The 57671-nt window shown below is 56.2% G+C and carries 48 protein-coding genes and 1 tRNA gene (2 of these 49 running past the window's edge); 25 read left to right on the top strand and 24 right to left on the bottom strand.

What is annotated here, in order from left to right; translation table 11 throughout:
* The 7 genes from rimP to metG all read right to left on the bottom strand — a co-directional run.
* Positions 1-266: the 5' portion of a ribosome assembly cofactor RimP gene (rimP, locus tag B5F34_RS00730; RefSeq protein WP_087334006.1), read on the bottom strand. It extends 202 nt beyond the left edge of the window; the window shows 266 of its 468 coding nt (coding positions 1-266); it begins with the start codon at positions 264-266; its stop codon lies beyond the left edge, outside the window.
* A gap of 404 nt (positions 267-670) precedes the next feature.
* Entirely contained in the window at positions 671-1585 is a 915-nt protein-coding gene (locus B5F34_RS00725; protein ID WP_087334004.1) for a glycosyltransferase, read from the bottom strand.
* Between the two features lie 74 nt (positions 1586-1659).
* Complete coding sequence (locus B5F34_RS00720) at positions 1660-2775, bottom strand: glycoside hydrolase family 99-like domain-containing protein (protein WP_087334001.1); 1116 nt, start codon at positions 2773-2775, stop codon at positions 1660-1662.
* Entirely contained in the window at positions 2756-3763 is a 1008-nt protein-coding gene (locus B5F34_RS00715) for a glycosyltransferase family 8 protein (RefSeq protein ID WP_087333999.1), read from the bottom strand. Before B5F34_RS00715 ends, B5F34_RS00720 begins: the two co-directional genes overlap by 20 nt.
* Positions 3760-4716, bottom strand: coding sequence for a glycosyltransferase (locus tag B5F34_RS00710; protein WP_087333997.1), 957 nt, complete (start codon positions 4714-4716; stop codon positions 3760-3762). The genes B5F34_RS00715 and B5F34_RS00710 overlap by 4 nt, the downstream gene beginning before the upstream one ends.
* Before the next feature lie 13 nt (positions 4717-4729).
* Positions 4730-6187 carry a lipopolysaccharide biosynthesis protein gene (locus B5F34_RS00705; RefSeq protein ID WP_087333995.1) on the bottom strand — a complete coding sequence of 486 codons (1458 nt, stop codon included), beginning with the start codon at positions 6185-6187 and terminating at the stop codon, positions 4730-4732.
* A gap of 17 nt (positions 6188-6204) precedes the next feature.
* On the bottom strand, positions 6205-8247 hold the full coding sequence (gene metG, locus B5F34_RS00700) for a methionine--tRNA ligase (RefSeq protein ID WP_087333993.1): 2043 nt from the start codon (positions 8245-8247) through the stop codon (positions 6205-6207).
* Between the two features lie 569 nt (positions 8248-8816).
* Between metG and B5F34_RS00695 the strand changes: the two genes are divergently transcribed.
* The 4 genes from B5F34_RS00695 (at position 8817) to B5F34_RS00680 (ending at position 11377) form a co-directional block, all read left to right on the top strand.
* Entirely contained in the window at positions 8817-9416 is a 600-nt protein-coding gene (locus B5F34_RS00695) for an FKBP-type peptidyl-prolyl cis-trans isomerase (RefSeq protein WP_087333991.1), read from the top strand.
* A 22-nt stretch (positions 9417-9438) separates the two neighbouring features.
* On the top strand, positions 9439-10302 hold the full coding sequence (locus B5F34_RS00690; RefSeq protein ID WP_087333990.1) for an FKBP-type peptidyl-prolyl cis-trans isomerase: 864 nt from the start codon (positions 9439-9441) through the stop codon (positions 10300-10302).
* 185 nt (positions 10303-10487) lie between these two features.
* Positions 10488-10949 carry an Lrp/AsnC ligand binding domain-containing protein gene (locus B5F34_RS00685; RefSeq protein ID WP_087333989.1) on the top strand — a complete coding sequence of 154 codons (462 nt, stop codon included), beginning with the start codon at positions 10488-10490 and terminating at the stop codon, positions 10947-10949.
* 116 nt (positions 10950-11065) lie between these two features.
* Complete coding sequence (locus tag B5F34_RS00680) at positions 11066-11377, top strand: DUF4491 family protein (protein WP_087333987.1); 312 nt, start codon at positions 11066-11068, stop codon at positions 11375-11377.
* A gap of 98 nt (positions 11378-11475) precedes the next feature.
* Here the strand turns inward: B5F34_RS00680 and B5F34_RS00675 are convergent, their stop codons facing one another.
* Complete coding sequence (locus B5F34_RS00675; RefSeq protein ID WP_087333985.1) at positions 11476-11679, bottom strand: hypothetical protein; 204 nt, start codon at positions 11677-11679, stop codon at positions 11476-11478.
* 49 nt (positions 11680-11728) lie between these two features.
* Between B5F34_RS00675 and prfB the strand changes: the two genes are divergently transcribed.
* A complete protein-coding gene (prfB, locus tag B5F34_RS00670) occupies positions 11729-12847 on the top strand; it encodes a peptide chain release factor 2 (RefSeq protein WP_087333983.1) in 1119 nt (372 codons plus the stop codon).
* A gap of 97 nt (positions 12848-12944) precedes the next feature.
* On the opposite strand, the gene B5F34_RS00665 is transcribed toward prfB, so the two are convergent.
* Positions 12945-14885, bottom strand: a complete 1941-nt coding sequence (locus B5F34_RS00665) for a family 20 glycosylhydrolase (RefSeq protein WP_087334277.1) — start codon at positions 14883-14885, stop codon at positions 12945-12947.
* A gap of 381 nt (positions 14886-15266) precedes the next feature.
* Entirely contained in the window at positions 15267-17147 is a 1881-nt protein-coding gene (locus B5F34_RS00660; protein ID WP_087333981.1) for a TonB-dependent receptor, read from the bottom strand.
* Positions 17148-17604: 457 nt separating this feature from the next.
* Between B5F34_RS00660 and B5F34_RS00650 the strand changes: the two genes are divergently transcribed.
* From B5F34_RS00650 to B5F34_RS00635, 5 genes are all read left to right on the top strand, one after another.
* Positions 17605-18501 (top strand): AraC family transcriptional regulator, encoded by an 897-nt coding sequence (locus B5F34_RS00650; protein WP_087334275.1) that lies wholly within the window; start codon positions 17605-17607, stop codon positions 18499-18501.
* 114 nt (positions 18502-18615) lie between these two features.
* Positions 18616-18753 (top strand): hypothetical protein, encoded by a 138-nt coding sequence (locus tag B5F34_RS17675; protein WP_204245559.1) that lies wholly within the window; start codon positions 18616-18618, stop codon positions 18751-18753.
* 6 nt (positions 18754-18759) lie between these two features.
* A complete protein-coding gene (locus tag B5F34_RS00645) occupies positions 18760-19251 on the top strand; it encodes a CYTH domain-containing protein (protein WP_087333977.1) in 492 nt (163 codons plus the stop codon).
* Between the two features lie 28 nt (positions 19252-19279).
* On the top strand, positions 19280-20569 hold the full coding sequence (locus tag B5F34_RS00640) for a DUF4010 domain-containing protein (protein ID WP_087333975.1): 1290 nt from the start codon (positions 19280-19282) through the stop codon (positions 20567-20569).
* A gap of 318 nt (positions 20570-20887) precedes the next feature.
* Positions 20888-23434: an outer membrane beta-barrel family protein gene (locus B5F34_RS00635; protein WP_087333972.1), complete on the top strand. Its 2547-nt coding sequence runs from the start codon at positions 20888-20890 to the stop codon at positions 23432-23434.
* Positions 23435-23456: 22 nt separating this feature from the next.
* Here B5F34_RS00635 and B5F34_RS00630 read toward each other — a convergent pair whose 3' ends face one another.
* A complete protein-coding gene (locus B5F34_RS00630) occupies positions 23457-24695 on the bottom strand; it encodes an anaerobic sulfatase-maturation protein (RefSeq protein WP_087333969.1) in 1239 nt (412 codons plus the stop codon).
* A 416-nt stretch (positions 24696-25111) separates the two neighbouring features.
* Here B5F34_RS00630 and B5F34_RS00620 point away from each other — a divergent pair, with 416 nt between their 5' ends.
* From B5F34_RS00620 to B5F34_RS00595, 6 genes are all read left to right on the top strand, one after another.
* Positions 25112-27808 carry a DNA gyrase/topoisomerase IV subunit A gene (locus B5F34_RS00620; protein WP_087333965.1) on the top strand — a complete coding sequence of 899 codons (2697 nt, stop codon included), beginning with the start codon at positions 25112-25114 and terminating at the stop codon, positions 27806-27808.
* Positions 27809-27819: 11 nt separating this feature from the next.
* Positions 27820-28644, top strand: a complete 825-nt coding sequence (locus tag B5F34_RS00615; RefSeq protein WP_087333964.1) for a DUF3316 domain-containing protein — start codon at positions 27820-27822, stop codon at positions 28642-28644.
* A gap of 16 nt (positions 28645-28660) precedes the next feature.
* Complete coding sequence (locus B5F34_RS00610) at positions 28661-29674, top strand: S41 family peptidase (protein ID WP_087333962.1); 1014 nt, start codon at positions 28661-28663, stop codon at positions 29672-29674.
* A 258-nt stretch (positions 29675-29932) separates the two neighbouring features.
* A tRNA-Leu gene (locus B5F34_RS00605) sits at positions 29933-30014 on the top strand.
* Positions 30015-30345: 331 nt separating this feature from the next.
* Positions 30346-31887, top strand: a complete 1542-nt coding sequence (locus B5F34_RS00600) for a glycine--tRNA ligase (protein ID WP_087333960.1) — start codon at positions 30346-30348, stop codon at positions 31885-31887.
* A 90-nt stretch (positions 31888-31977) separates the two neighbouring features.
* On the top strand, positions 31978-32652 hold the full coding sequence (locus B5F34_RS00595; RefSeq protein ID WP_087333958.1) for an FKBP-type peptidyl-prolyl cis-trans isomerase: 675 nt from the start codon (positions 31978-31980) through the stop codon (positions 32650-32652).
* A gap of 90 nt (positions 32653-32742) precedes the next feature.
* Here the strand turns inward: B5F34_RS00595 and B5F34_RS00590 are convergent, their stop codons facing one another.
* From B5F34_RS00590 to B5F34_RS00565, 6 genes are all read right to left on the bottom strand, one after another.
* A complete protein-coding gene (locus tag B5F34_RS00590) occupies positions 32743-33585 on the bottom strand; it encodes an ATPase (protein ID WP_087333957.1) in 843 nt (280 codons plus the stop codon).
* Complete coding sequence (locus B5F34_RS00585) at positions 33582-36533, bottom strand: FAD-binding and (Fe-S)-binding domain-containing protein (protein WP_087333955.1); 2952 nt, start codon at positions 36531-36533, stop codon at positions 33582-33584. Before B5F34_RS00585 ends, B5F34_RS00590 begins: the two co-directional genes overlap by 4 nt.
* Before the next feature lie 190 nt (positions 36534-36723).
* Positions 36724-38190 carry a sodium:solute symporter gene (locus tag B5F34_RS00580; protein ID WP_087333953.1) on the bottom strand — a complete coding sequence of 489 codons (1467 nt, stop codon included), beginning with the start codon at positions 38188-38190 and terminating at the stop codon, positions 36724-36726.
* A 12-nt stretch (positions 38191-38202) separates the two neighbouring features.
* Positions 38203-39369: a DUF1343 domain-containing protein gene (locus tag B5F34_RS00575; RefSeq protein ID WP_087333951.1), complete on the bottom strand. Its 1167-nt coding sequence runs from the start codon at positions 39367-39369 to the stop codon at positions 38203-38205.
* Positions 39370-39433: 64 nt separating this feature from the next.
* Entirely contained in the window at positions 39434-40279 is an 846-nt protein-coding gene (locus B5F34_RS00570; protein ID WP_087333949.1) for a hypothetical protein, read from the bottom strand.
* A gap of 163 nt (positions 40280-40442) precedes the next feature.
* Complete coding sequence (locus B5F34_RS00565; protein ID WP_087333947.1) at positions 40443-41807, bottom strand: sodium-dependent transporter; 1365 nt, start codon at positions 41805-41807, stop codon at positions 40443-40445.
* A 101-nt stretch (positions 41808-41908) separates the two neighbouring features.
* Between B5F34_RS00565 and B5F34_RS00560 the strand changes: the two genes are divergently transcribed.
* A complete protein-coding gene (locus B5F34_RS00560; protein WP_087334273.1) occupies positions 41909-42310 on the top strand; it encodes a VanZ family protein in 402 nt (133 codons plus the stop codon).
* Positions 42311-42476: 166 nt separating this feature from the next.
* Here the strand turns inward: B5F34_RS00560 and murF are convergent, their stop codons facing one another.
* Positions 42477-43781: a UDP-N-acetylmuramoyl-tripeptide--D-alanyl-D-alanine ligase gene (gene murF, locus B5F34_RS00555; protein ID WP_087333945.1), complete on the bottom strand. Its 1305-nt coding sequence runs from the start codon at positions 43779-43781 to the stop codon at positions 42477-42479.
* A gap of 207 nt (positions 43782-43988) precedes the next feature.
* Here murF and folP point away from each other — a divergent pair, with 207 nt between their 5' ends.
* Positions 43989-44861: a dihydropteroate synthase gene (folP, locus tag B5F34_RS00550; protein ID WP_087333943.1), complete on the top strand. Its 873-nt coding sequence runs from the start codon at positions 43989-43991 to the stop codon at positions 44859-44861.
* Positions 44862-44880: 19 nt separating this feature from the next.
* On the top strand, positions 44881-45642 hold the full coding sequence (cdaA, locus tag B5F34_RS00545; RefSeq protein WP_087333941.1) for a diadenylate cyclase CdaA: 762 nt from the start codon (positions 44881-44883) through the stop codon (positions 45640-45642).
* A 9-nt stretch (positions 45643-45651) separates the two neighbouring features.
* Here cdaA and B5F34_RS00540 read toward each other — a convergent pair whose 3' ends face one another.
* Both B5F34_RS00540 and B5F34_RS00535 read right to left on the bottom strand, forming a co-directional pair.
* Positions 45652-46347: an LrgB family protein gene (locus tag B5F34_RS00540; RefSeq protein WP_087333939.1), complete on the bottom strand. Its 696-nt coding sequence runs from the start codon at positions 46345-46347 to the stop codon at positions 45652-45654.
* A 19-nt stretch (positions 46348-46366) separates the two neighbouring features.
* On the bottom strand, positions 46367-46708 hold the full coding sequence (locus tag B5F34_RS00535) for a CidA/LrgA family protein (protein WP_087333937.1): 342 nt from the start codon (positions 46706-46708) through the stop codon (positions 46367-46369).
* A 387-nt stretch (positions 46709-47095) separates the two neighbouring features.
* Here B5F34_RS00535 and B5F34_RS00525 point away from each other — a divergent pair, with 387 nt between their 5' ends.
* The 6 genes from B5F34_RS00525 (at position 47096) to B5F34_RS00495 (ending at position 54338) form a co-directional block, all read left to right on the top strand.
* Complete coding sequence (locus B5F34_RS00525) at positions 47096-47779, top strand: hypothetical protein (RefSeq protein WP_087333933.1); 684 nt, start codon at positions 47096-47098, stop codon at positions 47777-47779.
* 23 nt (positions 47780-47802) lie between these two features.
* The gene (locus tag B5F34_RS00520) at positions 47803-48606 is read left to right on the top strand and encodes a DUF4384 domain-containing protein (protein WP_087333931.1); all 804 of its coding nucleotides are present in this window, start codon (positions 47803-47805) and stop codon (positions 48604-48606) included.
* An 11-nt stretch (positions 48607-48617) separates the two neighbouring features.
* Positions 48618-50159 (top strand): hypothetical protein, encoded by a 1542-nt coding sequence (locus B5F34_RS00515; RefSeq protein ID WP_087333929.1) that lies wholly within the window; start codon positions 48618-48620, stop codon positions 50157-50159.
* A 135-nt stretch (positions 50160-50294) separates the two neighbouring features.
* Entirely contained in the window at positions 50295-51311 is a 1017-nt protein-coding gene (gene pta, locus B5F34_RS00510; protein WP_087333927.1) for a phosphate acetyltransferase, read from the top strand.
* 19 nt (positions 51312-51330) lie between these two features.
* Complete coding sequence (locus B5F34_RS00505; RefSeq protein ID WP_087333925.1) at positions 51331-52527, top strand: acetate kinase; 1197 nt, start codon at positions 51331-51333, stop codon at positions 52525-52527.
* A gap of 410 nt (positions 52528-52937) precedes the next feature.
* A complete protein-coding gene (locus tag B5F34_RS00495; protein WP_087333922.1) occupies positions 52938-54338 on the top strand; it encodes an alkaline phosphatase in 1401 nt (466 codons plus the stop codon).
* 114 nt (positions 54339-54452) lie between these two features.
* Here the strand turns inward: B5F34_RS00495 and B5F34_RS00490 are convergent, their stop codons facing one another.
* The 4 genes in view from B5F34_RS00490 to B5F34_RS00475 are tightly spaced (at most 37 nt apart) and all read right to left on the bottom strand, a layout consistent with a single transcriptional unit that may run on beyond the window.
* Positions 54453-55217 (bottom strand): UDP-2,3-diacylglucosamine diphosphatase, encoded by a 765-nt coding sequence (locus B5F34_RS00490; protein ID WP_087333920.1) that lies wholly within the window; start codon positions 55215-55217, stop codon positions 54453-54455.
* Positions 55218-55229: 12 nt separating this feature from the next.
* On the bottom strand, positions 55230-56369 hold the full coding sequence (locus tag B5F34_RS00485) for a TlpA disulfide reductase family protein (RefSeq protein WP_087334271.1): 1140 nt from the start codon (positions 56367-56369) through the stop codon (positions 55230-55232).
* 15 nt (positions 56370-56384) lie between these two features.
* Positions 56385-57479, bottom strand: a complete 1095-nt coding sequence (locus B5F34_RS00480) for a TlpA disulfide reductase family protein (RefSeq protein WP_087333918.1) — start codon at positions 57477-57479, stop codon at positions 56385-56387.
* Between the two features lie 37 nt (positions 57480-57516).
* A protein-coding gene (locus B5F34_RS00475; protein WP_087333917.1) for an iron-sulfur cluster assembly protein crosses the window boundary here: on the bottom strand, positions 57517-57671 show its 3' portion. It continues 157 nt past the right edge of the window; 155 of the gene's 312 nt are visible here — the last part of the coding sequence; the start codon falls outside the window, past its right edge; its stop codon occupies positions 57517-57519.

Raw genomic sequence — 57671 nt, 5'->3', positions numbered from 1 at the left:
ATATGGCAGAGGTATTGCTGCAGCACCTTGAAGGGCTGCCCGATGCCCGCCGAGCCCACTTCCAGCTCGTAGTCTTCTTGTTCGCGGTTCAGCCGCGACTCGATGTAGCGGCTCAGTTCCACGCAGTCTTCAATCCAAACTCCCTCTTTGTGGTCAATCTCCACCACGATTTTGTCGTCGGGGCTGATGGTTACTTCTACCAGGAAGTAGTCTTTCCCCTCCAGCCATTCGTCAACGATTTGGCAAACAGTTTTCTTTTCTATCATAAGATTAACACCATTAGGAACAAAAAAGAGGAGCTTCATCGCCCCTCTCCTATCATCCAATCCGCTGCAAAGATAGTAATAATCTGTTCGACTGCAAAATATTAGAGAAAAAAAGCGTGTCAGAAAGCCTATGAATGTCATTTCCTTGCCCGACAAGCTTGGGTAGTCTGCCGGTGCCGGGCTGCCGACGGCCTTTCCGGTGGGCATTTCCGTGCCTCCGGAAGAAGACGGTACACCGCCTTCCCGCTGCCTGCCGGAGGGGGATGTCTCATCGCAGTCGTCTTATAAATGCCACATACACAGATGCTTGCTTCTTATCTGTTTCGAGCGTGTTTCCTATCGCTTTGCAGTCTGCTTCCAACGTATTGGCACTGCGCCCGAAAGGGATGCCCTTTGCGTGGCCTTCACGCACCGAAATCTCCCCGCAGGGTGCGTTTTATTCTTCGCACGGCCTTGGCCCAGAATCCGAAGTGGCGCCGGTAGTAGCGGGCTATGGCATGCCGGGCGGCAGGATTCTCTACGGCAGGCGAAATCCGTACGACCGGCAGGGGCTTCATCCACAACGTCGAGGCGTACAGTCCGCCCCCTCCGCAATGCGTGCCGGAGCCGTCGAACCCCGTGTTCTGCACCAACGAGCGGCCGACGTTGAGCGAGAGGATGTCGGCCAGAAACAGACTGGCGTTCCAGCGGATGGCCCAGGAATTGTTTTTGCCCTCCACTTGTCGGCGCAGCATGCGGGTATAGCGGTAGGCCCCGTCGAAGTCGAAGGTACGAGTCAGGCGGCGGCGTTCCAGTTCGTCGAGCAAAGCTTGTCCGTCGGGGTTGAAGTGCTTCCAGGCGCGGCGCCACGTGGCCCATCCCCAGCTGCCGGTCCATTTGATGAGGAACGTATCGGGCAGCGAAGGGTCTTGGGTAAAGTCGCACGCCTGGATGTGGCCCACGCGCGGTTCGTCTTTATACGTTTCGAGAGCCTCGTTCATGAAGCGGAGGAAATAGGGCGAGAGCACCAGGTCGTCTTCCAGCACGATGACACGGTCGAAGCGTTGCAGGGCCGTGCTGACTCCGTCGATGATGCTGCGTGCCAGGCCCCAGTTCTCCGTGCGTTCCACCACCTCCACGCGGTCGAAACCCCGGATGCTGCGTACATAGCGGCGCACTTCGTCGACGGCCGGGCGCACCGATTCGTCGCGCGGGGCATCGGAGTAGATGAATAAGGAGCTTCCGGTGGCTTCGGCATTGCGCAGCAGACTTTCTACCAAGCGGCGCGTGTGGGCCGGCCGGTTGTAAACAAAGAGCAGGATGGGAGCGTTGGTGTTCATGACTGAAATCTTTTTCTACGCAGGCAAAGATACGGCAATCTGTTGGAATAAACCAGTGCGAAGAGATTCTTTCTTCAGCTTCGGCAGGTTTCCAACGCCTCTTGCAACGCCTCCAGATAGCCGCGTCCGAAGCGCAGGTCGGGCTCCATGTAGTTGCCCTCTGCCCATTCGTTCCACGATTTGAGGAAGACGATGCGGTGCTCTTCGGGCTTGTCGGCCAGGTTGCGGAGCGAAGCTGTTACGTGGGTGCGGAATTTGGCGGGGGTGGAGTGTACCAGAATGTGTCCCTTGCGTCCCGAGCGGGGCGAATGGTCCCAGTTGGGGATGAGGGTCGGGTAGCAGTCTTCGCGCCGGTCCTCATCGCCGGTGAAGAAGCGGGCGGCGCGGGCATAATCCACGACGCGTCCGCGTCCGAAGACGACGCGCATCAGTTTCATATATACCTTTTCGGGCAGGGAGAAATCCTTGCGGAAGAAGTCGAACAGGCGCACCACGTTTACGGCGTCGAAGCCCAAGGAGCGCAGGCGGTCAATCTCCGAGGCATGGTCCGTCTGTCCTACGAAGTGGATGCCGGGCAATCCTTCTGCCTGCGCCATGCGTTGCCACAAGCCGATGAAGTGCGGCGCGTCGGGCAGTTCGTGTGGATTATATACCATGAACAGCGGTTTGCCGTCGACACAGATATACCGGGGGTCGCGGAAGGCCGGTAGCAGTGCGCGGAAGTGCGCCTCGTAGTCGGCATCGCCGGGATAAAGCTGCTCCATCAGCACGCGGTGCGTGCCCTCCTTGCTGAACTGCTTGTCTTCCCACGTATGGTTGGCCCAGGCGAGGCAGAAAGGAAAGTCGGGCTTGCCGGATGCCAGTACCTCCTGGAAGGGGCGTTGCAGCAGGCGTCGTCCGTTTCCGAACCAGTAGTGCCAGTAGCAGAAGCCCTCCACGCCGTATTGCCGGGCCATATCGGCCTGTTCCTGGCGTGTTTCGGGCACCCGCAGGTCGTAATAGCCCAAGTCGGCAGGCACGCGGGGTTGGTAGTGTCCGCGGAACAGAGGGCGTGCTTTGCCCACGTTGGTCCACTCTGTGAAGCCTTTGCCCCACCAGCGGTCGTTCTCCGGCGTGGGATGGTATTGCGGCAGGTAAAAAGCGATGACGCGCGCGGTGCGCCGGGTGTTGTCAGGAGATTGTTTTTCCATGCTTTGATGATGAGCGTTTGAAAAGTTGGTCGGATAATTTGTGTAGGAAACGTCGCAGGCTGTAGCGGCGCAGCTTCTGCCGCACGATGCCCGGCAAGGCGCACAAGTAGCGGAAGGTGAAGCCGCTGGCGCGTAACGCCTGCCACCACGTGGCAGAACACGGCACCCGCAGACTGTTCCACGGCTTGTCGGCTCCTACGAAATGCAGTTGCACGGGGTGGGCAAGGGCATCGGCGTAGAGTCTTTCGCACTCCTTGCGGTCGGCAGGAAGCACATCGCTGTAAGGGCAGAAGTCGGCTTGCTCCGGCGGGATGCGGTAGTAAGTGTTGGCCACCACGAAACGCAGGGGCATCTGCCGCACGTAGGGGTAACAGCAGAGTATCAGGCAGTCTTGCTCGGGCAGGCGCAGGCGGGGATAGTTGGTCTGGTAGAACTGGGTCAGGCGGTGCTGGATGCCGTACTCGCGCATCAGTTTGAGGTTGAGCATCATATATCCTGCGGCGATTTCCTTGCGGAGAATGTCCAGTTCGTTGGGCGTGAAGTCGTTGCCGTAGCCTGCCATGCGGTCGCTTTCTAAGACTTGTCCCACTCCGGCGTAGTAGAAGAACTCGTCGGGATGGAGAAAGTAGGACGGGGCGATGTCGTCCGTAAACACGACATCTACATCCGAGCAGAGGATACGGTCATATTGCGGGAACAGGTCGGGCGCCAGTAGCTTGTAGTAGATTTCTTTAGAGAAGTGTCCTTTCTGTCCGCGGATAGCATCGGTGTCGAAAGCCGATACGTCGATGAATTCCAGCGTGCCCTTGCCCGATTGTTCCACCAGGCGAGTCAGACGGTGCCGGTCGGCTTCGGGCACGTCGGTGTGGAGCACGTAGAGTCGGTACGCATATTGCGGGTCGGCGTGGCGCAGCAACGAGTGGAAGGCCACGGCAGCAGGCACCACGTAATGGCGGTCGAAGGTGAAGAAAATAGGTATCTGTGTCATAGGCGAATAATATAACGTCCGTGGTCGCGGACAAAGAACAGGGGCAGGAAGAAGGCACGCAGGCGGCGGGTGCGGGCGTCGGCCACGTCGGGCACGGCTTCGCGGTTGTATCGCAGACTGAGGCGGCAGGCTGCCAGCAGATCCGTCAGACTGCCTTTAGCCAATAGGCGGACAACCCGGGCTATCCGTGCGTCGCGGCACGGCAGGCGGTCTTGCAACAGCGCGAAGTAGCGGCGTGTCCGTTCGCGGTTCTCGTTTTGTCGCAAGGCTTCTACGGCGCGTACATATCCGTCCCACCGTCCTGCTTTCTGCGTCTGTGGGTTGTAGGTCGTGGCCTGCGTATGCCGTCGCCACCACACCAAGGGCTGATGAACGTAGTGCAGGGCGCCCCAGGCTGCTGCCACCGTATAAATAAGGTAGTCGTAAGAGACCTCTTCGTGGGTAAAAGCCGCCAGTACCGGCAGCAACTCGCGTCGGAACATCAGCTGGTGTCCATAAGCTCGCGGATAAAGCACGGCACCCAGCGAGGGGATGAGCGGCGGCAGCGGGCGTGCGTGGAGCAATCCCAGTTCGCGGTGCTCGTTGTCCATCAGCATGGAGTTGTGGAAGACGAGCGGTGCGTTGCCTATCTCGCGGGCCAGCATCTCCAGTTTTTCAGGGTGCCACAGGTCGTCTTGGTCGCAGCAGGCGATGAAGTCACCACCGGCGCGCTGCACGGCAGAGAGGAAGTTGCGGTTGTAGCCCAGGCGTTCGGGGTTACGGAACAGGCGGATGCAGAGTCCGGGATGTGCCGCGCGGAAGGCTTCGAGCATTTCCCACGTGCCGTCCGACGAACCGTCGTCCTGCACCACCAGTTCATACGGGGGGCATGTCTGCGCCAAGAGCGAGTCCAGCTGTCCGGCCAAGTAGCTCGCTCCGTTGTAGGTACATATAATGACAGAAACCTTTACCATCTTATTACTGCTATTATTCTTCTTGCTTTTTCCGGTGGAAATATGCCCATGATTCGCGGAACGTCTGCACGCGGCAGGCAGCCATGATGCCTGTGTAGAGAACTGCAGCCATCACTACCTTGGCAACCAACGAGGCGTAGATATTATCCGTCAGGTAAGGGACCGTCAGCCCCGTCACGCCCATTACGGCAGCGGCTATGAGCAGGAAAGGCAACACGTCGCGCAGGGCATCGCGCAGCCGCAGGCCAATGCCGGGACCCGCCAGGCAGTGCCATACGAAGGTCCACAGGATATTGACACCGGTATAACAAGCTACCATTGCTTCCATTCCATAGCGGCAGCAGGCCAGGGCGACACCCACCTGCACCACGCCTTGCACAATGACGCTCCACATGAACGTGTCGCTCCGTCCGTGGCTCACCACCAAATTGGAGTAGAGATTCTGCACAGGGATAAACGCGCTGCCTACACACAGCATCTGGAGCAGGTCTGCACTGCGCGCCCACTTGTCGGTAATGGCCATCGTAATCAGTTCGGGTGCCACTATCGCCAGCCCCAGCAGGCAGGGAAAGCTGACAAACGCTACAAAGCGCAGCATCTTGCGGAAGACGCGCAACTGCCGGCCGGGGTCTTCGTCCACCTGTCGCAGTACGGGTTGTGCCACGCCCTGCACCATTCCTTGTATGACGGAGAAGCCCATGTAGTTCCATTTGTTGCTCTGGTTGAAGAAGCCCACTTCGCGTACAGCGTAGAAACGTCCCAACACCACACTCAGCAGGTTGTAGTTGATGTGCTGGAAGATGTTCGTTACCAACAGTCGCGAACTGAAAGCCACCATCCCGCCCAAGGGCCGGAAATCGACTTTCCACGTCGGTCTCCAGCCTGAATAATGCCAGCGCAGTGCCGTTACTCCCGCCACATACACCAAGCTCTGTGTCGCGATGCCCCAATAAGCCATACCGCACCACGCCATTGCCACGCCCGTCACGCCCGATAGCGTCAGGCTGGTCAAGGTCAGTATGGCGTTCTGTTTTACTTTCAGTTGGCGGAACATCACGGCATAATGGGCCACGCCCGTGCTCGAGATAAGAAAGCCCAGAAAGCTGTACCGTGCCAGCGGTGTCAGTTCCGGCGTATGGTAGAAGTCGGCAATCAGCGGGGCGCAGAAGAACAGGATGACGTAGAGCGTTGCCCCCATCAGCGTGCTGAACCAGAAGACGGCATTATAGTCGCGTTGCCCTGCATCTTTCTTGTTGGCCAGCGCGGCGGTGAATCCGCTTTCCTGCAAGGTTGAGGCGATGAGGCTGAAGATGGAGAGCATACCCACCATGCCGTAATCGTCGGGTGTGAGCAACCGGGCCAGGAAGATGCCGAAAAGGAGGTTCAGCAACTGCTGTACGCCGTTGCTGATACCTCCCCAAAACAATCCGCGGGCAGTCTTTTCTTTTAATGAATTTTTCTCATTCTTCATTCCTGCATTTAGAAGGATTACTTCACCTCACTGCCCGGCTTCACCTCGCGCAGCACCGATGTCACGGCCAGTGAGCCGTCCCAGTCTTCGGCGCTGAGAATCATGCCTTCGCTCACCAGTCCGTTCTTGAATTGGCGGGGAGCCAGGTTGGCGATGAAGAGTACCTGTTTGCCCACCAGCTCTTCGGGTTTGTAGTGCTGGGCAATGCCGCTCACGATGGTACGGTTTTCCAATCCGTCGGCAATCTTGAACTGCAGTAGTTTCTTCATCTTGGGCACTGCCTGACACTCCAGCACCGTACCCACGCGGATGTCCAGCTTCTCGAACTCTTCGAAAGCGATGACCGGCTTCACGGGGTTGGCTTTGTAGCTGGCAGCCTCGTTGGCTTTCTTCGTAGCCAGCAGCTTGTCCACTTGTGCCTGGATGGTCTCGTCGTCAATCTTCTCGAACAGCAGTGCCGGTTCGCCCAACTGGTGGCCTGCGGGCAGCAAGTCTGTGCGTCCCAGGTTGTCCCACTCCAGTTGTTCCACGTTCAGCATCTCGCGCAGTTTCTTGCTGCTGAAAGGCAGGAACGGCTCGAAGGCGATGGCCAGGTTGGCTACGAGTTGCAAGGCGATGTTCAGGATAGTGCCTACGCGCTCCATGTCAGTCTTGGCCAACTTCCAAGGCTCGGTGTCGGCCAGATACTTGTTGCCGATGCGTGCCAGGTTCATAGCCTCCTTCTGTGCATCGCGGAACTTGAATACATCCAGCAGGCGCTCCACCTCCCCTTTGACGTTGGCAAACTCTTGCAGCGTTTCCTGGTCGTAGGCATTTAGCTCGCCACACGCAGGCACTTTGCCGTCGAAGTATTTCTTGGTCAGTTGCAGGGCGCGGTTCACGAAGTTGCCATAGACAGCCACTAACTCATTGTTGTTGCGTGCCTGGAAGTCCTTCCACGTGAAATCGTTGTCTTTGGTTTCGGGAGCGTTGGCTGTCAGCACATAGCGCAGCACATCCTGCTTGCCGGGGAAATCCTGCAAGTATTCGTGCAGCCACACGGCCCAATTGCGCGAAGTCGATATTTTGTCGCCCTCCAAGTTGAGGAATTCGTTGGCAGGCACGTTGTCCGGCAGGATATAGCTGCCTTCGGCCTTCAGCATGGCGGGGAATACGATGCAGTGGAATACGATGTTGTCTTTGCCGATGAAGTGGATGAGGCGTGTTTCAGGGTCTTTCCACCACTTCTCCCACGAGTCGGGCAGCAGTTCTTTGGTATTGCTGATGTAGCCGATGGGTGCATCGAACCACACGTAGAGCACCTTTCCCTCGGCCCCCTCTACGGGCACGGGGATACCCCAGTCGAGGTCGCGGCTCACGGCACGGGGTTGCAGGCCCATGTCGAGCCAGCTCTTGCACTGTCCGTAGACGTTGGGGCGCCACTCCTTGTGGTCTTCCAGAATCCACTGGCGCAGCCACGCTTCGTGCTTGTCTAAGGGCAGATACCAGTGGGTGGTCTCCTTCATCACGGGCTGGCTGCCGCTGATGGCACTCTTCGGGTTAATCAGCTCCGTGGGGCTCAGCGTGCTGCCGCACTTCTCGCACTGGTCGCCGTAAGCGCCCTGTGCATGGCAGCGGGGGCATTCACCCGTGATGTAGCGGTCGGCCAAGAAGGTCTTTGCCTCTTCGTCGTAATATTGCATGGAGGTCTTCTCGATGAATTCGCCCTTGTCGTAGAGCTTGCGGAAGAAGTCCGACGCCGTCTGGTGGTGTACCTTCGAAGTGGTGCGTCCATACACGTCGAACGAGATGCCGAATTCCTCGAACGACTTCTTAATCAGTTCGTGGTAGCGGTCTACGATGTCCTGCGGCGTGCAGCCTTCTTTCTTGGCACGGATGGTGATGGGCACCCCGTGTTCGTCGCTTCCACCGATGAAGAGCACATCTTGCTTCTTCAGACGCAGGTAGCGCACGTAGATGTCGGCCGGTACATATACCCCTGCCAGGTGTCCGATGTGCACCGGTCCGTTGGCGTAGGGCAATGCCGATGTCACGGTAGTACGTTTGAAATTCTTTTCCATATTATATATAGTCTGTCATTAAATAAATACGAATTTGCCAGTCAGTCGTTTCAACCGTGCAAACTTATACAAAAATCTGCTATTTTGATGCCTGCCGGATGAAAAAAAGAAGACCGTCCGCCTCGCTTCAGTCCGGTTTCCCATCCGAAGTGCCCGTGCGGTGTATGTCGTTGGAACGTACTGAAATAGGCAGTGGGTAAGCTCTTCTGCGGAGGCGGCCTTCTTCGCTGCAAAGATACAACATTTGCGTGAATCCGGACCATGCCAGCCTCTACTTTATGACGGACAGACTGCTTATCGCTTGGAAATGTGCTGCCTGTAGCTTGGCAGTCGGCTGCTTATCGCTTGGCAATTTTCTGCGAAAGGATACCCTGCATAGCGGTCATGTGCTGCCGTCTGTCTGGCCGTATCCGAAAAACGGGTGTCACTTTGCTCTTTTTTTACCGTTCTAAGAAATTTTAATTTATCCGAAAGGTATCCATTCGAAGAAAAGACGTACTTTTGCGCCTTGCAAAACTACAATCGGCTGAAAACGAAACCCGTTCTGCCGGTTATACTAAAACAAGAATATGGACAAATTCAGTTACGCCATTGGCCTGGGTATAGGTCAGAACCTGTGGAGCATGGGTGCGCGCGGACTGGTCGTGGAAGACTTTGCACAGGCCGTGAAAGACGTGCTGGACGGCAACACGACCGCTATCAGCCACACCGAAGCCCGCGAAATCGTAAACAAGTATTTCGAAGAATTGGAGCAGAAAGTCAATGCCGAAAATGTGGAGAAAGGCAAACAACTGCTGGAGGAAAACAAAAAACGCCCCGAAGTAGTGACTTTGCCCAGCGGTTTGCAGTATGAAGTGCTGAAGCCGGGCAACCCCGAAGCCCCCCGCGCCCGGTTGACCGACCGCGTGGAGTGCCACTACGAAGGCACGCTGGTAGACGGCACGCTGTTCGACAGCTCCGTCCGTCGCGGACAGCCTGCCACGTTTGGTGTCAATCAGGTCATCCCCGGCTGGGTGGAGGCACTGCAACTGATGCCCGAAGGAGCCAAGTGGAAACTTTACATCCCCAGCGAACTGGCCTACGGCGCACAGGGGGCCGGCGAGATGATTCCGCCCCACAGCACGCTCATCTTCGAGGTAGAGCTTCTGAAAGTATTGAACAACAAATAAAAAAACAACAATTTAAAGCAAAATGAAAAAGTTATCTTTTTTGGCAGCCGTAGCCATTGCCGCCGGCTTTGCCTCTTGCTCGGCTCCGAGCCCCAAGGCTGATTTTGAAAACAACGTCGATTCTCTGTCCTATGCCATCGGCATGGCCGGCACGGAAGGATTGGAACAATACTTCATGCAGCAAGGTATTGATTCGGCGCATGTAGCCGATTTCGTCAAGGGCTTTAACGAGGGAGCCTCGAAGCAGGGACCCAAAGACATCGCTTATGTGCTGGGTCTGCAGGTCGGTCTTACGGTAGGCAACCAGTGGGTAGAGGGCTATAACCGCCAGATTTTCGGCAATGATTCTACCATGTCTCTCAACCGCGACAACCTGCTGGCAGGTTTTGTAGACGGCGTGGTGGGCCGTGAGAAGGTCATGACCAAGATGGAGGCGGCTGCTTACCGCCGCACCGAAATGGAGGCTGCCCGCGAGAAGGCAGTAGCTGTCCAGTTTGCCGACAACAAAGCGGCAGGCGAAAAATTCCTTGCCGAAAACAAGACCAAGGAAGGTGTACAGACCACAGCCAGCGGCTTGCAATATAAAATCATCAAGAAAGGCAACGGCGCCGTGCCTGCCGATACCAGCCGCGTTGAGGTGAACTACCGCGGTACGCTCATCGACGGTACAGAGTTCGACAGCTCTTACAAGCGCAAGAAACCTGCCACTTTCTTGGCCAACCGCGTCATTAAGGGTTGGACCGAGGCGCTCACGATGATGCCTGTCGGTTCCAAGTGGGAACTCTACATCCCTTACGAACTGGCTTACGGTTCTCGTCAGAGTGGCAAAATCAAGCCTTTCTCGGCACTGATTTTCGAGGTGGAACTGTTGGGCATTAAAGAGTAAAAACAGACCCTTTGCTGACATAACGTCAACGGAGACGGGCAAGACAAATGCTGCAAAAGCATGGGTTTTGCCCGTCTTTTTTTGCCTTTTCTGTATTTTTTCTCTCGTAGTTGGTGGATAAATTAAAATAAATCCTTTATATTTGCTTACTATTTGATAATTGTTCCATCTTTACTATTACTATCATGGAGAAAATAGACAGTCTTGACAGACAGATTCTGGAGATTATCTCACAGAATGCACGCATCCCCTTCAAAGACGTGGCGGCAGAGTGCGGCGTGTCGCGGGCGGCCATACACCAGCGCGTGCAGCGGCTGATAGATCTGGGCGTCATCGTGGGTTCGGGTTATCACGTCAACCCGAAATCGTTGGGCTACCGCACTTGTACTTATGTCGGAATCAAGCTTGAGAAAGGTTCCATGTACAAATCCGTCGTGGCCGAGTTGCAGAAAATTCCCGAAATTGTGGAATGCCATTTCACTACCGGTCCCTACACCATGCTCACCAAAGTCTATGCCCGCGACAACGAGCACCTGATGGAGTTGCTGAACAGTAAGATGCAGGAGATTCCCGGCGTTATTTCTACCGAAACGCTGATTTCGCTGGAACAGAGCATCAAGAAAGAAATCCCTATTCTGCCGGAATGATGCTGGGAGGCTTCAGGCAGGCGGGGGCTGCCCCGGAAGCCCGGTGCCGGTATGGTGTGCCGGACGGCTGCTTCCGGGGCAACCTTTTTGTGTATTGACTTTTCTCTTTTTCTTATATGGATTTTCTGAATGAATATCATCTGGCAGGTCTCGCCATCGGCATCTGCACGTTTCTCATCATCGGTGTGTTTCATCCCGTGGTGGTCAAGGCCGAGTATTACTGGGGCACGCGCTGCTGGTGGGTCTTCCTGCTGCTGGGGCTTGGCGGTGTGGCGGCATCGGTGTGGGTGTCCAGCCTGTTCTGGTCATCGCTGCTGGGTGTGTTTGCTTTCTCTTCTTTCTGGACCATCAAGGAGATTTTCGAGCAGGAGGAACGCGTGCGCAAGGGCTGGTTCCCCAAAAATCCCCGGCGTAAATACAAATTTTGAGGCTATGTGCCCGCATATCGCCTGCAAAGGCGTAGGACGACGGTTGCCGGGCGCTAAGCAGTGGCTGGCTAAGGTATAAGCACCGCGCTTCGGATACCTTAGCAGGAAATCGCTTGCAACGTATTGCCTTGCAGGTAGTTAGCCAGTGCTGTCCTGCGGGCGGGCTGTCCCCTTGTCTTTGGGGTTTGTTTTTCAAAGTGGCAATCCTGTTTCGGGTTGCCGGTTGCTGCTTCCGGATAGGTCGGCAGGAGCCGGCGGGTTGCTCCTTTTATCTTTTTAAATCGCCAAATCGACTGTACCATTGAATCTTTTCGTATCTTTGCACAGCGAATACAGAGAATTTTCAAGATTATGATTACCATAGAACAACTGAAGGATGTCCAGGAACGTACCGAAGCGTTGAACCGCTACCTCGACATCGAAGGCAAGAAGATACAAGTGGAAGAAGAACAGCTGCGCACGCAGGCACCCGGATTCTGGGACGACCAGAAGGCTGCCGAGGCGCAGATGAAGAAGGTGAAAAGTCTCCAGCAGTGGATTAGCGGCTATAACGAGGTGAAGACCCTGGCCGATGAACTGCAACTGGCGTTCGACTTCTACAAGGACGAGCTGGTGAGCGAAGAGGAAGTGGACGAGGCTTATGCCAAGGCGCTGGCTGCCATCGAGGCACTGGAACTGAAGAACATGTTGCGCGACGAGGCCGACCAGATGGATTGTGTGCTCAAAATCAATTCGGGCGCAGGAGGCACTGAGAGCCAGGACTGGGCCAGCATGTTGATGCGCATGTATCTGCGTTACGCTGAGACGCATGGCTACAAAACCTCCATCGCCAACTTGCAGGAGGGCGATGAGGCGGGCATCAAGACCTGTACCATCGAGATTAGCGGTGCCTATGCCTACGGTTACCTGAAGGGAGAGAACGGCGTGCACCGCCTGGTGCGCGTGTCGCCCTACAACGCACAAGGCAAGCGTATGACATCGTTTGCCTCGGTATTCGTTACGCCTCTGGTGGACGACACCATCGAAGTGACCATCGAACCGGCACGTATCTCGTGGGATACCTTCCGGAGTGGTGGTGCCGGCGGACAGAATGTGAACAAGGTGGAGTCTGGTGTGCGCCTGCGTTATCAGTATAAAGACCCTTATACGGGCGAAGAAGAGGAAATCCTCATCGAGAACACCGAGACGCGCGACCAGCCCAAGAACCGTGAGAATGCCTTGCGACTGCTCCGCTCCATGCTCTACGACAAGGAGATGAAGCACCGCATGGCCGAGCAGGCTAAGGTAGAGGCGGGCAAGAAGAAGATTGAGTGGGGCTCGCAGATTCGTAGCTATGTTTTTGATGACCGCCGCGTCAAGGACCACCGCACCAATTACCAGACCAGCGATGTGAACGGCGTGATGGACGGCAAGATAGACGGCTTTATCAAAGCCTACCTGATGGAGTTTGCCGGGGCAGAGAACGAGTAACGGCTGTACGGAATACAACTCAAAGAAAGGGGGCAGATACCACCGCGCATGGCGGAGAAGGTATCTGCCCCCTTTGTAGTGTCTGGCTTTCGCAGCCTTATTTCTTCTCGCTCACCTTGTAGTTGTAGACCTTGAAGTTGGCGATGCCTGCCTTGAAGTTGCCTGCCTTTTGCAGCGGGAACACTAAGGTGGGAACAACTCTCAGGCCTGCTTTCTTATCCTCGTTGGAGTGGTAGACGGTACGGGTATTCAGTTGTCCTACCGCCTTGCCGTTAACCCGCAGTATGGTAGAGGTATTGTCGCCTTCGATGGATACATGTGCCTTCTCACCGGGGAAGAACTGGTAGTCGAAAGTGTACAGGTAGCCGTCGCGGGCGAAACCTAACTTCTGACTGATGGGGTCGGAGAGATAGAATACGGCGTTGTCCGAGCGGAACAGTTCCGTGCCGGGCTGCTCGTCGGCAGCAGTGATGTCAAACTCTACCGTGTAGTCGTAGCCCACTTCCGGATAGCCCATCTTGTCGCCAGCCTTTACAGCGGGCAAAGAGAGGATGAGGTTGCCCGGTTTGCCCCAGCGTCCCAGTTCGTTGACACCCGGAGCCTCGCTCAGCAGCTGGCTCTTGGCGGCAAACTCCTCGTAGGGCAAGGTGACGTTGACACCGTCCCACATCTTGGCAGCCAGCGTCTGAAGGGCGGGATAAGCGCGGTGATGAATATCTTTCACCGAGATGCCGTTGCCTACATGGTCGTTCCATACGGCAAACATGCCACCGAGGATGGCGGGGTCTTTCTCGTCGAACACTACATCGCCCACGTGCGCCGGAGTCCAGTTCTTATACAGGTGTTCGGTATTCAGGTAGTCGTAGTAGTAACCGGCGGCAGGCACAATGTAGAGCAAGCCATCGGGCATGCTGATGAGCTTGTACCCCTGTTCCACCATGTCTTTCGGGTTAGCGTATCCGTTGTACCAGAGATTCATGATGACATTGTCCGATTTAACCGGTGTTTCGCCCTTGGCATGGGTCAGGGCTCCCCACATGCAGACTTGCTTGCCGAATCCTTCTACATACTTAATATAGTGGTCGGTGAAAGCGCGGAACTGCTCTACCACTTCCTTGTCTTTGTTGGAGTATTCGTCGGTACCGATGTTGACGCGCGGACCTACGAACACAGGGTCATCGCCCTCCAGATATTCTTTGAACAATGCGTCCATGAAAGTGTAAACTTCCGGGTTGGAGAGGTCGAAGTGGTCCATGCCGTATTCCTTGCTGCCCAGTTCGGGTTTGTAATGGCTGAATGCCAGCGTATGGGCGGGAGCGTCTATTTCGGGGATGATTTCCACGTAGCGTGCGGCGGCTTCCTTCTGGAAGTCGCGGAATTCGGCTTTCGTATAGTGTCCGTCGCGGGCTGTCAGTCCGGGGAAGGTTTCGCTTTCCAAGCGGAAGGCGGCGTATGTCTTGTCCCAGTCGTTCTCAAAGAACTGTTTGAAGCCGTTGTCGTTGAGGTGAATCTGGAACGTGTTCATCTTGTAGTAGGACATGATTTGGGCGAAGTCGCGCAGGTAGTCCAGCGGGATATACTTGCGTCCGCAGTCCATCATGAATCCGCGCACGGCATAATCGGGCCAGTCGGTGATGTTGCCTTGGGGGAGGCTGCGGTTTTCGCTCTGTTCGCTCATCTGCAACAGGGTGCGTGTGGCCCAGTAAACGCCGATGGGTTGGGGAGCCGATACGCTCACCTGGCTGCCGATGCGGATGGTGTAGCCTTCCGTGCCCAGCTTCTTGTTGTTCTTCAGGCTGAGGCGGAAGTCGCCGTTGCGGCTTTTGCCGGTAGTCACTTCGGGCTTTACGCCAAACATGGCCTCGTAGTCTTCGGCAAACTGCCGGGCCACGGGCAACAGTTCTTCGGCATCGCACACGATGCGTGTCTGGCTGGTGGGCATAAAGTCACCTTTCTTCCCCTGCCACTCTTTCAGTTCGGGGATGACAAAGGGTTTGGGATTTTGCGCCTGCACGCAAAGGCAGGTGAGCAACAGCATGCCTGCGGTGCACAGGGCTTTTCGGAAAAGGGTGATTCCTTTCATGGTTTTGTTGTTTAATGAATAATAATAGTATAAAAGCTCTTGCGGATGGTTCCCATCTGTTTTAACATAAAGAAAGAACCGGAAACAAAGATAAGACTTTCGCCTTATCTTTTGGGTCTCCGGTTCTTTCTTTTAGGAATTATTCAGAAATCATTCAGAACTTGCCGGGTTCCGGCCGTTCTTCCCGCACAGTGGACCGAAAGCGGCCCGAGGGCTCACGGGCAAATTTCCAAGGGCTTGGCAGCGTGTTGCCAAGCCCTTGAAAGCCAGCTTCTAAGCGCTTGCCGACAGTCGCCTGTGCAGCAGTGTGGCATGTCGGCGTACCGGTGCTGTTGTTCAGAAACTTACGCTTACCCCGCCCAGGAACGTGGCTTTGGGCATGGGATAGCCCAGCATCACTTCGTAGCGTTGTGCCAGCAGGTTTTCGCCGCGCACGAAGAGCGAGGCATAGGGGCAGAGACGGTAGGAGGCGCGGAGGTTCCAGAGCAGGAAGTTTTCCGTTGTGGCGTTTTCGCCTACCGAGGTATACAGCCCCTTGACATATTGCAGGCCGGTCGAAGCACTCCAACGGCCGCGGTGGAAGTCGGCTCCGGCGTAGAATTTGTGTTGGGGGGCAGAGATGACGGGATTCTCCATGTGTACCCAGCTGTAGTTGGCATTTACGTTCCAGGAGGGGCTGATGCGCCAGGCGGCATTGGCCTCCAGCCCCCAGTTTTCGATGTCGCCGCTGTTTACGTTGTGCGGCCGGCCGTCTACGCGGGTGGTCATGATGAGGTTAGAGCCGTCGATGTAGAACAGGTTGGCACCGTAGGTCAGTGCGCCGTTTAAGAGCATTTGGCTGAATGACAGCTCGTAGTTCATCAGCCGTTCCGGTCTCAGGTCGGGGTTTTGTGGGGGGAACATGTACATTTCGCGGATGGTGGGGTTGCGGAAACCCTTGCTGACCATGGCCTTCAGTTCGGTCTGCCGGGGCAGGTGGAAGGCCAGTCCGCCCTGCGGGATAAGCTCGGTACCCACGTGCGAGTGGTGGTCGACGCGTAAGCCGGCATTGAGCGAGAGCCATTGGCCGAAATCCTGGCGGAAGTCGGCATAGGCAGCTACCTCGTCTTGTGTTTTTTCCACGCCGGGGATGCGCGTGCCGTCGGCCACGGCCACGTTCCACGATTCGCCGCCGAAGTGCTGGTAGTCGAATCCCACAGTCAGCCGGTTGCCCTCGTAGAGTTCCGCACTCTGATACCACGACAGGCCCATCATCAGGTCTTTGCTGTGGAAGAGCGATTCCTGCGGACTTTCGCCCGGTCCGTAGCCGTCGTTTATCTTGTGCCTGCCCCAGTTGTAGAAGAAACTCAGTGCGCCCGACGTGCGGTCGTAGTGGTTCTCCAGCATGGCAGATGCCATACCGCGGGTGATGCGTGAGTCATTGTCGAAGAGCGGTTCGCCGACCTCTCCGGGGTTGGAAGCGTTGAAGTGCGTCATGTTCACGTCGCCCCACAAGCGCCAGTTTTGCGTCAGGTCATACGCCAGTTTGGCATAGCCGTTGTATTGTTCGAAGCCCATGTCGGCGCGGTGTCCGTCGGTGCGGTTGTAAGAGAAGGCTGCCGTGCTGCTGAACCGTCCGCTGCGCACGCGGTTGACAGCTTCTGCCTGCACCGTGCCGTAAGAGCCTGCCCCTACGTTGATGTCGGTCTTTACACCGTCTTCGTACATCCGGCGGGTGACGATGTTGATGACGCCGCCCATGGCGTTCGAGCCGTAGAGCACCGAGGCCGGTCCGCGCAGCACCTCCACGCGTTCGGCCAGCAGCGTCTGGTAGGAGTCGGAGATAGGATGCCCGAAGAGGCCCATGTATTGCGGGTGTCCGTCGATGAGCACCAGCATCTGTGCACTGCCCGACAGGCCGCGCAGGCTCAGTCCGCCCGCCGCGCCGGTCGACACGCCGTAGCCCATGACACCGCGGTTGGTGACGAACAGTCCCGGCACCTGCTCTGCCAGCGCGGGGAGGATGGAGGGCTGGTAACGGTTTTCCAGTTGCGGGCGGCCTACGACGCTGATGGTCATGGGAAGGTGTCGGATGTCGGTGGCGTTGCGGGTGCCGGTCACTACTACTTCGTGCAGCATGTCGCCCTCGCGCACGCCGAGGGAGTCTGCCGGTTCGGCGGCCGGAAGCGCAGCCGGGGCAAGCCCTAAGAGCAGGGCAGAAAGGAGGAGTTGTTTCATTCTTGTATTCTTTTAGGGGGTTATAGGTAATTCGTTATTCCGTCTCCGTAGAAGAAGGGCGGGAAAAACGCTGCAAAGATAACACCTCCCGGCTTCCCGAATCGTATCCTGATTACAGATGTTGCTACCCATTTTACGGCAATGGCATTTTCCGTTCTTTCCGCCAGGCATCCCGCAGGAAACCGTTCCCAGGCTGTCGGACGTTGATTGCTAAGCTGTTGGAAGCGTACTGCCAAAGGCTTTCCAGCGGGCTGCAAAGGTATTTCCGGTTGGCCTCCGGAACTTAGTGGGAGAAGTGCTTGTCGGCGGGCAGGAAGGGCATGCCGGAGGGGGATGGGGCGAAAACCGTAAAAAAGGTTAATGTAAAAGTAATCCGGGTAGAGCCGTTTCCTGCGCCGGTGCCTATCTTTGCAGCGTGCAAACAGCATCTGTGCCGTTTGCTTTCTTCAGACTGACTATGGACGAAAAGAAGATTCTGGATATAAAGACCGTGTACGAGTGCAACCGCTGCCTGGGAAGTCGGACGCTGCATCCGCAGGCTTCGCTCATTAATCTGGAAAATCCGGGCGTGGAGCAGGATGCCGTGAAGTTTGAGTTCTATGCCATCCTGCTCATCGAAGACTGTCCCGGCAACTGCGGGTGCTGTGGGCGGCGCTATTACGACTTCGGCTATGCCACTATGGTGTTTCTCACGCCCGGCGAGGTGTTCCGCATGAGCCGCGACAATACCCTGCCGGGCAAAGGACTGCTGTTGGCGTTCGACCCGGCCCTGCTGCTGTGTACCACGCTCAGCAGCCACATCGGACAATACTCTTTTTTCCGTTACTGCAAGGAAGAGGCCCTGCACTTGTCGCAACGGGAGACGGCTTGTGTGCGCCGTTATTTCGACGACATCGGCGAGGAGCTGCACCATCCCATCGATATGCACAGCCGTACACTGCTCTCACGGCTCATTGAGTTGTTGCTCGACTACTGCTCGCGTTTCTACGAACGGCAGTTCATCACGCGTGAAGAAAAAAACAAGTCGCTGCTCCGCCGCCTGGAACGATTGGTAGACAGCGGCATCGACGAAGGCTGCCTGGAACGCGGGCATTTCCCTACGGCTGCCGAATGGGCAGCAGACCTGGGGCTTAGCGAGGCCTATTTCTGCGACTTGCTGCGCTTCCAGACGGGCAAGACACCCACCGAGTACCTGTATTTCCGCCGCCTCGAAGCTGCCAAACGGATGCTGCAAGCCGACCGTGCCACGCCTGCCCAGGTGTCGCGGAGGCTGGGCTTTGCCAACGTGTGCCAGTTTAGTTTCGTATTCAAGAAATATACGGGACAAGCGCCGGGGGAATACAGGCTGAACTGAGCATGCCGGACGGGGCGCGGCACCGGGTAAGACGGTTTTTTCTTTTTTTTCTTGCAAACTTCCGGAATTTCTCCTTACTTTGCTTCCCGTTGAACTTAAAAAACATTCAAGACCATGAGTAAGAACCAGAGAAAACGTGTGACACATACACAGCGTGAGGAACAGCAAGGCAAGAAAGTGATGCTGACGTTTACCGTCATAGCTCTCATCCTTATCGTTATCATGTTGGTGGCTTATACCATTTGGGCATGACGTCGTATGGCGCAGGAGATTGAACGCAAGTTTCTGCTGGCGGGCGATTGGCAGTCGGCTGCTGTCTCTGCCAGCCGCATCACGCAGGGCTACATCTGCAGTGACCGCGGACGGACGGTCCGTGTGCGCATCCGCGACAACCACGGCTACCTCACCATCAAAGGCCCTTCGGCTGACAACGGCCTGAGCCGTTACGAGTGGGAAAAGGAAATTCCCGCAGACGAAGCCCGTGAGTTGATGGAGCTTTGCGTGGGCGGCGTCATCGACAAAACACGCTATATAGTGCCTTATGGCGGCCATACCTTCGAGGTGGATGAGTTTCAGGGCGACAACCGCGGACTGGTGGTGGCAGAAGTCGAGCTTTCTGCTACCGGCGAAGCCTTCGAACGCCCGCCTTTCCTGGGGCGTGAGGTGACAGGACAGGTGCGCTATTACAATTCGCAGCTGATGCAAAGGCCGTACAGCACGTGGAGCGAAGAAGAAAAATCGGGAATGTAACGGGAACAACCGACGATGTAAACAGCCGATGGAGAAAGTCTACCAATATCTGCCCCAAGAGTTTGTCACCTTTCTGCTGGTGACGCTTTTCTCGCTGCTCATCGGCCTGTCGCAGCGGCGCATCAGCCTGAAGCGCGAAGGCGAGACGACGCTGTTCGGTACCGACCGCACTTTTACCTTTATCGGCATACTGGGGTATCTGCTTTATATTCTTGACCCAGCCGAATACCGCTTGTTCTTAGGTGGAGGAGCGGTGTTGGGTGTGTTGCTGGCGTTGAACTATTACGTCAAGCAGGCACAATATCACGTATTCGGCGTCACAACCATTATCATTGCCCTCATCACTTATTGCCTGGCACCTGTCGTCATTACGCAGCCATCGTGGTTTTATGTCATGGTGGTTGTGGTCGTGTTGCTGCTCACCGAGCTGAAGCACACCTTTACCGAACTGGCGCAGCGCATGAAGAACGACGAGATGATTACGCTGGCCAAATTCCTTGCCATCAGCGGCATCATCCTGCCCATGCTGCCCGACAAGGTACTGATTCCGGGCATCAACCTGACCCCCTATAGCGTGTGGCTGGCCACGGTGGTGGTATCGGGCATTTCCTATTTGTCTTATCTGCTGAGGCGGTATGTCTTCCGCGAGTCAGGCATCCTGGTATCGGGCATCGTGGGCGGGCTCTACAGCAGTACTGCCACCATCTCGGTGCTGGCGCGCAAGAGCCGCGGGGCTTCTCCCGGCGAGGTACCCGAATATGCGGCGGCCATGCTGATGGCTGTGAGCATGATGTTCTTGCGCTTTCTTATCCTGACGGGTATCTTCAGCCGCGAGACACTGGCCGTCATCTATCCTTATCTGTTGCTCATGGCAGGGGTGTCTGCCGCGGTGGCATGGTGGCTGCACCGGCATCGCAGTGCCCGGGTCGACGTCCAGGCTGCCGATACCGATGCCGGCAACCCGCTGGAGTTCAAGGTGGCTTTGATATTTGCCCTGCTCTTCGTGGTGTTTACGTTGCTGACGCATTACACGCTGCTCTATGCCGGTACGGGCGGTCTGACGGTGCTGTCGTTCGTCTCTGGTGTGAGCGACATTACGCCTTTCATCCTGAACTTGTTGCAGGGCACGGGCAATGTCACCGTTGGGTTGGTGGCAGCCTGCAGTCTGCAAGCTATCATCAGCAACATCGCTGTCAACCTGTGCTATGCCCTGTTCTTCGCCGGACGCCGGAGTCCCTTGCGGCGCTGGGCCGTGCTGGGATTCGGCATTGTGATTGCCGTGCACGCAGGAGTGCTGTTACTCTTTTATTTTATTTAACGTATTGCGGTCTTGTTCTTTAGGCAGAAGGGCGTATATTTGCGTCGCTGAAATGCTTTATTTTTCTCCCAGTACGAAGATTCCGAAAGGATTTTCGTATTATGTCGCTGATAAGCAGCGGATTGCTTCTTATATATAACAGGATTGCTCTTTATCGCTTGGAAGGTAGCTTCTTATACCGTGGAAAAACGTTTCTTACCGCTTGGAAGTTTCCCTCTTGAAAAGCCGGGGGGCGTAATCTGTCTGTGGACTGTCTGCGTCGGGTAGCGGGAGACTTGGAACGTTTCGTCGAATATCTTATTAAATAACAGAAACAAAATGAAACTGAAACAGATGCTGTTGCTGCTGTGCCTGTGTGTTATATGCGGTACGGCAACGGCGCAGAAGCAGGCCTCTTTCCGCGTGAAGGGGCTGGTGCTCGATTCGCTGACATTACAAGGAGAGTCTTATGCCACTGTCCGGCTGGCAAAGAAAGCGCAGCCCGGCAAGGCCCTGAAAATGGTATTGACCAACGATGAAGGAAAGTTCCTGGTGCAGGGCACGGGACAAGGGGAGTTTATGGTATCCGTCACTTCGGTGGGACGCAACGACATCGTGCGCAGCTTCACGGTGCAGGAAGACGGGCAGGAGGTGGATTTGGGCACTCTCTACTTTACCTCTGCCGACAATGTGCTGCAGGAAGTGGAGGTCGTGGCCCAGAAACCTCTGGTCAAGGCGGACATCGACAAGATTACGTACAACGTGGCAGACGATCCCGACTCGGAAACCAATTCTTTGATGGAGATGCTGCGCAAGGTGCCTATGGTGACCGTAGACGGTGAGGACAATATCCAGGTGAACGGAAGCAGCAGCTTCAAAGTCTACGTCAATGGCAAGCCCAACAACATGATGAGCAATAATCCTAAAGAGGTACTGAAGAGCATGCCTGCCAACACCATCAAGAACATCGAGGTCATCACCAATCCGGGACCGAAGTATGATGCCGAAGGCGTGGGCGGTATCCTGAACATCATTACCGAAGGCGGGGGCTTCGAAGGCTATACCGTCACCGTGAACGGCAACGGAAGCAACCGGGGCGCAGGCGGCGGCGTGTTCGGCACCATACAGAGCGGAAAACTGACAGTGAGCGCCCGCTACAACTACGACTACGGTACCAGTCCCCGCAGCTATTCCGGCGGAAACCGGCGCGCCACGGAACCTTCGTCTACAACTGCCAACCTGGATTATGAAGGCAGCAGCAAAGGCGACAACCAATTCCAGTCGGGTAGTCTGGAAGCCAGCTACGAGATAGATACATTGAACCTCGTATCGGCCTCCTTCGGGCTGTGGGGCGGCGGCTACGACAACCACGGCAGTACGGGCTACGTGGGGACATCTTCTCTCGCGTCGGCACCGGGCGAGCTTTACCGCTACAGCCTGCTCAACCGCGGCTCCTCATCGTGGTATTCCATCGACGGGAGCATCGACTACCAGCACATCTTCCCCCATGTGAAGAACCGGATGCTGACTGTCTCTTACAAGATTAACACAAACCCCGATGCCTCGGAGTCGTACACTGAATATGACATCGACCCGAACTACAGCGCCGACTGGGCCGATTATCTGAAGCGTCTGGAAGACCTGTATATGGACAACAGCCAGAATACGGTGGAACATACCGCGCAGGTCGACTTCACTACGCCCATCGGCAAATGGCATACGCTGGAGACGGGTGTCAAATACATACGCCGCAACAACTCGTCGGACAACGACCGCTACGAACGTACCAGCGGGATGGACGACTATGTGTTTGACGAGGAGTACAGCACGCACTACCGCCACCAGAACGACATTCTGGCAGCCTATTTGGGTTATGCGCTCCGCTGGAAGAAGCTTTCGGCACGGGCAGGACTGCGTTACGAGCATACCATCCAGAACGTGAAATACTTGTTGGGAAGGGGTGACGACTTCAGAAAACACTTCAACGATGCCGTGCCTTCCATGTCGGTGGGATGGAAACTGAGCGACTTCTCCAACGTGCGGGTCGGTTACAACATGCGCATCTATCGCCCGGGCATCTGGTATCTGAACCCTTATCTGGACGACAGCAACCCGTCGGCGGTCAGTCAGGGTAATCCGGATCTGGACAGCGAGAAGAACCACTCGGTAGACCTTAGCTACAGCAGCTTCTCGCAGAAGTTCAATATCAACCTCTCCGCACGCTATTCGTTTACGAACAACAGCATACAGAGCGTCACTAACTTGGTATCGGAAGATGACATTCCGGGGCTGAACCCCGACAACCTGACGGGCAAGGATGTGCTCTACACCACCTACCGCAACATCGGAAAGAGCCGCAATGCCAATCTGAACGCCTACATCAACTGGAATGCCTCGCCCAACACACGTATCTACTTGAATATGTCGGGCGGCTACGTGCACATGAAAGGCGCGGGCGATCTGGAGAACCACGGCTGGAATTTCTTCGGTTTCGGCGGCGCGCAACAGACGTTCAAGCACGACTGGCGCCTCAGCCTGAATGCTTACGGGCAGACACCGTATATCATGTTGCAGGGTAAGGGCAGCAACTTCGTGGGTTATTCAATCAGCCTGAACAAGTCATTCCTGAAGAAGCGCCTGACACTCTCGGCCTACGCCAGCAATTTCTTCCAGAAATACCAGAAGTACAGTTCGCACACCGAAGGCACAGGATTCCGCCAGGAAAACTGGAACCGTTATCCGCAGGCACGTGTCGGGCTGAGCATCAGTTACCGTTTCGGTGAGTTGAAGGCCAGTGTGAAGAAGGCGGCGCGTACCATCAGCAACGACGACGTGAAGAGCGGAGGCGGCGGTTCGTCTTCGTCGGGAGGCATGGGCGGCGAATAAGCCCGGCCGTCGAGGCGGGGAGCTACAACTCCCCGCGGCGGATGGCGTCCATCACGTTGGCGGGTGCACGTTCGGCCAGCAGTTCGCGTTTCATGTAGTCCATGTAGGGCGCCACGTGGGTGAAGAAGCGGTGGTAGCCGGCACACAGGTAGTTCAGCCCCGGTTCGCCGTCGGCCGTACGGACAAAGCGGTTCTTGGGGCATTCGCCGTTGCAGGCAAAGAGGTAATTGCATTCGCGGCATTGGCGGGGCAGGGCCGACTGTTTGGCTTGGCCGAAATCCAGTTGCCGTTGGCTGTACATCATCTCTACCAGCGTTTTCGAGTAGATGTTTCCTAATTTGTATTGCGGAAAGACAAAGTGGTCGCACGAGTAGACATCGCCGTTGAACTCCATCACGCCGGCATGTCCGCACGTCTTGGCGAGGGTGCAGATGCCCGGCTGTTCGCCCACCCAGTTGGCAAGCGTGGAGTCGAACAGCTGGACGAAGATTTTTCCCACGTCTTGTTTCACCCATTCGTCGAACAGGGTGCAGAGAAACGAGCCCCACTGTTCGGGCGTAATGGAGAAGTCGGCCAGTTGCGTCTGCGCCCCGTCCGTCTCATCGACAGCCGCCAAGTGGCGTCCGTCGGCGTGAGGCAAGATGCGTTCCACGATGGGAGCAAACTGCAGGTAGCGGCAGCCGATGCTCTTGAAGAAGCGATAGAACTCCAGCGGATAGTCGGCATTGAAGTCGTTCACTACCGCCATGGCGTTCCACTCCACCCCATGCTTGTTCAGCAGTTCGATGCCGCGCATCACCTTGACAAACGAGGGGCGTCCCTGTTTGTTCTTACGGTACTCGTCGTGAAATTCCTGCGGGCCGTCTATTGAGATGCCTACCAGCCAGTTGTTTTCCTTGAAGAAGCGGCACCACTCATCGGTCAGCAGCGTGCCGTTGGTCTGTATGCAGTTGTCGACGGTGCGTCCGCGGGCATACTTGCGTTGCAGTTCCATAGCCTTCTGGTAGAATGCCAGGGGGCGCATCAGCGTCTCTCCCCCGTGCCAGGTGAAGAGCACCGACGGCATGGTCTGCGCTTCGATGTACTCGCGGATGAATTTTTCCAGCAGTTCATCGCTCATCACGTGCTTGGGGTTGTCGTGGTAAAGCTTGCTTTTTTCCAGATAATAACAATACTCGCAAGCTAAGTTGCAGAGCGCGCCTGCGGGCTTCAGCATGACGTAGAGCGGGCGGGCGAAAGGGGCGAAAGTCTGTGTGGTCATATTTCTTATCTGTTTGGAGGACAAAGATAAGAGATTTTGCCGAATATCCATGTATGGGGAGTGTCTCCATTTGAATAGATAAGTGACAAGCGTCTGAAACCTAATGAGTTGTCGTGTCTGGTGTAACTTCTGCGTTTCTTTCGCCGTCTTCGCGGTGCTCCCTCTGTATGGGCTGTTTGTTGCAAAGCCCTTTGCTTCCTGCTCCGAAGCTCTTTGCTTCCCGCTCCGAAGCCTTTTGCTTGGGCGCTCCCATATATAAGCCGTTTCCGGCCGTTGTCTTGTGAAGCTTGCCGCCTGTTTTCCGCAACAATCTTCCCGAATCCTTTTCGTGTCTCGTCAGAATTTTGTATTTTTGCCTGCGGCCTTGTCGGGACTCCCCTGCAGCAGCCGTTTTACAGAATCCCCAGACTACAGATATGAGCGAAGACTTCGAAGAACCTAAAGACGATTTAGACCTGACGCAACCCGGTGACAACGGCGGGAGCGTGGAACATACAGACTATAAACCGGCAGACATTGGCGACGGCGAAGTGCGCCATCGCCTGAACGGCATGTACCAGAACTGGTTTCTGGACTATGCGTCGTACGTCATCCTGGAGCGCGCCGTGCCCCATATCATGGACGGACTGAAGCCCGTGCAGCGACGCATCCTGCATACCATGCGCCGTATGGAGGACGGACGATACAACAAGGTGGCCAACATCGTGGGCGAAGCCATGAAATTCCATCCCCACGGCGACGCCTCCATCAAGGACGCACTGGTGCAGTTAGGGCAGAAAGACCTGCTCATCGACTGCCAGGGCAACTGGGGCAATATCCTGACCGGCGACGATGCCGCCGCCGCCCGTTACATCGAGGCGCGACTGACGAAATTCGCGCTCGACGTGGTGTTCAATCCCAAGACTACCGAGTGGAAACAGTCGTACGACGGCCGCAACCGCGAACCTGTCACCCTGCCCGTCAAGTTCCCTCTGCTCCTGGCACAGGGCGTGGAGGGCATTGCCGTCGGCCTCTCTTCGAAGATTCTGCCGCACAACTTCAACGAACTGTGCGAGGCTGCCATCCATTACCTGCACGGCGAACCTTTTGCCCTCTATCCCGACTTCCAGACGGGCGGCAGCATCGACGTGTCTAAGTACAACGACGGTGAACGCGGCGGCTCCGTGCGCGTCCGTTCCAAGATAGAAAAGGTGGACAACAAGACGCTGGCCATCCGCGAGATTCCCTACGGAAAGACCGTGGCGGGTGTGTGCGACTCCATCGTCAAGGCCAGCGAGAAGGGTAAAATCAAGATTCGCAAGGTGGAAGACCTTACTTCGGGCAACGTCGAGATTCTGGTCCACCTGGCACCCGGCGTCTCGTCCGACAAGACCATCGATGCTCTCTATGCCTTTACCGACTGTGAGGTGAACATTTCGCCCAACTGCTGTGTCATCGACAACCAGAAGCCGCATTTCCTTACCGTGAGCGACGTCTTGCGCAAGTCGGTGGACAACACGAAGCACCTGTTGCAGCGCGAACTGGAGATTCACCGCGCCGAAGTGATGGAAGCTCTCCACTTCGCTTCGCTCGAAAAGATATTCATCGAAGAACGCATCTACAAGGATGCCGAGTTCGAGCAGGCCAAGTCGATGGATGCCGCCTGCGAACACATCGACCTGAGGCTGACGCCTTACTATCCAACCTTTGTCCGCGAGGTGACCAAGGACGACATCCTGCGCCTGATGGAGATAAAGATGGCACGCATCCTTAAGTTCAACAGCGACAAGGCTGAGGAGCAAATTGCCCGCATGAAGGCCGACATCGCCGAAACCGACCGTCACCTGGCCAGCCTGACCGAATACACCGTCGACTGGTTCCGGATGCTCCGCGAGAAGTATGGCAAGAACTTCCCCCGCCGTACCGAACTGCGCAGTTTCGACGTCATCGAGGCTACCAAGGTCATCGAGGCCAACGAGAAGCTTTACATCAACCGCGAGGAGGGCTTCATCGGTACGGGATTGAAGAAAGACGAGTTTGTGGCCAACTGTTCGCCTATCGACGATGTCATCATCTTCTACCGCGACGGCAAGTACCTCATCACCCCCGTGGCCGATAAGAAGTTCGTAGGCAAGAACATCCTCTACATCAACGTCTTCAAGAAGAACGACAGACGTACCATCTACAACGTGGCCTACCGCGACGGCAAGGACGGTACGTGCTACATGAAGCGCTTTGCCGTGACCGGTGTGGTGCGCGACCGCGAGTACGACGTTACCCAGGGCAAGCCCGATTCACGCATCCTCTACTTCAGTGCCAACCCCAACGGAGAAGCCGAAGTCATTAAAGTCACCCTCAAGCCAAACCCCCGCGTCCGCAAGATTGTGTTTGAGGAAGATTTCAGTCAGCTCACAATCAAGGGCCGCCAAGCCATTGGCAACATACTGACTCGCCTGCCCGTACACAAGATTGTGCTGAAACAGCGAGGGGCTTCTACCTTGGGCGGACGCAAGGTGTGGTTCGACCGCGACGTGCTGCGCCTGAACTACGACGGACGCGGCGAATACGTGGGCGAGTTCCAGACGGACGACCGTATCCTCGTTATCCTGGAGAGCGGCGATTTCTATACCACCAACTTCGACCCTGCCAACCATTATGAGCCGGACATCCGCCTGCTCGAGAAGTTCGACCCGCACAAGGTATGGACCGCCGTACTCTACGATGCCGACCAGCAAAACTATCCCTACATCAAGCGTTTCTGCTTAGAGGCAACCGCCCGAAAGCAGAACTACTTGGGCGAGAACCGCAAGAACCGCCTTATCTTGCTGACCGACGAACCCTATCCGCGCCTTGAGGTGGTGTTTGGCGGACACGATGCTTTCCGTGATCCTATGGTTGTAGAGGCCGACGAGTTCATTGCCGTCAAAGGCTTTAAGGCCAAGGGCAAACGCCTGACTACCTACACCCTCGACACGGTGAACGAGCTGGAGCCGACACGCTCTCCCGAACCAGGAACCCTGCCCGCCCCTGAAGCCGACGATGAAGGGGAGGAACCGGAAAACCTCGACCCCGATAAAGATAAGTCGCCCGGGGATATTCTGGACGAGCTGACCGGACAAATGAAACTTTTCTGACCCTACTGCCGATGAGACGAACTGCTTTACTCTTCTTGTTACTGCTCCTGCCGGCGATGCGGGCTGCTGCCGCACCCGGAGGCGAAACGGCCGACTCCGTGCCTGACCGCCCCATCCAGCGGGCTACGATGTATGGTGTGGGCTTTGCCAATATGTATGATACTTACCTTTCGCCCCAAGAATACCGCGGCGTGGAGTTCCGCTTGTCGCGCGAGAGTCTGCGTAAGACCCGGTGGGCGGACGGTAAACTGATGCGCCAGGTATTCTTTCAAGGCTATGCCAATTATACGCACAACCGGGTGGACAACAACAATACGGTGGCGGCTCTCCTGAATTGGAACTACGGGCTGCATTACCGCCTCTGCCAGGCGGGCAATCTGCGGCTGCTGGCGGGCGGACTGGTGGATGCGGCGGGTGGCTTTGTGTGGAACCTGCGCAACGGCAACAATCCCGCCTCGGCACGTGCTTCCGTGGCGCTGGATGCTTCGGTGGCTGCCGTGTGGGACTTCCGCGTGCGGCGCGTGCCTTTCACTTTGCGCTACCAGCTCGACGTTCCCCTGGCCGGAGTGATGTTCTCACCCCACTACGGGCAGTCGTACTACGAAATCTTCTCGCTGGGCAATGCCGGAGGCGTGGTGCGCTTCACCTCGCTGCACAACCGCCCGTCGTGGCGCCACCGGCTGTCGCTCGACTTTCCTGCCGGACGGCTCAAGATGCGCTTTACCTACCTGTGGGATGCCCAGCAGTCGAGCCTGAACCACATTGATACGCATGCCTATTCGCACATCTTCATGGTGGGCTTCGTCAAGCAATTCTCTCTCCTTCCTAACCGATAAAAAACAGGACGAAAAAATGAAACGTTTCCTTTCTCCGCTGTCTATTATTATAATGTGTGCGCTGCCTTTCGTGCTGGGCGGCTGCATTCGAGAAGACGAGTACGACAACAGTCCCAGGGGCAATTTCGAGGCTCTCTGGAAGCTCATCGACGAGCACTACTGCTTCTTGGACTACAAGCAGATAGACTGGGATTCTATCTACAGCGTCTACAGTCCGCAGGTTACGGACAACATGGGCGATGAGGCGCTCTTTGAGGTGCTGGGCAACATGCTTGCCGAACTGAAGGACGGACACGTCAACCTTTACTCCGCCTGGAACACGGCACGCTACTGGAACTGGTACCTGGACTACCCGCGCAACTTCGACGAGGCGCTGGTGGAGCAGTATTTGGGCAGTGACTACCGCATCGGCGGCGGGGCGGAATATACTATCCTGAAAGACAACATCGGATACGTGTACTACGGCGACTTCTCTTCCGGCATCGGCGATGGCAACCTGGACGAGATGCTGCTCTATCTCTCCGTGTGCAACGGACTCATCATCGACGTGCGCAACAACGGAGGCGGCAACCTGACCACCGCTTCGAAGCTTGCCGCCCGCTTCACCAACGAGCGCGTGCTGACGGGATACATCCAGCACAAGACCGGACCCGGGCACTCCGACTTTTCCGACCCCGAACCCGTCTACCTCGATCCATCCGACGGCGTGCGCTGGCAGAAACCCGTCGTTGTGCTGACCAACCGCCATGCGTACAGCGCCACCAACGATTTCGTCAATTCCATGAACTGCTTCCCGCAAGTCACCCTGCTGGGCGACAAGACCGGCGGCGGTTCCGGCTTGCCTTTCTCCTCCGAACTGCCCAACGGCTGGGCGGTGCGCTTCTCTGCCAGTCCCATGCTGGACGCGCAGAAGCAGCACATCGAGTTCGGCATCGACCCCGATGTCAAGCTCGACATGACCGACGAGGACGAAGACCAGGGGCGGGATACCCTCATCGAAGCCGCCCGCGCCTTGCTGAACCAGCCTTGACACACGCTCTCCCGCCTGTCGGAAGCGGTTTGGAGCAACCTGCCACGCTATGCGGAGCGCACTCCTTACCGCTTGGGAGCATGCTTCCTATAGATAAGAAGTAACATGTTGAAAATGTGTGTGATAGGACGATGTTTGCTGCTTCCTAAAGCAAAATTTATAGAAATCATTTGCACTTTCTGTTGCAGATAGTTGGTTGAAAGAGAAAAAAAATGTATCTTTGCCCAATCAAAAGACATTACCAATAAAATCAAATATGCGGGTGTGGCGTAATTGGTAGCCGCGCCAGACTTAGGATCTGGTGCCGCGAGGCGTGTAGGTTCGAGTCCTATCATCCGCACACTGTTTTTCACATGTTTTTCAATTATTTTTTTTAACGTGTTTCATGGGGCTCCTGTGCGTGAGCATGGGAGCTTTTTTATGCCGTTTCGGAAGGCTTTCTGCGGCTTTTCGTGAAAATTAAGGGAGTTTACAGAGAGGTTTCCACGATAAATCCCTATCTTTGTGGCGCTTTTTGAGAGCTTGTTTGAATGCTGCCCGGCAGGAGGGGGAGAACTGTTCCCGAAGACGGCTTTCCGTTGTGCGGCAGGGTAAGCCGCTCTGAAAGGAAAATCCGGACAGGCTCTTGGGTAGAAGAAAGAAATATAATCCTAATTCATAGATAACGGAAAATGGCACAAGAAGACGTTCTTAAGAAACTCGTCTCGCACTGCAAGGAATACGGCTTCGTCTTCCCCAGCAGCGAGATTTACGACGGACTGGGCGCGGTGTACGACTACGGTCAGAACGGCGTGGAACTGAAGAATAACATCAAACAATACTGGTGGCAGAGCATGGTGCTGCTGCACGAGAACATCGTCGGCATCGACTCCGCCATCTTCATGCACCCCACTATCTGGAAGGCAAGCGGACACGTGGATGCGTTTAACGACCCCCTCATCGACAACCGCGACTCGAAGAAACGCTACCGCGCCGATGTGCTCATCGAGGACCAGATAGCCAAGTATGATGACAAAATCAACAAAGAAGTGGCCAAGGCAGCCAAGAAATACGGCGATGCCTTCGACGAGGCTCAGTTCCGCTCGACCAATGCCCGCGTGCTGGAGCACCAGCAGAAACGCGACGCCTTGCACGAACGTTACACGAAGGCCATGAATGCCGGACCGGACCTGAACGAACTGCGCCAGATTATCCTCGACGAAGAAATTGTCTGCCCCATCAGCGGCACGAAGAACTGGACTGAAGTGCGCCAGTTCAACCTGATGTTTTCTACCGAAATGGGCTCTACCGCCGATGGCGCGATGAAGGTCTACCTTCGTCCGGAGACTGCACAGGGCATCTTTGTCAACTACCTCAACGTGCAGAAGACGGGCCGCATGAAGATTCCTTTCGGCATCGCACAGATAGGCAAGGCATTCCGCAACGAGATTGTGGCACGCCAGTTCATCTTCCGCATGCGCGAGTTCGAACAGATGGAGATGCAGTTCTTCGTGAAGCCGGGCACCGAACTGGAGTGGTTCAAGAAGTGGAAGGAGACGCGCCTGAAGTGGCACAAGGCCCTGGGCTTCGGCGACGACCACTACCGCTTCCACGACCACGAGAAGCTGGCGCACTATGCCAACGCTGCTACCGACATCGAATTCCTCATGCCCTTCGGCTTCAAGGAGGTGGAAGGCATACACAGCCGCACCGATTTCGACCTTTCGCAGCACGAGAAGTTCTCTGGCAAGAATATCAAATACTTTGATCCCGAGACCAATGAGAGCTACACGCCCTACGTCATTGAGACCAGTATCGGCGTCGACCGTATGTTCCTCAGCGTGATGTCTGCCGCTTACTGCGAGGAGAAGTTGGAGAACGGCGAGACGCGTGTGGTCTTGAAGTTGCCCGCTGCCCTGGCACCCGTCAAGCTGGCAGTGCTGCCGCTGGTCAAGAAGGATGGCCTGCCCGAAAAGGCACGCGAGATTATCGACGCGCTCAAATTCCACTTCCACTGCCAGTACGACGAGAAAGACAGCATCGGCAAACGCTACCGCCGCCAGGATGCCATCGGCACGCCCTACTGCGTCACCGTGGATCACGAGACGCTGCAAGACAACTGCGTGACGCTGCGCAACCGCGACACCATGCAGCAGGAGCGGGTGCCCATCAGCGAACTGGACCACATCATTGCCGACCGCGTGAGCATCACGTCGCTGCTGAAGACACTCTAAAGTATATCATGTATCTGAATGTATAATTAAACAACTGCCTTCCCGGCTCCTTCCCTTCGGGGAGGGAGGGGGAAGGAGCACTTGTAGAATATGAGAAAATCTTTCCTTCTTTTTCCTCTCTTCAGTCTGCTCCTGCTGGCTTTCGTGGCTTGTGAGGAGACCGAAGAACCCACTGCCTACGACAACTGGCGCGAGCGCAACGATGCTTTCATCGACTCGCTGCGTGCCATCGCGGGCGAAAACTACTTAGTGTGGACCCATCCCGACACGCGCGTCTCCACCGAGGTGCCGGCCATGAACGTGGGCGAATTGTATGCCGTGCAGGTGCAGGACGGCGGCACCAACGTGAACCCCTACCGTTATGCCTATGCAAAAAAGCTGGTGGATAACCCCGAAGGGACGCGGCTGCTCTATACGGACGAAGTGAACATGTACTATCGCGGCACCTACATCAACGGTGAGGAGTTTGACGGGAACTTTGACGGTTACGGCGCACTGGACCAGCAGATTCCTCTGGATGTGGAGCAAATGAAGTGGCCCACGGATTTCGACGAACCTGCCACGTTTTCGCCGGGTAGTATGATAGGCGGTGTCAAATGGGTGTTGCAGATGGCGCGCACGGGTGAACGCTGGATTATCTACGTGCCTTATTACAATAATGTGGGCTACGGTGAGAGCGATTATACTCCTCTGGGCTCTTCGGCCACCATACCCGCTTACTCTGCGTTGACGTTCGATTTCGTTATCGGCGATATTGTGGAGTAATGGAATAGAAGGAAAAGACGTTTCGGAGAAACCTTTTATACAGGCGGGACGAATGCTGTTCATCAGGCGTTCGTCCCGCCTGCTTTGGTATCATTGCGGGCAGTGGTAGGCTATCAGTCCTTCCAGGGGACTTGGCACCACGGTTCCCAGGTGTAGCCCCAAACCGGCGGCGGCTTCTTCCAGCAACTCCCGGTAGTGGAAAGCGATGGAGCCGGTGCAGTGGATGGGGTAGCGGTTGTAGTCTTCATACTGCATGGCGTTGCGGCGGAAGAAGTCGCGGAAGCTGTCCAGCACCAACCGCCGTATGCACGGCTCTTGCAGGTTCTGCGCGATGAATGGCGACAAGCTCGCCAAGAAGCGGTTGGGGAAAGGCTTGCGATAAACCCGTTCGATGATTTCGGCAGGCGTCAGTCCGGTTTCGGCCAGGAATGCTTCTTTCAGTGCAGGCGTCATTTGGTTCTTCAGCAGGCTGCCTACCAGCAATTTGCCCAGCACGGCACCGCTGCCTTCATCGCCCAGGATAAAGCCTAAGGGCGAGACGTTGGCCACTATCTGTTGTCCGTCGTAGAGGCAGGAATTGGAGCCGGTGCCCAAGATGCAGGCTATGCCGGGGTGATGTCCGCACAGTCCGCGGGCGGCACCGAGCATGTCGGTATGTACCTCTATGCGGTCTGTGCCGGGCAGGGCATGCGTCAGGGCATGCTTTACCGTGTCGATGTGGGTGGGGATGCACCCCGCTCCATAGAAGCAGACTGTTTCCGGCAGAGCTTTTTCCAGTGCCTGTGCCACCACTTCTGCCTCCCTGGCTATCTCTTCTTCTGCCTGGAACACCGGGTTGATGCCTTTCGTCCTTATCCGTCGGAGCAGTTTTCCGTCTTCGGCCAGAACCCAGTCGGTCTTGGTGGAGCCGCTGTCGGCTATCAGTATCTTCATCGGCTGTATTCCGTTTGCGTTTGACTGTTCAGGCTTTTTGTACACTCATCCACCAGATAAGCGATGGACACGTAGGGAATGCCGGAGTTGGTAGTCAGCCCTATCTCGCACGTGCGGCTGTTGCTGTAGCCTATCTGTATGTTGGCAGCCTCAATCTGCGGGCGCAGTTTGCGCAGGGCGTAGGCGTTCAGTTCGGGGTGCGTGAAGCCGCGGTCGCCGGCAAAGGCACAGCAGCCCACTTCTTCCGGCACCAGCACCCGCCCTGTGGTGCAGAGCTTGGCAAGCTGCACCAGCATGTCTGCCAGGCCCATTTCGCGCATGGAGCAGGTGATGTGTACAGCCACGGGGCGGTCGGTAGGTACGAACCGGAGGTGCGGGCGCAAGTAAGTGTAGATAAACTCCACCGGTTCGTAGAGCTTCATCCGGCGGATGGTCTGGCGCATGCGGTGCAGGCAAGGACTCTGGTCGCACAGCACGGGATATTTTCCTTCTTCGCTGGCTTTCCAGAGAGCGGCTTCCAGTTCGGCACTTTTGCGGTCGGCTATGTCCGGCATGCCTTTGCTTTCCCAGATGGTGCCACAACACAGTTTGTCCATGCTTTCGGGGAAGATGACTTCGAATCCTGCCTTATGCAACAGTTGCATCATCTTATTGACCAGCGGCTGTTCTACGGGCGATTTGCGGGGCAGACCCATCGTCTGGTTGATGCAGCTGGGGAAGTAGACCACTTTTCTTACTGAAGCATGAAGAGTTGTGTCTTCGGCATTGTTCATGCTAATCTTAAACGCTTTTGGCATGGCGGGTGTCCATTGCGGGATGCCCGCCAGGTGGTGCAGGGCGCGTGTCAGCTTGCTCATGGTGTCGGTTCCCAGCACGGCATGGGCCGTATCTGCCAGAGTCAGCACGGGGCGCAGGGCGTTTTCGATGCCAGAGAGGTGACGTGCCGCATAGTCGCCCACCTTGTATCCGCTGCTGGAAGACGGCAGTAGTTGCTGTCGGACGAAGTGCGTCAGGTCGCCCGTGTTGATACCCATGGGGCAGGACATGGCACAGAGCCCGTCGCCTGCACAGGTCTGGTTGCCGGGATAGTAATATTGCCGGGTCAGCAGCGCCAGTCGTTCGGGGTCTTCTCCGCTTTGGCGCAGTCGGGCTATTTCGCGCTGAATGACGATACGCTGGCGCGACGAGAGGGTGAAACCGCACGATACACAGTTTACCTCGCAGAAGCCGCATTCGATGCACTTGTCTACACGTTTTAATGAAGCAGGGAAGCTACTTCCCGATGCTTCATTCTTCATTCTTTGTTCTTCATTTCCAAAGATTAGCGGCAGCGGCTTGAAATGTTTCAGATGACACTGCGGGTCATCGTTGAAGATGACTCCCGGGTTGAGAATGCCATCCGGGTCGAAGAGCCGTTTCACCTCTTTCATGCACTCGTAGGCGCGGTCGCCCCATTCGTAACGCACGAAGGGCGCCATGTTCCGGCCCGTGCCGTGTTCGGCCTTCAGCGAGCCGTCGTATTTGTCTACTACCAGTGCCTTGACATCCTCCATCAGGTCGGCATAGCGCTTCACCTCGGCTTCGGTAGAGAAACTCTGGTTGATGATGAAGTGATAGTTACCCTCCAGTGCGTGTCCGTAGATGCAGGCATCGTCGTAGCCATGCCGGGCGATGAGCTGCTGGAGGTCGGCGGTGGCTTCGGGCAGCCGGTCGATGTGGAAGGCTACGTCTTCGATGAGGCAGGTCGTGCCGGGTCGCCGTGTGCCCCCCACCGCAGGGAAGATGCCCGAGCGGATGGCCCAGTACTTGCCGTATTCGGCAGGGTCGTCGGTGAAACGTATGGGTATGTAGGTGTGGAATTTCTCTAAGCAACGGGTGATGGCGGCAATGTTCTGCTGCAATTCCTCAGGGGTACGTGCCTTTGTCTCAGCCAGCACGGCGGTCAGCCCGGACGGGTCGTCTACTTCTTGTTTGTATGTTAGGTAGTGGGCATCGTCCACCGACGAGAGGCTTTTGTAGTCCAGCATCTCTGCACCCTTCACCAGCCATTCGCCGGCGGCATTCTTCAGCGGCTTCATGGCCACCACGGCGCGGCTGGCTTCTTGGATGGAAGTGAAGTAGAGCATCGCGCTGGCCTTGCAGGGGTAGTCGTATTCCGTTTTCATGGTCACCTGCGAGAGGAAGGCCAGCGTACCTTCGCTGCCCACCATGAGATGGGCGATGATGTCGAACGGGTCGTCGAAGCGGACGAAAGGCAGCAGGTTCAGCCCCGTCACGTTCTTGATGGAGTATTTGTAGCGGATGCGTTCCGTCAGCTGTTCGTCGGCGCGGATGTCATCGCGCAGGGCACAGAGGCGTTGCAGGAATTCGCGGTGCGTCACTTCGAAAGAAGCACGGCTCACGCTGTCGCCCGTGTCGAGCACCGTTCCGTCGGCCAGCACGATGCGCACGGAGGTTAGCATGCGGTCGCTGTTGGCGTGGGTTCCACAGTTCATGCCGGAGGCGTTGTTCATCACGATACCGCCCACCATGGCGCTCTTTACCGAGGCGGGGTCGGGCGCGAACTTGCGTCCGTAGGGGGCGAGCAGTTCGTTGACGCGCTGCCCGATGATGCCGGGCTGCAGGGTAATCTGCTCGTGGTCGGGGCTGATGGAGTATTGCTCCCAGTGCTTGCCTGCCACGATGAGGATGGAGTTGCTGATGGCCTGTCCGGAGAGGCTGGTGCCGGCGGCACGGAAGGTGACGGGCAACCGGTGGCGGGTGGCCAGGCAGAGGAGTTGTGACACTTCGTCTTCATCCTTCGAGCGGATGACAATCTGCGGGATGAGGCGGTAGAATCCGGCGTCCGTGCCCCAAGCTAAGCGGCGCAGTTCGTCGGTATAGATGCGTTCCTGCGGAATGAACGCTAAGGCGTCGTGCAGGAAATCTGTGTATCGGTTCTTTTCCATTGAGTGTATGTTATACGGGTGTAAAGGTACACTTTTTCATTCGGTCGGCAAACGAATGGCGGGCATTTCTTCAAGGTATAAGAAGCGCGGTGCCAAGCCTTCGGCAGGCGGCTTCCGGGGTATAAGCAGCAGGAGGAATGTCTGGAAAAGAGTAACAGTCTTTTAAATAGAGAAATACGGGTGATGCGTATTAGCCCGTCTTTTTATCCTTGCGGATGAGCAGGCAGAGGCCGCACACTGTGACGAGGGCGTTGATAAGCAGCAGTTCGAAACTGATTTGGTAGCCGCCGAACCACGCTTCGCTGTGGCTTTGCAGCACGTAGCAGACGAGGGGCGAAAGCACCGCCACCAACGGCACCCAGCGGTCGCGCACCCGTTTGCGGCAGGCCAGTCCGAAGATGAACATGCCCAGGATGGGACCGTAGGTGTAGGCCGCCAGGCTGTAGACGGCGTTGATGGCACTGTCGTTATTCAGTTCGTAGAAGATGACTATCACGATGACCATCAGCAGCGACATGACGGCGTGTACCAACTTGCGTGTCAGCGCCAGGTCCCGGTCGGCTTGCTTCTCGTGGGCACGCAGGATGTCGAGGGTGAACGAGGTGGTAAGGGCCGTCAGCGCCGAGCCTGCGGCGGAATAGGCGGCGGCTATCAGTCCGATGATGAACACGATGCCGACAAACAGCGGGAAGTCTGCGCTCCACGCCACCAGTCCGAAGAGGGCGTCGCCCGTCACCTGTTCTGCCTGCGGGATGCGGGCGTCGGCATACAAGTAGAGCAGGGTGCCCAGCACTAAGAACAGGCCGATGACGAATATCTGTATGAATGCGCTCAGAATCATGTTCTTCTGCGATTCGCGGAAGTTACGGCAGCTCAGCGTGCGTTGCATCAGGTCCTGGTCCAGTCCCGTGGTGGCAATGACCATGAAGATACCCGCCACGAACTGCTTCCAGAAGTAACGCCCGTCGTCGGGATTGTCGAAGAAGAACATCCGGCTGGTAGGATGCCCCGCCACGGCAGCAGGCAGTTCCGATGCCTCTAACCCTAAGCTGCGGGCTATGAACACGATGCAGCAACCCACCGACAACACTAAGCAGAGCGTCTTGAGCGAGTCGGTCCAGATGAGCGACTTCACTCCGCCCCGGAACGAATAGAGCCAGATGAGCGCCACCGTCAGCACCACGTTCACCGTGAAAGGCACCTGCAGCGGGTCGAATACCAGGGCCTGGAGCACCACACATACCACGAAGAAACGCACCGAAGCCCCCAGCATCTTCGACACGAAGAAGAACCACGCCCCCGTGCGGTAGGCCGCCAGCCCGAAGCGCTCCTCTAAGTAGCCGTAGATGCTCACTAAGTTCATCCTGTAGAACATCGGTATCAGTACCAGCGCCACCAGTACCGAGCCGACGAAGAACCCCAGCACCATTTGCATGTACGAATATCCGCCGGCCAGCACCGCGCCAGGCACCGAGATGAACGTGACGCCCGATATGCTGGCGCCTATCATGGCCACCGTCACCAGGAACCACGACGAGCGGCGGTTGCCGGTGAAGAAGGCTGCATTGTCTGCCCGTCGGCCCGTGACCCACGAGATGAGCAGCAGCAGGGCGAAGTAGCCTGCTATGGTGGCCAGTACAATCCAGGCGGTGTTCATGGCTGTTCGGGTTTATTCGCTGTAGAGCAGGTAAGGTTTCCGTTGGGCCTTGAAGCGTTCCACGTCATCCTGCCACGTCGCTTTGATTTCGTCAGCGCTCTTGCCTTCTTCTATCATCTTGCGCACGTAGTCCACTCCCATCAGCTTCTCGAAGAACGGTGTGAAGAACTTGTCGCCCATGTTCAGTCGTTGGTATGCGTCGATAAGGTAGCTCAGGTCGATGCCTTTGCGCAGTATTTCTTCATCACTCCGGTTGCTGAGGTTCACGCCGTGGCACAGCTTGTCACGCAACGGCGGATTCTTGGCGGCAGGCACACTGCGCGGCGTGAAACTGAAGTCACAGCCTTTCATGGAGGGATGTCCGTACACTTGGAAAGGCAGCTCCGTGCCCCGTCCTAAGCTGACAGGCGTCGCCTCGAAGTAACACAGGGAAGGGTATAAGTAGACCGCCTTCATGTTGGGCAGGTTGGGCGAGGGCGGGACAGGCAGCCGGTACAGCGTGCGGTGGGTGTAGTTCCGGCAAGGGATAACGGTGACATCGCACTTCCGCCCTTTAGGTAGCCAGCCTTCACCGTTGACCATCAGCGCCAGTTCGCCCAGTGTCATGCCGTGCACGGTAGGAATGGGCAACCAGCCTACGGCCGACTTGTATTTCATGTCCAGAATAGGACCGTCCACGTAATGGCCGTTGGGGTTGGGGCGGTCCAATATCAGCATCTGTTTGCCGTGCTCGGCACAGGCGTCCATCAGTCGGCACATCGAGGCGTAGTAGGTGTAGTAGCGCAGTCCCACGTCCTGTATGTCCACCACCAGCAGGTCGAACTTGTTCATGGAAGTGGCAGAGGGCTTTCCTACTTTGCCGTCGTAGAGCGACAGGATAGGCACTCCCGTCTTTTCGTCCACCGTGCTGGCCACGTGTTCGCCTGCCCCGGCTTTGCCCCGGAATCCGTGTTCGGGCGAGAAGATAGCCGTTACGTTGAAGCCGTTTTCCAGCAGCACGTCGAGCAGGTGTTTGTCGCCCACCATGCCCGTATGGTTGCTGAAGATAGCCACCCGCTTGCCTTCCAGCAGTGGAAAGTAGTCAGAAGTTTGTTCGTCGCCCATGACGACCCGTTGCTGTGCCCCCGCCGACAGAGTCGCGCACAGCAGAAAGATGGATAAGAGGAGCAGATGCTTCATGATATGTTCTTCTTTAGAGGTTTCGTTCGATGCCGCAAAGATAGTCTTTTTTCTTCTCCTGCAGCTAATCGGTATCGTTGATCGAGTGAAAATTGACGAGCCCTTCCATCGGAGTCTTTGCGATGGTATCCGGTTCTATGCCGAACTCGCGGGCCGTTTCTTGCAGGAATTCCGCGTAGTGGCAGGCCTGCGTGCCTATGAAGCGGACGGGATAGTTCCGGTAGTCGTATTGACAGATGTGGCGGACGAAGAAGCTCCTCAGGTTGTCGCGGATGAGGTTGAGGACATAATCTTCTTTCATGTAATCGTCCAGGAAATAGGGTATGGTGGCCAGGAAACGGTTGGGGAAGGGATGATTGTAGACCGATTCCATCACTCCCTCCGCATTGATACGGAATTTCTCGTAGAAGTCGCTGATGAGGTGCGAGGGTGCCAGTCCTTTCAGCACGTCCGACAGAAACACACGCCCTAATGCGGCGCCGCTGCCTTCGTCGCCCAATATGTAACCTCCCGGATGCACATTGGTGACAATGCGGCTGCCGTTGTAGAGGCACGACTCGGAGTCGATGTCCAGGATGCAGGCTATACCGGCTTTACTCTGGAACAGGCTGCGGGCAACTCCCAGCAAGTAGCTTTCTACTTGGACGGGCGTTCTGAATTGTGCCACGAGCGAAGCTTCTACGATGCTTCTCTTTTCGCGCGACAGACAGCCTTTCCCATAAAAGTGTACGCATGGCAGTTTCTTCCTGAAAAAAGTTTCGGGCAGGCCCAGGCGTACGCAGCGGCTGATTTCCCGCCTGGTTTGGTATGAAGGGTTCAGACTGTCTGTAAACGCGTTTTGTATCAGTTGGTTGTCTTCCACTAAGCCCCATTCGGTCTGTGTGGCGCTGCTTACTGCTATTAGTCTCATGGCACACTATTTTAGAGTTTGTCACAAATATACAGTTTTTTTGTTGTATGCCAAAATTTTCGGGGGAGAAAACGTCTTGATGCGGCATATAATGGCCCGGAGCTTCCTTGCCCGCCCTTGGGATATGGCTCCGGGCCTTTCTGTTTCTCTGTCGCTTGATGGTTCACAGCAGCTTCAGTTCGTTGATGAACACGAAAGCAATGCCGATGGGCGCTACAAACTTCAGCAAGAAGATGATGAGGCCGTAGATGCGCAGGTGCAGGGTGCCTCGGTTGGTCAGTTCTTCGCGCACGATTTTCTTGTTGAGGAACCATCCGGTGAAGAGGGCGATGAATAATCCGCCCAGCGGCAGCATGAGCTTCGCCGTCACAAAGTCGAAGAGGTCGAACAAGGTCATGCCGAACAGGGTGTAGTCTTTGCCCAGGCCGAGGGAGAGCGAGCAGAGCATTCCCAGCACGAGGCAGCCGCCCGTCACCAGCCGCGCCGCCTTGCTGCGTGTCAGGTTGAACTCTTCGTGCAGGTAGGCAGTCACTACTTCGTGCAGCGAGATGGTGGAGGTAAGTGCGGCGAGGGCCAGCAGGATGTAGAACATCACGGCCAGCAGGGCGGCTATGAAGGGCACTCCTCCGAAGGCCTGCTGGAAGACGTTGGGCAGGGTGACGAACAGCAGGCCGGGACCTTGGTCGGGCTGGATGCCCACGGCAAAGGCGGCAGGGAAGATGATGAAGCCTGCCAGGATGGCCACGCTGGTATCGATAATTGCTACGCTGAACGCTGTCTTGGGCAGGTTGGTATCGGGCTTGAAGTAGGAGGCGTAGGTGCAGAGGCACCCCATGCCTAAACTGAGCGAGAAGAAAGCCTGTCCCATGGCACTGAGCAGTACGTTACTGTCCACCTTGCTGAAGTCGGGCTTCAGGAGGAATTCGATGCCCTGGCCCGCTCCGGGAAGCAACACGGAGCAGATGGCCAAGATGAGCAGCAGGATGAAGAGCAAGGGCATCATCAGCTTGGAGGAGCGTTCAATGCCTTTCTCCACGCCCTTGACCACGATGAGGTGGGTGATGAGCAGGAAGACTGCCGCCCACACCACCGGCAGCCACGGGTGTCCGACAAAGCTGTTGTAGAAGTTCACGAAATCGGCGGGGGCTTTGTCGGCAAAGTGTCCCAGTCCGGCTGCGCAGATGTATTCCAGTGTCCATCCAGCCACGACCGAGTAGTAGCTCAGGATGAGGAAGCCTGCCAGCACGCCCATGCGTCCCACCCAGCGCCACGGGGTGCCGGGGGCCAGCTTCTGGTAGGCACGGGCGGTGTTGGACTGCGAGCGTCGTCCGATGAGGAATTCGGCCATCATGATAGGTGCGCCGAACAGCAGTACGCAGCCCAGATAGACCAAGATAAAGGCGGCACCGCCGTGTTCGCCTGTCATGTAGGGGAATCGCCAGATGTTTCCCAGGCCTACTGCCGACCCTGCAGAGGCGAGAATAACTCCTAATTTGCTGCCGAAATTGGCTCTGTTGTTTGTTGTCATACTTGTGGTGCTTCTTTCAAAATGTTATTAAAAGTAATTGTTCTGTGCAAATGTAGAAAAAGTTCCGTACTTTTGGGGCGCAAATCGTAAAGTTTTTGACTATGCTGTATTTTTTGAAGAAATATCCCGTATCTCTGCTCGTGATTGCGGCAGTGGTTTATCTTTCGTTTTTCCGTCCGCCCAGCACCGATTTGGACGGCATTCCCAACATCGACAAGGTGGTGCACGTGTGCATGTATTTCGGCATGTCGGGCATGTTGTGGCTGGAGTTCCTGCGGGCGCACCGCCGCGACCATACGCCGTTGTGGCATGCCTGGGTGGGCGCCCTGATCTGCCCCATCCTGTTTAGCGGGGTGGTTGAGTTGCTGCAGGCGTACTGCACCACCTACCGCGGGGGCGACTGGCTGGACTTTGCCGCCAACTCGCTGGGGGCTTTGCTGGCATCGGGCGTGGCGCAGTGGGTCCGTAAGAAGATGCAGGCAAGGGACAACCGGAATGGCTGATTTCCTGGCTGTTATACATCATTATATCGGTAGGAAAGAGGCAGGTGGAGCAGGCAGGTATGCAGCAGCGCGGCTGCAACGCCTTTGCGACCGTGCTGCCAAGGCATTACAGCCGCGCTGCCAAGGTATTTGCAGGAACGGCGTTCGGTGGTAGGTCTTTCCCCGTTCAGTCTTCCAGCGCTTGTGCCACCCGGTCCAGGTGCAGGCTGTTGGAACCTTTTATCAGGATGGTCTTTCCGCAAGGGCGGTGTGCGCGCATGTCGGCAATGAGCGCGTCGGCATCGGGATAAGTGGGGCCGTGGTGTCTCGTGGCGGCAAACTGGCTTCCCACGAAAACGACCTCCGTCAGTCCGCACGCTTCTATGTGGTCCACTATCTGCTGGTGCAGGGCGAGGCTGTCGGCTCCCAGTTCGCGCATGTCGCCTAAGATAAGCATTTTGCCGTCGGCTTTCATGCGGGCAAAGTTGTCGATGGCGGCAGTCATGCTGGTGGGGTTAGCGTTATAGGCATCGACGATAAGGGTATTGTCGGCCGTCTGCACCAGCTGCGAGCGGTGGTTTTGCGGCAGGTAGTCGGCAATGGCCTGGCTGGCGGTCTGTGGCGGCACGCCGAAATAACGTCCCACGGCGAGGGCGGCGAGGGCATTGGGCAGGTTATAGTCGCCGATGAGGTGTGTCTGCACGATGCGGTCCTCCGGTTTTCCGTCCGCCTGCCATCCGAAGGTCAGGAAAGGCGACTGTCCGGTGGGCTGTCCGCTCACGTAGAGTCCCTGTCGGGTGCCATAGCACACCTGTTTGAGTCCGTGCGCCATCTCTTTCAGGTAAGGACTGTCGTCGTGCACAAAGACGGTGGCTTCTCCCTTTCCGCGCAGGTAGTCAAACAGTTCTCCCTTGGTGCGGATGACTCCTTCGAAAGAGCCGAACCCTTCCAGATGCGCCTTCCCCACGTTGGTGATGAGACCGAAGTCGGGCTCGGCTATTTCAGCCAGTTCCCGGATGTCTCCCGGATGACTGGCTCCCATCTCCACCACGGCCAGCTGGTGTTCGGGCTTCAGCGCCAGCAGCGTGAGGGGCACGCCGATGTGGTTGTTGAGGTTGCCCTGCGTGTAGTGCAGGCGGCAGGTGGTCGAGAGCACGGCGGCCGTCAGTTCTTTGGTGGTGGTTTTGCCGTTGGTGCCGGTGATGGCGATGAGCGGCGTTCCCAGCGTGCGCCGGTGGTAGCGTGCCAGTTGCTGCAAAGCCTTCAGGCAGTCGTCTGCCACGAAATAGCGTGCATCGCCTTCGGGCAGGTAGCTTGGGTTGTCGATGACGGCGTATGCGCATCCGTCTTTCAGGGCCTGGGCGGCAAAGGCGTTGCCGTCGAACGTTTCGCCTCGGAGGGCGAAAAACACCGAGCCTGCCGGGCAGTGCCGACTGTCGGTAGTCACGCCTGTGCTGTCGAGAAACAGGCGGTAGAGGGTATTGATGTCCATATTCTTACTTGTCTTTAGGAGTGAAAGGTTGGTTCGGGAGGGCAGAGTCCGTCTTCGAATCCCCGCAAAGGTATGTCTTTCTGTGCTGACCGCAAAAGGAAAAATGTTTTTTTGTCTGTCTGCCGTGTGCATGGCATGTCTTTTTTCTCTACATTTGCAGGCGGTAAGTCAAACCTGTTTTAATACAACGAAAGCTATCCAACATCTATGTCAGAATCAGTATATATTCATGTAAACGGCCGTCTGATGGATTTGTCCCGCCCTCAGGTGATGGGCATTATCAACGTGACGCCCGATTCGTTCTATGCCGGCAGCCGCACGCAGACCGAGATGGCCCTTGCCCGCCGCGTGGAGCAGGTCGTGGCCGAGGGGGCTTCTATCCTCGACATTGGCGGCTATTCGTCGAGACCGGGGGCTGCCGATGTTTCGCCCGAAGAGGAAATGGCACGTCTGCGCCGCGGGCTGGAAGTGATACGGCGCGTGCATCCCGAAGCGGTGGTGTCGGTCGATACCTTCCGGGCATCAGTGGCGCGGCAGTGTGTGGAAGAATATGGCGTGGCCCTCATCAACGATATATCGGGCGGCGAGATGGATGCGGAGATGTTTCCTACCGTAGCCGCTTTGGGTGTCCCCTATATCCTGATGCACATGCAGGGCACGCCGCAGACCATGCAGCAGGCTCCGCACTACGACCATCTGCTGCGCGACGTCTTTCTCTACTTCGCCCGCAAGGTGCAGCAACTGCGCGACCTGGGCGCGAAGGACATCATTCTCGACCCCGGTTTCGGCTTTGGCAAGACGATGGAAGACAACTATGCGCTGCTGGCCCACCTCGATGAGTTCGGCATCTTCGGTCTGCCTCTGCTGGTGGGAGTCTCGCGCAAGTCGATGATAACCCGCCTGCTGGGCATCACCCCCGACGATGCGCTGAACGGGACGACGGTCATCAACACGCTCTGCCTTACCAAAGGAGCCCACATCTTGCGTGTGCACGATGTGCGTCAGGCAGTCGAGGCGGTCCGTCTCGTGCAAGCCATGCAGGCCCAGTCCTCCCGTGAATCTTACATTATTAACCCTTAATCATTCACCGTTACTACCCGTGTTTTTCGCATTTGGTATCAAAGATTTCATAGACATCCTGCTGGTGGCGCTGCTGCTGTACTATACGTATAAGCTGATGAAAGCCTCCGGCTCCCTCAATGTGTTTGTCGGCATCTTAGTATTCATCCTGATTTGGTTAGTGGTGTCGCAGGTGTTGGAGATGAAGCTGTTGGGTTCCATCTTCGACAAATTAGTCAGCGTGGGTGTGCTGGCGCTCATCATCCTGTTTCAGGAAGAGATACGCCGTTTCCTGCTGACGCTGGGTTCGCATCAGCACATCAAACGCTTTGTCCGGTTCTTTACGGGCAACAAGGAGGCAGATGTGACGCACGAAGACATCATGCCTATAGTGATGGCTTGCGTCAGCATGGGTCGCCAGAAGGTGGGAGCACTCATCGTCATCGAGCATGACATGCCGCTGGACGACGTGGTACGCACGGGCGAGGTGATTGATGCCAACATCAACCAGCGGCTCATCGAGAATATCTTCTTCAAGAACAGTCCCCTGCACGACGGCGCCATGGTCATCAGCAAGAAGCGCATCAAGGCGGCGGGCTGTATCCTGCCCGTGTCGCACAACCTCGACATCCCCAAGGAGCTGGGTTTGCGCCACCGCGCGGCACTGGGCATCTCGCAGGTGTCCGACGCTCATGCCGTCATCGTGTCCGAAGAGACGGGCGCCATCTCCGTGGCCTACAAGGGACAGTTCTACCTGCGCCTGAACGCCGAAGGGTTGGAGAGTCTGCTGACCAAAGGCTGAACCGCCCTCTTACAGCAACCCCATCCACCTCAGTATCGTGGGAGTCAGCAAGGCGGTGAAGATGCCGTTCAGCGTCAGTCCTAAGCTGGCGAAGGCTCCGTATTTGCGGCTGATGTCCATGGCTGTGGACGTGCCTACGGCGTGAGCCGCCGTGCCCATCGAAAGGCCCTGCGCCATGGGGCTTCCCACATGGGTGAGCTTCAGCGTCTTGAAACCCAGGATGCCTCCCAGCAGACCTACGCATACCACTACGGCTGCCGTCAGCGACGGGATGCCTCCCAGCGATTGTGTCACCTCCATGGCGATGGGAGTGGTGACCGATTTGGGTGCCAGCGAATAGATGATTTCGTCCGAAGCGCCCATCCATTTGGCGATGAGCACCACCGACACCACACCCACGATGCAGCCGGCCAGTTGGCTCAGCAGGATGGGCAACAGCTGTTTCTTGATGGTCTCCAGTTGCAGGTAGAGCGGCACGCCCAAGGCCACCACCGCCGGTTTCAGCCAGAACTCGATGAGGTGTCCGCCTTCGCTGTAAGTTTCGTAACTGACGCCTGTCGCCTTCAGGAAGATAATGAGCACGGCAATGGCAAGCAATATGGGATTGAGCAGCATCAACCCCGTTTTTTTCTGCAACATCTTGGCCAGCAGGAACACCCCGAAGGTGACCGCCAGCAGGAAGAATTCGTTTTCTAAGAAATTCATGTCGGGTAAATCAGGAAAGTTAATGGTTTATTTTCCGTGCCAACTGGTGTACCCAGCCCGTCACGATAAGCACCAGCAGCGTGCTGACGACCGTAGCCGTGACGATGGGCCAGAATTCGGCGGCAATCACATCAAAATAGAGCATCAGCGCCACGCCGGGCGGCACGAAGAAGAAACCGAGGTTGGCAACTAAGAAGTCGGACATGCCCTGCACCCAGTGCAGCTTGATCCAACCCAGTTTGAGAAACAAGGTGAGCAGCAGCATGCCGATGATGCTCGACGGCAGCTTGATGCCTGTCAGCCAGACAATCAGCTCACCCAAAGCTAAGCATCCGAAGAGGATGGTGCATTGACGAATCATAACGTGTCTTACTTTTCGAACTGAATAATACGGTTATCTCTGAAAACGGGCGCAAAGGTACATATTCTTGGCATGTCCTGTTGCGGATCGGCGGATTTTATTTTTCTCACGCATTTCTTGCCAAGTGCTGTCGCCTCTTTTTCATCTATATAAGCAGCCTGCCCGCACGCGCTTCGGAGCCGGCTCCGGAGCGCGCGGAAGCAACCGGGCTTTTTAGTCGCTATTTTGGCAACAATAAGCGCCTCATTTGCCGGATAGTACCCGAAAAGTGAAAAATGGCAAAAAAAAGTATATGGCATTTGGATATATTTGTTTATATTTGCCCACACATAGTGCAGGTGGAAATCTGCCTGATGACGAGTATTAACCCTTAAAAAAACAATGAATATGAGTAAAGGATTTTTGGTCAGTGTATTGACTGCTATTACACTGATGTTTGCATGGAATGTAAGTGCCCAGCAGAAAGCTACGGGTGATGCCCGCAAGGATTTGCTCAAACACGAGAAAGTGTTGGATAAGGACCTGAAGAAGAAAGCGTTGAAAGAAGCCCGCAAGGAAGCCAAACGCCTGAAGAAAGAAGGCTTCAAGACGCCCGTGGGCAAGCTGCCGCTCGACAAGCAACTGGAGTCTGCCTGGGAAAAACAGGCAGAACTGGACATGGAGGGCAATCCGTACTGGTATGTGGCTTCGTCGAGAATCATCGGAGGCAACCAGTCGGCTGCGCTGGTGCAGGCCACGAATGCTGCCAAGATTGACATCGCCGGACAGATTCAGACCAAAGTCACCCAGCTCATCGAAGACAAGACTGCCAACGACGACATGGGACAGGAAGAAGCGGCCAGCCTGAAGAGCATGGTGGCCACCAGCAAGAGCATCATCTCGGGGACGTTGGGACGTACCGTGCCCTTGGTGGAGGTGTATCGTACGCTGCCCAACAAGAACGTTGAAGTGATGGTGACCATCGGCTGCACGGCGCAAATGGCCAACGAAACGGCCATCAAGGCCATACGCAAGGCTCTGGCCGACAAGTCGGAAGAACTGGCCAAGGAACTGGATAAACTGGGCTATTAATCACACGGGAGAACTACGGCTGCATGAGACGGAACAGTCTGGTGAAGTATCTGTTTCTCCTGTTGACGCTGACGCTTGCCGCGCCGCTGTATGCACAGAAGACCGTCAAGGTGAAAAACGTGCAGGGGCGCTGGCAGGTGAGCGACAATGTCACCCTGAAGGAAGCGGAGGAACGTGCGCTGATGGAGGCCAAGAAAGAGGCGCTGCGGCGTGCCGGGGTGATGGAAAATGTATGGTCCGTCTTCGGGCAGATTACCCAGGAGAACGGTACCGAGTTTGAAGAGGCCTACTCGCAGATGAACGTGTTGGCCATCGGAGGCATGGTGAATGTCACCAAGCAGAAAGTGGAAGAGGTGTGGGACGTGGATACCCGAAGCCTCTTCAAGGTGGTGACCATCGATGCCGAAGTGAAGAAAGAAGATGATGCCGACAAGGCATACGCACTGGAGGTGAAGGGATTCGCACCGGTCTACAACGCGGGCGAAGAGTTTACCTGCACGCTGCGGGTGTTCGGCACCAACTCTTACCTGAAATTCTTTTGGTTTGACAGCAACGGCGGCTCGCTGCTCTATCCCAACGACTACGAAGGCAACAGCGTCTTGGAGGCGGGCAAGGAATACAAACTCCCCTTCAGCTACGGCGTGCAGTATCTGCTGGATAAGCAGGCGGGAAACAGCGGCAGTGAGAAAATCAACATGATGTGGGTGGCCACGAAGGAAAACATCCCCTTTACGGGCGAAGTGACCTATGCCAATGTACTGAAATGGATATATGCCATCCCCAACAGCCAGCGCTGTGCACAATATGATATGGTGATGATAAAATAAACACTGCGATTATGAATAAACTGATAAGCGCGGCTGCATGCTGCCTGGCGCTGTCTGTGCCGACGCTGACCCTGCATGCGCAGAGCGTGGAGGAGGAATTCGAAAAGTTCACGCAACAGCAGCAGCAGGAGTTCGAAGACTTCAAGAACAAGGCGGATGCCGAGTTTGAAACTTTCCTGCGCGAAGCCTGGAAGGCTTACGATGCCTTTGCACCCGAACAGGCTCCCGTCAGACCCGAACCGCCCAAACCCGTGACTTTCGACCGCACGATGCCCGACATGCCCCCTGTGGCCATCAAGCCCGGACAACTCAAGGTGCCGCAGGCGCCTGTGCCGGGAGTGGGCGAGAAGGTGCCGGTGAAGTATCCGGGTGTGCCCGACCTCGAAAACAAACCGGCGCCGGGAGTGTATGTGCCCGGCTTGCCTTATACGCCGGTGGTGGTGCCTGTGCCCGTGGTGAAGCCGGACCGCAGCATCTATCGCACACCGGTGAAGTTCTACGGCACGGACTTCGAAATTGCTACCGATGCCGCCGAAGGCCTTGCCTTGGCTGGCGTGCAGGAGGCACAAGTGGCCGACGCTTGGAAAGAACTCTGTGGCAAAGATTATGAGCCGATGGTGAGCGACTGTGTGACGCTGAAGAAGGAACGACGGCTGAGCGACTGGGCTTACTTGCAGCTGACCCGGCAAATCGGCGTGCAACTGTATGGCAACGACCGCCCGGATGACATCGCTTTCCTGCAGATGTTCCTGCTCAATAAGTCGGGCTATAAGGCTCGCTTGGCTAAGATTGACAACCACCTGAAGCTGCTGGTGGCACCTGCCGGAACGGTCTATGGCACGCCCTACCTGCGGATAAACGGCGATAAGTATTATGTCTATGAGCCGGACCCCGATGCTTCCATGCGCATCTATACTTATAAGCAGGACTTTGCCGATGCCAAGAATCTGGTATGTCTGAACATCGAAAGCATTCCCGCCTTTGACGTGCAGGAAGAAATGCGGACCTTTGCTTCGGCCGATGGCTCTGTCAAGGTGCAGACTGCGGTCAACAAGAACCTGATGGACTTCTACCGCGATTATCCGCAGTGCGATGTGGTCATCCACTACAAGGCGCCCATGAGCGACGAACTGCGTGCTGCCGTCTATCCGCAACTGAAAGCGGCCATCGAGGGAAAGTCGCAACTGGAAGCTGCCAATATCTTGCTCTCTTTTGTGCAGACCGGATTCCAGTATATGACAGACGGAGAACAGTTTGGTTATGAGAAGCCTTTCTTCCCCGACGAGACCTTCTATTATCCGTATTGCGACTGCGAAGACCGGGCCATGCTCTACTCGACACTGGTAAAAGAACTGCTGGGACTGGAAACCATCCTGCTGGACTATCCCAACCACATCGCTTCGGCCGTGCGCTTTACCGAAGATGTGCCGGGCGATGCCGTGGTGCTGTACGACGGAACCCGCTACGTGGTATGCGACCCGACGTACATCGGCGCGCCGGTGGGCAGCTGTATGGAACAGTACAAGGCGGTAGGACCGCAAGTTATTTTCTGAGTGTTAAATTTTATAATAATTGAGAAGCGGGGCGCATTTACGCCCCGCTTTTGCTATCTGCATCTGACAAAATTGTGTATTTTTGCAAAGTGAATGACAAATTCCGAGTATTGTAATATGCAATTATAAAGTATTATGCAGAGGTTAATTAATGAAATCGTTGAGCGCGCCAAATCGAACCGCCAACGCATTGTTCTTCCCGAAGGCACGGAAGAACGTACTTTGAAAGCTGCCAACCAAGTTCTGACAGACGGTGTGGCCGACCTGATTCTGTTGGGCAATCCGGATGAAATCCATGCCTGTGCCAAAGAATGGGGACTGGGCAACATCGGCAAGGCCACCATCATCGACCCGGACAACAATCCGCGGGCAGAGGAATACGCCCAGTTGTTGTGCGAATTGCGCAAGAAGAAAGGCATGACTATCGAAGAAGCCCGCGAACTGGTACACAACCCGCTTTACTTAGGCTGCCTGATGATAAAGAATGGCGATGCCGACGGACAGCTGGCCGGTGCGCGCAACACGACGGGTAACGTTCTCCGTCCCGCCCTGCAGATTATCAAGACATCGCCGGGCATTACGTGCGTCTCGGGGGCCATGTTGCTGCTGACACACGCACCCGAATATGGAAAGAATGGCATTCTGGTGATGGGAGACGTCGCAGTAACGCCCGTGCCCGATGCCGGACAGTTGGCTCAGATTGCTATCTGCACAGCACGCACGGCACAGGCCGTAGTAGGCTTGGACCCGAAAGTGGCCATGCTGAGCTTCTCGACGAAAGGTTCTGCCAAGCATGAAGTGGTGGACAAAGTGGTGGAAGCCCTGAAAATAGCCAAGGAAATGGCACCGGATATTGCTATCGACGGTGAACTGCAGGCCGATGCGGCTCTCGTGCCCGAGGTAGGAGCCAGCAAGGCACCGGGCTCGGCCATCGCCGGACATGCCAACGTGCTCATCGTGCCGTCGCTCGAAGTCGGAAACATCTCCTACAAACTGGTGCAGCGTCTGGGACATGCCGATGCCATCGGACCTATCCTGCAAGGCATTGCCCGACCTGTCAACGACCTGTCGCGCGGCTGCTCCATCGAGGACGTGTACCGCATGATTGCCATCACGGCCAACCAGGCCATCGCTGCCAAGAACCAGAAATAAGAACCATTAATCTATAGACATGAAAGTTTTAGTATTGAACTGCGGCAGTTCGTCCATCAAATACAAGCTGTTTGACATGGAACACAAGGCCGTCATCGCCCAAGGAGGCATTGAGAAAATTGGTTTGAAAGATTCTTTCCTGAAACTGACGCTGCCCGACGGACAGAAGAAGATTCTGGAGAAAGACATCCCTGAGCACACGGCGGGTGTGGAGTTTATCCTGCAGACACTGACAAGTGCCGAGTATGGAGCCATCAGCTCGATGGATGAAATAGGCGCTGTAGGACACCGCATGGTGCACGGCGGTGAGAAGTTCAGCGAGTCGGTGCTGCTGACGAAGGAAGTGCTCGACGCTTTCACGGCGTGCAACGACTTGGCGCCGCTGCACAACCCTGCCAACCTGAAGGGCGTGCATGCCATCTCGGCCATATTGCCCAACGTACCGCAGGTAGGGGTGTTCGATACGGCTTTCCACCAGACCATGCCCGACTATGCCTATATGTATGCCGTGCCTTACGCTCTGTATGAGAAGTATGGCGTGCGCCGCTACGGCTTCCACGGCACTTCGCACCGCTATGTGTCGAAGCGGGTCTGCGAATTTCTGGGCATCAGCCCCGAAGGGAAGCGCATCATCACTTGCCACATCGGCAACGGAGGCTCCATCACGGCCATCAAAGACGGAAAGAGCGTAGATACCAGCATGGGACTCACTCCGCTGGAGGGCCTGATGATGGGTACACGCAGTGGCGACATCGACGCCGGTGCCGTGACGTACATCATGGAGAAAGAAGGACTGGATGCTGCCGGAATGTCTAACCTGTTGAACAAGAAAAGCGGTGTGATGGGCATCTTCGGCGAGTCGAGCGACATGCGCGACCTGGAGAATGCTGTGGCTGCCGGCAACCCCAAGGCACGTCTGGCAGAGAACATGTATTTCTACCGCATCAAGAAGTATATCGGTGCCTATGCGGCTGCGCTGGGTGGTGTGGACATCATCGTCTTCACCGGCGGCGTGGGCGAGAACCAGGCCACGGCCCGTTGGGGTGCTTGTGAAGGACTGGAATTCATGGGCGTGAAGCTGGATGCTGAGAAGAACAAGGTGCGTGGCGAAGAGGCCGTTATCTCGACCGACGACTCGAAAGTGAAGGTGGTGGTTATCCCCACGGACGAGGAACTGATGATTGCTTCGGACACGATGGCTATCCTGAAGAAATAAGCATCCGCACGGATGAAAGAACAGAGCGGGCTGCGCCTTCCGGGCGACAGTCCGCTTTTTTGTAGGGTACTGCCGCCTGCCCGTCCTGCCCGTTGCCGGGCGAAAATCTTCCTATCGCTTCCGGGCAAATGGCATATAGCGTGGGAGCGGGCTTCGTGTACCGTGGAAGCTGGCTTGTCATCGCTTTGTAACAAACACCCGGCAGAACAGGGACGGCAAGCCATAAAAGTGCTTTTCTTTCGTTGTTTTAACGCAGAGGTGAGGCTAAGGTCGGACGGAAATGACTATCTTTGCTCGGACTTCATGGCAGCAGGGAGCGGAGGTGCCTTGGCACGCTGCCCTTCTCTTGCCGCAGGAGCGGACTGCCCTGCTTCCCTTGGAATGAATTCATCAATTAAAATAAATTTTTTATGAGACGATTAACGTATCTTTTGCTCTTTGTTCTGCTCGCCGTGGCCGCACACGCGCAGCAGGCCAAGTATGTGTTCTTCTTCATTGGCGACGGCATGGGCCTGAACCAGGTGAACACCACCGAAATGTATCTGGGCGAGCGGGAGGGACGCATCGGCATACAGCCGCTGACGTTTGCTTCGTTCCCTGTGGCTGGCATGGCCACTACCTACTCGGCCACCAACTCCATCACCGACTCTGCCGCTGGAGGCACGGCACTGGCCACGGGCTCGAAAACCTACAACGGGGCCATCGGAGTGGATGTCGACAAGAATGTGCTGACCAGCGTGGCCGAACAGGCCAAGAGGGCCGGCAAGAAGGTAGGCGTCACGACCAGCGTCAGCGTGGACCACGCCACGCCTGCTTCTTTCTATGCCCATCAGCCGGACCGCAACATGTACTACGAGATTGCGCAGGACATGCTCAAGGCGGACTTCGACTTCTACGCCGGGGGAGGCTTCCTGAAACCCTCTACCACCTTCGACGGCAAGGAGGCGCCGAGCATCTTCCCGCAAATCGAAAAGGCGGGCTATACACTGGCGCGCGGCGTGGAGGAATATAAAGAGAAGTGTGACGAAGCCGACAAGATGGTGCTCATCCAGGAAGAAGGCGCCGACCCTTCCTGCCTGCCCTACGCCGTAGACCGCCGGGAAGGCGACCTGACGCTGAAGCAAATCACCGAAAGTGCCGTCGATTTCCTGATGAAGGACAATAAGAAGGGCTTCTTCCTCATGGTGGAAGGTGGAAAAATCGACTGGGCTTGCCATAACAACGACGTGGGCACGGTGGTCAAAGAGGTGCTGGACCTCGACGAGGCTGTCAAGGTGGCCTATGAGTTCTATAAGAAGCATCCCAAAGAAACGCTCATCGTCATCACGGCCGACCATGAGACGGGCGGCTTGGGCATGGGCTACGAAGGCTACACGCTGTCGCTGAAGTCGCTGGCCAACCAGGAGCACTCGCAGGAGATGCTGTCGCGTGCCATCACCGACCTGCGCAAGGCAGCCGACCACAAGGCTTCGTGGGAAGAGGTCAAGGCGCTGTTGGCCGACAAGATGGGTTTCTGGGAAGAGCTTCCCATCAGCTGGGAGCAAGAGAAACTCCTGCGTGATATCTACGAAGAATCTTTCGTGCGCAACCATGTGGAGTTTGCCGAAAGCATGTATGCCAAGACGGAGCCGCTGGCTGCTGCCGCCTGCCGGGTGATGAGCCAGTTGTCGCTGGTAGGTTGGACCTCGGCCGACCATACCGACGAGTACGTGCCTGTCTTTGCCATCGGTGCCGGTTCGAAAGCCTTCTACGGCAAGATGGACAATACGGACATCCCCAAGCGCATCGCCAAGGCTGCCGGCTATAAATAAGGTGCGCCAGCCTTCTTAAAAAGCCAATTACGCGGATTACGCCTTCTTGGGGTCTCCTCCGACAGGAGCCCGCAGGCGTAACCCGCGTAATTTATGTGTGGAGAAATAGCAGCCTTACAGTTGCGTTTCCCCTTCGATATAGTTCTCTAAGAAGAGGTGCTCGCCATCGAACACGGCGTAAGAGAAGAAGTTTATCCAGTCGCCCAGGATGACCACGCGCGCCGTAGCGTTCAGCATCAGGTCCAGTTCGATGTGGCGGTGCCCGTAGATGAAGAAGTTGATGTCGGGGTGCGTCTTCAGGTAGTTCTTGGTATAGAGCACCAGCGGCTCCTTGTCTTCGCCTAAGTAGTCCGGGTCCTTGCCGTCCACCCGTTTCATGCGGCTGTGTTTGGCCCAGTTGAGGCCCAGCGCCACGCTCCATCGGGGGTGCAGGGTGGAAAAGAGCCGCTGCATCGTGCGGCTGTGGAACAAGAGTCGCAGCAGCTTGAATCCCGCATCCGGGTCGCCCAGTCCGTCGCCGTGTGCCAGGTAGAACTCCTTGCCGTAGATTTCGGTAGTCAGCGGTTCACGGTGCAGGATGACGCCGCACTCCTTCTCCAGGTAATCGCCGCACCAGATGTCGTGGTTGCCGATGAAGAAGTGCACTTCCACGCCGAGGTCCGTCAGCTCGGACAGTTTGCCCAGGAAGCGCGTGTAGCCTTTGGGCACGACGGTCTTGAATTCGTACCAGAAGTCGAACATGTCGCCCAGCAGGTAGACGGCCGCAGCCTTGTGCTTGATGCTGTCCAGGAAGCGGACCAGCCGGCGTTCCTGCGTCCGTCCGTGGGGGATGGCGAGCGAGCCTAAGTGGGCATCGGAGAGGAAGTAAACGTTCTTCATAAGCGTAGGAGATTATTTAAACAGTTCGTCCAGATATTCGTAGAATGCCGGGTCTTCGCCTACTACGATTTTAGCAATCTTGCCTTCGGGGTCTACGACAATCTTGGTGGGATAGCCCTGTATGGCATAGAGTATGCTGACATCGGGGTTGCCTTCGTTACGCACATGCAGCCAGGGCAGTTCATGCTTTTCGACGGCGGCCTTCCATTTCTCTTCGGTGTCGCGGCAGTCAATGCCGAGGATTTCCATCTTGCCTTTATACTTCTCGTAGTATTTCTTCATGTCGGGTATTCCCTTGATGCACCAGCCGCACCAGCTTCCCCAGAAGTCCAGCACGACATATTTGCCGCGCAGCGAGCTGAGGGCGAGAGGTTTGCCTTGCAGGTCGTTCAGCGTGAAGTCGGGTGCTTCGGCTCCTTCCTTGATTTTGGCTTCAGCCTCTTCGAGGGCTTTTTCTTTCTGCATCATTGCGTCCATGTATTGGTAGAATCCGCCCAGGATGCCGTTCTTGGCTTTGTCGCTCAGGAGCCCCAAGGCTTCTTCCATGTACGTGCCGGTCTGGGCAGCCAGGTAGACGGAAACATCTTCGTCCGGATGCTGGCGGATGTAGTCCACGTATAGGGCCGTCAGGCGTTTGCCTGCTTCCTGTATCTCTTCGGTGGGGTTGGTGCCTTCGGGCAGGTCTTCGGGGTCTATTCCCTTATATTTTTCGAAGATGGCCATGAGGGAATCCTGGGCGGGTTGCCACGTCTTTTGTGCTTCGTTGAGCGTGGCATAGAAGTCGCTTCCTTCCACTACATAGTCATCCACCGAGCCGTTCACCGTCAGCGCATCGCCGGGGAAAGCCACGATTCGGATGTTCTGTGCCATGTTCAGGGCCTTGTTGCCGGAAGGCTTGGCAAAGATGACGGCCTGTACGGGCAGGGAGTCGCATGCCAGTGTCAGCGTGAACTTGCCGTCCTGCATGGCAACGGTGTCCGTCTTGCTTTGGGTATTCTCGTTGGAAGCGGTGGGCATCGGTGCGTTGATTACCAGCAGCGTGTCGCTTTCGATTCCCGTCAGCGTGCCGCTGATGGTCGTTTCTTTCTGTGCCGGCTGGCAGGCGCAGAGCAGCGCGGTGCCTGCCAGCAGTGTAAATACGTTCTTCTTCATTTGCATGTATGGGTTTTAATGAAACAATTTGTCTAAGTATTCGTAGAGTGCCGGTCCTTCGCCTACGAAAATCTTCGCTATCTTGCCTTCGGGGTCTACGACAATCTTGGTGGGATAAGCCTGTATGGCATAGAGCAGGCTGACGTCTGAGTCGTCGGTGCTGCGCACGTGCAGCCAGGGTATTTCGTGCTTCCCGACGGCGGCTTTCCAGTCTTTTTCCTTGTCGTTGCAGGCGATGCCTACAATCTGCATCTTGTCTTTATATTTCTTGTAATACTTCTTCATGTCGGGCATTTCCTGGATGCACGCGCCGCACCAGCTTGCCCAGAAGTCCATCACCACGTATTTGCCGCGCAGGGACGAGAGGGTGAAGGGCTTGCCCTGCAGGTCGTTCAGCGTGAAGTCGGGGGCTTCGGCGCCTTCCACGATTTTCTTTTTGTTCGCTTCGAATATCTTTCTTCTTTGGAAGCCTTTTTCAAAGGCTTGAGCGATGGGGGCGAACGGGCCGTTTTTCACCCGTTCGGTCAGGGTCGGATAGAGCTCATCAATCCATTTCCCCAGGATTTCTTCGAGTATGAACAGCGACAGGTCGTCGTCCGGATGCTGCCGGACGTAGTCGGCTTGCAGGCTGTCCATTTGGTGCCAGGTGGGTAAGTATTCGTTCCGGTAGATGTCATTGGTCATGATTTCTTCCAGCGAATCCATCTTTTCTATATAGGGCAGGCAGGCTTTTTGTATCGATGCGTAAGTGGCGTTCAACGGGCTGCCGGTCACTTGCCAGTCATTCAGGCTGCCTGTCAGTTTTATCTGTTCGCCGGGAAGGAGGGCGAGGACGATGCCTTTGCCGCTCTCTCCGGCAGACACCACGAACACCTTATAGACACAGCTGTCTGTTTCGGCCGTATAGGTGTACGTTGTCTGGCCGGGCAGCACGGTGTCTGCCTTCAGGTTGTTCTGATTGAGGTCCGAGATGAGGTAAGAGCCGACAATCAGGGTATCGCCCTTCATCTCGTCCAGTTCGATGTCGATGCTTCCGGTGCTTTGCGTAGCCGGTTGGCAGGCGCAGAGCAAGGCTGTTCCCGCCAGCATGGTAAGTAGATTCTTTTTCATACCTTGTTTGGGAGATAAGTGTTTATTCTGTTTGTTCTCAGAGGAATCCCAGCTCCAGTTTGGCTTCTTCGCTCATCATGTCCTTGTCCCATTCCGGTTCGAACACGAGGTTGACGGTGGCGGACTTCACGCCTTCGATGGACTCCAGTTTCTGCCGCACGTCTTCCATGATGAATTCTGCCGCGGGGCAGT

Source organism: Mediterranea sp. An20 (assembly GCF_002160055.1).
GTDB lineage: Bacteria > Bacteroidota > Bacteroidia > Bacteroidales > Bacteroidaceae > Bacteroides > Bacteroides avicola.
This window is presented reverse-complemented; position numbering and strand designations above follow the sequence as displayed.

Coding starts and splice junctions, on each gene's coding strand:
- B5F34_RS00725 (WP_087334004.1), bottom strand. CDS start 1,585: ATGAACACCAACGCTCCCATCCTGCTCTTTGTTTACAACCGGCCGGCC.
- B5F34_RS00720 (WP_087334001.1), bottom strand. CDS start 2,775: ATGGAAAAACAATCTCCTGACAACACCCGGCGCACCGCGCGCGTCATC.
- B5F34_RS00715 (WP_087333999.1), bottom strand. CDS start 3,763: ATGACACAGATACCTATTTTCTTCACCTTCGACCGCCATTACGTGGTG.
- B5F34_RS00710 (WP_087333997.1), bottom strand. CDS start 4,716: ATGGTAAAGGTTTCTGTCATTATATGTACCTACAACGGAGCGAGCTAC.
- B5F34_RS00705 (WP_087333995.1), bottom strand. CDS start 6,187: ATGAAGAATGAGAAAAATTCATTAAAAGAAAAGACTGCCCGCGGATTG.
- metG (WP_087333993.1), bottom strand. CDS start 8,247: ATGGAAAAGAATTTCAAACGTACTACCGTGACATCGGCATTGCCCTAC.
- B5F34_RS00695 (WP_087333991.1), top strand. CDS start 8,817: ATGGACAAATTCAGTTACGCCATTGGCCTGGGTATAGGTCAGAACCTG.
- B5F34_RS00690 (WP_087333990.1), top strand. CDS start 9,439: ATGAAAAAGTTATCTTTTTTGGCAGCCGTAGCCATTGCCGCCGGCTTT.
- B5F34_RS00685 (WP_087333989.1), top strand. CDS start 10,488: ATGGAGAAAATAGACAGTCTTGACAGACAGATTCTGGAGATTATCTCA.
- B5F34_RS00680 (WP_087333987.1), top strand. CDS start 11,066: ATGGATTTTCTGAATGAATATCATCTGGCAGGTCTCGCCATCGGCATC.
- B5F34_RS00675 (WP_087333985.1), bottom strand. CDS start 11,679: ATGGTACAGTCGATTTGGCGATTTAAAAAGATAAAAGGAGCAACCCGC.
- prfB (WP_087333983.1), top strand. CDS start 11,729: ATGATTACCATAGAACAACTGAAGGATGTCCAGGAACGTACCGAAGCG.
- B5F34_RS00665 (WP_087334277.1), bottom strand. CDS start 14,885: ATGCTGTTGCTCACCTGCCTTTGCGTGCAGGCGCAAAATCCCAAACCC.
- B5F34_RS00660 (WP_087333981.1), bottom strand. CDS start 17,147: ATGAAACAACTCCTCCTTTCTGCCCTGCTCTTAGGGCTTGCCCCGGCT.
- B5F34_RS00650 (WP_087334275.1), top strand. CDS start 17,605: ATGGACGAAAAGAAGATTCTGGATATAAAGACCGTGTACGAGTGCAAC.
- B5F34_RS17675 (WP_204245559.1), top strand. CDS start 18,616: ATGAGTAAGAACCAGAGAAAACGTGTGACACATACACAGCGTGAGGAA.
- B5F34_RS00645 (WP_087333977.1), top strand. CDS start 18,760: ATGGCGCAGGAGATTGAACGCAAGTTTCTGCTGGCGGGCGATTGGCAG.
- B5F34_RS00640 (WP_087333975.1), top strand. CDS start 19,280: ATGGAGAAAGTCTACCAATATCTGCCCCAAGAGTTTGTCACCTTTCTG.
- B5F34_RS00635 (WP_087333972.1), top strand. CDS start 20,888: ATGAAACTGAAACAGATGCTGTTGCTGCTGTGCCTGTGTGTTATATGC.
- B5F34_RS00630 (WP_087333969.1), bottom strand. CDS start 24,695: ATGACCACACAGACTTTCGCCCCTTTCGCCCGCCCGCTCTACGTCATG.
- B5F34_RS00620 (WP_087333965.1), top strand. CDS start 25,112: ATGAGCGAAGACTTCGAAGAACCTAAAGACGATTTAGACCTGACGCAA.
- B5F34_RS00615 (WP_087333964.1), top strand. CDS start 27,820: ATGAGACGAACTGCTTTACTCTTCTTGTTACTGCTCCTGCCGGCGATG.
- B5F34_RS00610 (WP_087333962.1), top strand. CDS start 28,661: ATGAAACGTTTCCTTTCTCCGCTGTCTATTATTATAATGTGTGCGCTG.
- B5F34_RS00600 (WP_087333960.1), top strand. CDS start 30,346: ATGGCACAAGAAGACGTTCTTAAGAAACTCGTCTCGCACTGCAAGGAA.
- B5F34_RS00595 (WP_087333958.1), top strand. CDS start 31,978: ATGAGAAAATCTTTCCTTCTTTTTCCTCTCTTCAGTCTGCTCCTGCTG.
- B5F34_RS00590 (WP_087333957.1), bottom strand. CDS start 33,585: ATGAAGATACTGATAGCCGACAGCGGCTCCACCAAGACCGACTGGGTT.
- B5F34_RS00585 (WP_087333955.1), bottom strand. CDS start 36,533: ATGGAAAAGAACCGATACACAGATTTCCTGCACGACGCCTTAGCGTTC.
- B5F34_RS00580 (WP_087333953.1), bottom strand. CDS start 38,190: ATGAACACCGCCTGGATTGTACTGGCCACCATAGCAGGCTACTTCGCC.
- B5F34_RS00575 (WP_087333951.1), bottom strand. CDS start 39,369: ATGAAGCATCTGCTCCTCTTATCCATCTTTCTGCTGTGCGCGACTCTG.
- B5F34_RS00570 (WP_087333949.1), bottom strand. CDS start 40,279: ATGAGACTAATAGCAGTAAGCAGCGCCACACAGACCGAATGGGGCTTA.
- B5F34_RS00565 (WP_087333947.1), bottom strand. CDS start 41,807: ATGACAACAAACAACAGAGCCAATTTCGGCAGCAAATTAGGAGTTATT.
- B5F34_RS00560 (WP_087334273.1), top strand. CDS start 41,909: ATGCTGTATTTTTTGAAGAAATATCCCGTATCTCTGCTCGTGATTGCG.
- murF (WP_087333945.1), bottom strand. CDS start 43,781: ATGGACATCAATACCCTCTACCGCCTGTTTCTCGACAGCACAGGCGTG.
- folP (WP_087333943.1), top strand. CDS start 43,989: ATGTCAGAATCAGTATATATTCATGTAAACGGCCGTCTGATGGATTTG.
- B5F34_RS00540 (WP_087333939.1), bottom strand. CDS start 46,347: ATGAATTTCTTAGAAAACGAATTCTTCCTGCTGGCGGTCACCTTCGGG.
- B5F34_RS00535 (WP_087333937.1), bottom strand. CDS start 46,708: ATGATTCGTCAATGCACCATCCTCTTCGGATGCTTAGCTTTGGGTGAG.
- B5F34_RS00525 (WP_087333933.1), top strand. CDS start 47,096: ATGAGTAAAGGATTTTTGGTCAGTGTATTGACTGCTATTACACTGATG.
- B5F34_RS00520 (WP_087333931.1), top strand. CDS start 47,803: ATGAGACGGAACAGTCTGGTGAAGTATCTGTTTCTCCTGTTGACGCTG.
- B5F34_RS00515 (WP_087333929.1), top strand. CDS start 48,618: ATGAATAAACTGATAAGCGCGGCTGCATGCTGCCTGGCGCTGTCTGTG.
- pta (WP_087333927.1), top strand. CDS start 50,295: ATGCAGAGGTTAATTAATGAAATCGTTGAGCGCGCCAAATCGAACCGC.
- B5F34_RS00505 (WP_087333925.1), top strand. CDS start 51,331: ATGAAAGTTTTAGTATTGAACTGCGGCAGTTCGTCCATCAAATACAAG.
- B5F34_RS00495 (WP_087333922.1), top strand. CDS start 52,938: ATGAGACGATTAACGTATCTTTTGCTCTTTGTTCTGCTCGCCGTGGCC.
- B5F34_RS00490 (WP_087333920.1), bottom strand. CDS start 55,217: ATGAAGAACGTTTACTTCCTCTCCGATGCCCACTTAGGCTCGCTCGCC.
- B5F34_RS00485 (WP_087334271.1), bottom strand. CDS start 56,369: ATGAAGAAGAACGTATTTACACTGCTGGCAGGCACCGCGCTGCTCTGC.
- B5F34_RS00480 (WP_087333918.1), bottom strand. CDS start 57,479: ATGAAAAAGAATCTACTTACCATGCTGGCGGGAACAGCCTTGCTCTGC.